The organism is Chitinophaga sp. OAE865 (genome assembly GCF_040546735.1).
Classification (GTDB): Bacteria; Bacteroidota; Bacteroidia; order Chitinophagales; family Chitinophagaceae; genus Chitinophaga; species Chitinophaga polysaccharea_A.
In genome coordinates, this window is sequence record NZ_JBEPOF010000001.1 from 1,168,429 (window position 1) to 1,226,099 (window position 57,671).

The 57,671-nt window shown below is 44.8% G+C and carries 45 protein-coding genes (1 of these 45 running past the window's edge); 25 read left to right on the forward strand and 20 right to left on the reverse strand.

Annotation, left to right across the window (positions count from 1 at the left end; all coding sequences use genetic code 11):
• Positions 1-5 precede the first annotated feature (5 nt).
• Complete coding sequence (locus tag ABIE50_RS04940) at positions 6-1,226, forward strand: tetratricopeptide repeat protein (RefSeq protein ID WP_142684191.1); 1,221 nt, start codon at positions 6-8, stop codon at positions 1,224-1,226.
• Between the two features lie 70 nt (positions 1,227-1,296).
• Here ABIE50_RS04940 and gyrB read toward each other — a convergent pair whose 3' ends face one another.
• Together gyrB and ABIE50_RS04950 are read right to left on the reverse strand one after the other, a co-directional pair.
• Positions 1,297-3,279 carry a DNA topoisomerase (ATP-hydrolyzing) subunit B gene (gene gyrB / locus ABIE50_RS04945; protein ID WP_209855264.1) on the reverse strand — a complete coding sequence of 661 codons (1,983 nt, stop codon included), beginning with the start codon at positions 3,277-3,279 and terminating at the stop codon, positions 1,297-1,299.
• A 123-nt stretch (positions 3,280-3,402) separates the two neighbouring features.
• Complete coding sequence (locus ABIE50_RS04950) at positions 3,403-5,082, reverse strand: AsmA family protein (protein WP_209855263.1); 1,680 nt, start codon at positions 5,080-5,082, stop codon at positions 3,403-3,405.
• Between the two features lie 158 nt (positions 5,083-5,240).
• Between ABIE50_RS04950 and ABIE50_RS04955 the strand changes: the two genes are divergently transcribed.
• Complete coding sequence (locus ABIE50_RS04955; protein WP_142684188.1) at positions 5,241-6,164, forward strand: helix-turn-helix domain-containing protein; 924 nt, start codon at positions 5,241-5,243, stop codon at positions 6,162-6,164.
• Positions 6,165-7,029: 865 nt separating this feature from the next.
• Here ABIE50_RS04955 and ABIE50_RS04960 read toward each other — a convergent pair.
• Positions 7,030-7,494, reverse strand: a complete 465-nt coding sequence (locus ABIE50_RS04960) for a PepSY-like domain-containing protein (protein ID WP_142684186.1) — start codon at positions 7,492-7,494, stop codon at positions 7,030-7,032.
• A gap of 255 nt (positions 7,495-7,749) precedes the next feature.
• Between ABIE50_RS04960 and ileS the strand changes: the two genes are divergently transcribed.
• On the forward strand, positions 7,750-11,076 hold the full coding sequence (gene ileS, locus ABIE50_RS04965; RefSeq protein WP_209855261.1) for an isoleucine--tRNA ligase: 3,327 nt from the start codon (positions 7,750-7,752) through the stop codon (positions 11,074-11,076).
• Between the two features lie 6 nt (positions 11,077-11,082).
• Positions 11,083-12,129 carry a TraR/DksA C4-type zinc finger protein gene (locus tag ABIE50_RS04970; protein ID WP_209855252.1) on the forward strand — a complete coding sequence of 349 codons (1,047 nt, stop codon included), beginning with the start codon at positions 11,083-11,085 and terminating at the stop codon, positions 12,127-12,129.
• Between the two features lie 71 nt (positions 12,130-12,200).
• Here the strand turns inward: ABIE50_RS04970 and ABIE50_RS04975 are convergent, their stop codons facing one another.
• Positions 12,201-13,718, reverse strand: coding sequence for a glycosyltransferase (locus ABIE50_RS04975; protein WP_209855250.1), 1,518 nt, complete (start codon positions 13,716-13,718; stop codon positions 12,201-12,203).
• 216 nt (positions 13,719-13,934) lie between these two features.
• A complete protein-coding gene (locus ABIE50_RS04980) occupies positions 13,935-15,767 on the reverse strand; it encodes an ABC transporter ATP-binding protein (protein WP_209855248.1) in 1,833 nt (610 codons plus the stop codon).
• Positions 15,768-15,964: 197 nt separating this feature from the next.
• Between ABIE50_RS04980 and rbfA the strand changes: the two genes are divergently transcribed.
• Complete coding sequence (gene rbfA / locus ABIE50_RS04985; RefSeq protein ID WP_209855246.1) at positions 15,965-16,345, forward strand: 30S ribosome-binding factor RbfA; 381 nt, start codon at positions 15,965-15,967, stop codon at positions 16,343-16,345.
• A 39-nt stretch (positions 16,346-16,384) separates the two neighbouring features.
• Positions 16,385-17,608 (forward strand): FtsX-like permease family protein, encoded by a 1,224-nt coding sequence (locus tag ABIE50_RS04990; RefSeq protein WP_209855244.1) that lies wholly within the window; start codon positions 16,385-16,387, stop codon positions 17,606-17,608.
• Positions 17,609-17,687: 79 nt separating this feature from the next.
• Here the strand turns inward: ABIE50_RS04990 and ABIE50_RS04995 are convergent, their stop codons facing one another.
• Positions 17,688-18,530, reverse strand: coding sequence for a transketolase (locus tag ABIE50_RS04995; protein WP_209855242.1), 843 nt, complete (start codon positions 18,528-18,530; stop codon positions 17,688-17,690).
• 162 nt (positions 18,531-18,692) lie between these two features.
• Between ABIE50_RS04995 and ABIE50_RS05000 the strand changes: the two genes are divergently transcribed.
• Together ABIE50_RS05000 and frr are read left to right on the forward strand one after the other, a co-directional pair.
• On the forward strand, positions 18,693-19,835 hold the full coding sequence (locus ABIE50_RS05000; protein WP_209855240.1) for a glycosyltransferase family 4 protein: 1,143 nt from the start codon (positions 18,693-18,695) through the stop codon (positions 19,833-19,835).
• 106 nt (positions 19,836-19,941) lie between these two features.
• The gene (gene frr / locus ABIE50_RS05005) at positions 19,942-20,505 is read left to right on the forward strand and encodes a ribosome recycling factor (RefSeq protein ID WP_142684178.1); all 564 of its coding nucleotides are present in this window, start codon (positions 19,942-19,944) and stop codon (positions 20,503-20,505) included.
• An 81-nt stretch (positions 20,506-20,586) separates the two neighbouring features.
• Here the strand turns inward: frr and ABIE50_RS05010 are convergent, their stop codons facing one another.
• Positions 20,587-21,477: a DMT family transporter gene (locus ABIE50_RS05010; protein WP_209855238.1), complete on the reverse strand. Its 891-nt coding sequence runs from the start codon at positions 21,475-21,477 to the stop codon at positions 20,587-20,589.
• Positions 21,478-21,596: 119 nt separating this feature from the next.
• Between ABIE50_RS05010 and ABIE50_RS05015 the strand changes: the two genes are divergently transcribed.
• From ABIE50_RS05015 to ABIE50_RS05065, 11 genes are all read left to right on the forward strand, one after another.
• Positions 21,597-22,343 (forward strand): PPK2 family polyphosphate kinase, encoded by a 747-nt coding sequence (locus ABIE50_RS05015; protein WP_209855236.1) that lies wholly within the window; start codon positions 21,597-21,599, stop codon positions 22,341-22,343.
• Between the two features lie 76 nt (positions 22,344-22,419).
• Positions 22,420-22,848 carry a large conductance mechanosensitive channel protein MscL gene (gene mscL, locus ABIE50_RS05020; RefSeq protein WP_209855234.1) on the forward strand — a complete coding sequence of 143 codons (429 nt, stop codon included), beginning with the start codon at positions 22,420-22,422 and terminating at the stop codon, positions 22,846-22,848.
• 87 nt (positions 22,849-22,935) lie between these two features.
• Complete coding sequence (locus ABIE50_RS05025) at positions 22,936-23,880, forward strand: DUF3078 domain-containing protein (RefSeq protein WP_209855232.1); 945 nt, start codon at positions 22,936-22,938, stop codon at positions 23,878-23,880.
• Between the two features lie 107 nt (positions 23,881-23,987).
• Positions 23,988-24,782 (forward strand): segregation and condensation protein A, encoded by a 795-nt coding sequence (locus tag ABIE50_RS05030; protein WP_142684173.1) that lies wholly within the window; start codon positions 23,988-23,990, stop codon positions 24,780-24,782.
• Complete coding sequence (locus ABIE50_RS05035) at positions 24,775-25,683, forward strand: helix-turn-helix domain-containing protein (protein WP_209855230.1); 909 nt, start codon at positions 24,775-24,777, stop codon at positions 25,681-25,683. Before ABIE50_RS05030 ends, ABIE50_RS05035 begins: the two co-directional genes overlap by 8 nt.
• 104 nt (positions 25,684-25,787) lie before the next feature.
• Complete coding sequence (locus ABIE50_RS05040) at positions 25,788-26,660, forward strand: pirin family protein (RefSeq protein ID WP_209855228.1); 873 nt, start codon at positions 25,788-25,790, stop codon at positions 26,658-26,660.
• 35 nt (positions 26,661-26,695) lie between these two features.
• Positions 26,696-27,223, forward strand: coding sequence for a YceI family protein (locus ABIE50_RS05045; protein ID WP_142684170.1), 528 nt, complete (start codon positions 26,696-26,698; stop codon positions 27,221-27,223).
• A gap of 221 nt (positions 27,224-27,444) precedes the next feature.
• Positions 27,445-27,855 carry an OsmC family protein gene (locus ABIE50_RS05050; protein WP_079469807.1) on the forward strand — a complete coding sequence of 137 codons (411 nt, stop codon included), beginning with the start codon at positions 27,445-27,447 and terminating at the stop codon, positions 27,853-27,855.
• A 179-nt stretch (positions 27,856-28,034) separates the two neighbouring features.
• A complete protein-coding gene (locus ABIE50_RS05055) occupies positions 28,035-28,748 on the forward strand; it encodes a pirin family protein (protein WP_209855226.1) in 714 nt (237 codons plus the stop codon).
• Between the two features lie 120 nt (positions 28,749-28,868).
• Positions 28,869-29,582 carry an HAD-IIB family hydrolase gene (locus ABIE50_RS05060; RefSeq protein WP_209855224.1) on the forward strand — a complete coding sequence of 238 codons (714 nt, stop codon included), beginning with the start codon at positions 28,869-28,871 and terminating at the stop codon, positions 29,580-29,582.
• 132 nt (positions 29,583-29,714) lie between these two features.
• Positions 29,715-30,092, forward strand: coding sequence for a hypothetical protein (locus ABIE50_RS05065; protein WP_142684167.1), 378 nt, complete (start codon positions 29,715-29,717; stop codon positions 30,090-30,092).
• Here ABIE50_RS05065 and ABIE50_RS05070 read toward each other — a convergent pair whose 3' ends face one another.
• The 3 genes from ABIE50_RS05070 to dxs all read right to left on the reverse strand — a co-directional run bounded on the left by ABIE50_RS05070 (position 30,093) and on the right by dxs (position 34,078).
• Positions 30,093-30,944, reverse strand: a complete 852-nt coding sequence (locus ABIE50_RS05070) for a PAS domain S-box protein (protein ID WP_209855222.1) — start codon at positions 30,942-30,944, stop codon at positions 30,093-30,095. It abuts the gene before it with no gap.
• Between the two features lie 80 nt (positions 30,945-31,024).
• The gene (locus ABIE50_RS05075; RefSeq protein WP_209855219.1) at positions 31,025-32,071 is read right to left on the reverse strand and encodes a 2Fe-2S iron-sulfur cluster-binding protein; all 1,047 of its coding nucleotides are present in this window, start codon (positions 32,069-32,071) and stop codon (positions 31,025-31,027) included.
• An 81-nt stretch (positions 32,072-32,152) separates the two neighbouring features.
• Complete coding sequence (gene dxs, locus ABIE50_RS05080; RefSeq protein ID WP_209855212.1) at positions 32,153-34,078, reverse strand: 1-deoxy-D-xylulose-5-phosphate synthase; 1,926 nt, start codon at positions 34,076-34,078, stop codon at positions 32,153-32,155.
• A 222-nt stretch (positions 34,079-34,300) separates the two neighbouring features.
• Between dxs and ABIE50_RS05085 the strand changes: the two genes are divergently transcribed.
• Both ABIE50_RS05085 and ABIE50_RS05090 read left to right on the forward strand, forming a co-directional pair.
• Complete coding sequence (locus ABIE50_RS05085; protein WP_142684163.1) at positions 34,301-35,329, forward strand: sensor histidine kinase; 1,029 nt, start codon at positions 34,301-34,303, stop codon at positions 35,327-35,329.
• A gap of 91 nt (positions 35,330-35,420) precedes the next feature.
• The gene (locus ABIE50_RS05090; protein WP_142684162.1) at positions 35,421-36,149 is read left to right on the forward strand and encodes a LytR/AlgR family response regulator transcription factor; all 729 of its coding nucleotides are present in this window, start codon (positions 35,421-35,423) and stop codon (positions 36,147-36,149) included.
• Between the two features lie 83 nt (positions 36,150-36,232).
• On the opposite strand, the gene ABIE50_RS05095 is transcribed toward ABIE50_RS05090, so the two are convergent.
• Entirely contained in the window at positions 36,233-36,988 is a 756-nt protein-coding gene (locus ABIE50_RS05095; protein ID WP_142684161.1) for a phosphoglycerol geranylgeranyltransferase, read from the reverse strand.
• 325 nt (positions 36,989-37,313) lie between these two features.
• Between ABIE50_RS05095 and ABIE50_RS05100 the strand changes: the two genes are divergently transcribed.
• A complete protein-coding gene (locus tag ABIE50_RS05100; protein WP_502913904.1) occupies positions 37,314-40,610 on the forward strand; it encodes a vitamin B12-dependent ribonucleotide reductase in 3,297 nt (1,098 codons plus the stop codon).
• A 30-nt stretch (positions 40,611-40,640) separates the two neighbouring features.
• Here the strand turns inward: ABIE50_RS05100 and ABIE50_RS05105 are convergent, their stop codons facing one another.
• Positions 40,641-40,817, reverse strand: a complete 177-nt coding sequence (locus ABIE50_RS05105; protein ID WP_209855208.1) for a hypothetical protein — start codon at positions 40,815-40,817, stop codon at positions 40,641-40,643.
• A 343-nt stretch (positions 40,818-41,160) separates the two neighbouring features.
• Here ABIE50_RS05105 and ABIE50_RS05110 point away from each other — a divergent pair, with 343 nt between their 5' ends.
• Complete coding sequence (locus tag ABIE50_RS05110) at positions 41,161-41,658, forward strand: hypothetical protein (protein WP_142684159.1); 498 nt, start codon at positions 41,161-41,163, stop codon at positions 41,656-41,658.
• Positions 41,659-41,678: 20 nt separating this feature from the next.
• Positions 41,679-42,167 carry a YcxB family protein gene (locus tag ABIE50_RS05115; protein WP_142684158.1) on the forward strand — a complete coding sequence of 163 codons (489 nt, stop codon included), beginning with the start codon at positions 41,679-41,681 and terminating at the stop codon, positions 42,165-42,167.
• Positions 42,168-42,286: 119 nt separating this feature from the next.
• Here the strand turns inward: ABIE50_RS05115 and ABIE50_RS05120 are convergent, their stop codons facing one another.
• The 5 genes from ABIE50_RS05120 to prs form a co-directional block, all read right to left on the reverse strand.
• Positions 42,287-43,003, reverse strand: a complete 717-nt coding sequence (locus ABIE50_RS05120; RefSeq protein WP_209855206.1) for a DUF2490 domain-containing protein — start codon at positions 43,001-43,003, stop codon at positions 42,287-42,289.
• A gap of 110 nt (positions 43,004-43,113) precedes the next feature.
• On the reverse strand, positions 43,114-44,604 hold the full coding sequence (locus ABIE50_RS05125; protein WP_209855204.1) for a SusD/RagB family nutrient-binding outer membrane lipoprotein: 1,491 nt from the start codon (positions 44,602-44,604) through the stop codon (positions 43,114-43,116).
• 11 nt (positions 44,605-44,615) lie between these two features.
• Positions 44,616-48,137, reverse strand: a complete 3,522-nt coding sequence (locus tag ABIE50_RS05130) for a SusC/RagA family TonB-linked outer membrane protein (protein WP_209855202.1) — start codon at positions 48,135-48,137, stop codon at positions 44,616-44,618.
• A 133-nt stretch (positions 48,138-48,270) separates the two neighbouring features.
• Positions 48,271-48,717 (reverse strand): GNAT family N-acetyltransferase, encoded by a 447-nt coding sequence (locus ABIE50_RS05135; protein ID WP_209855200.1) that lies wholly within the window; start codon positions 48,715-48,717, stop codon positions 48,271-48,273.
• 126 nt (positions 48,718-48,843) lie between these two features.
• Entirely contained in the window at positions 48,844-49,776 is a 933-nt protein-coding gene (gene prs / locus ABIE50_RS05140) for a ribose-phosphate diphosphokinase (RefSeq protein WP_209855198.1), read from the reverse strand.
• 251 nt (positions 49,777-50,027) lie between these two features.
• On the opposite strand from prs, the gene ABIE50_RS05145 reads away from it, so the two are divergent.
• Positions 50,028-50,669: a carboxypeptidase-like regulatory domain-containing protein gene (locus ABIE50_RS05145; RefSeq protein WP_260607446.1), complete on the forward strand. Its 642-nt coding sequence runs from the start codon at positions 50,028-50,030 to the stop codon at positions 50,667-50,669.
• Between the two features lie 96 nt (positions 50,670-50,765).
• Here the strand turns inward: ABIE50_RS05145 and ABIE50_RS05150 are convergent, their stop codons facing one another.
• The 3 genes from ABIE50_RS05150 to ABIE50_RS05160 form a co-directional block, all read right to left on the reverse strand.
• Positions 50,766-51,896 (reverse strand): hypothetical protein, encoded by a 1,131-nt coding sequence (locus tag ABIE50_RS05150; protein WP_209855196.1) that lies wholly within the window; start codon positions 51,894-51,896, stop codon positions 50,766-50,768.
• Positions 51,893-55,768 carry a PAAR-like protein gene (locus ABIE50_RS05155; RefSeq protein ID WP_209855194.1) on the reverse strand — a complete coding sequence of 1,292 codons (3,876 nt, stop codon included), beginning with the start codon at positions 55,766-55,768 and terminating at the stop codon, positions 51,893-51,895. The genes ABIE50_RS05150 and ABIE50_RS05155 overlap by 4 nt, the downstream gene beginning before the upstream one ends.
• A gap of 211 nt (positions 55,769-55,979) precedes the next feature.
• Positions 55,980-57,671, reverse strand: the 3' portion of a protein-coding gene (locus ABIE50_RS05160; RefSeq protein WP_209855192.1) for a type VI secretion system Vgr family protein. The gene runs 117 nt beyond the window's last position; only the last 1,692 of its 1,809 coding nucleotides appear in the window; its start codon lies off the right edge, out of view — the gene reads right to left on this strand; the stop codon is at positions 55,980-55,982.

The following is a 57,671-nucleotide window of genomic DNA, read 5'->3' on the forward strand; positions in this document are numbered from 1 at the left end:
CGATTATGGCTGTATTAATTCAGCGCGCCCAGATTCTTGTACAACAAGGCCGCTTTGAAGATGCCTTCGCCGCATTGCGTCAGCACCTGAGTACTAATGCCCACGATACCGACGGATTGTACCTGCTGGCAATTTGCTACATGGAAACAGGCAATACCGCAGAAGCCTCACAGATAGCCGGCAATACCCTCAGCTTTGCGCCATACGACGATCGTTTCCTGTACCTGCTGGCCAGGATCGCTTTTGCAAAGAACCAGTTTAATGAAGCCATCAGAACCATCAGCAATGCAGTGGCAATAAACCCTTACCGGGTAAATTATTTTGCCATGTGGAGCCAGATCCTGCTGTCGAAGAAAGAATACGAAGCGGCCCTTCACAAGGCGGAAGAAGGACTGGCCATTGAGCCGGAAGATGAGGCTTGTCTTAATCTCCGCTCCCATGCCCTGTTTCGGCTGGGTAAGAAAGAGGAAGCCTTTTCCAATTTACATGAGGCATTGGAGCATAATCCTGAAAATGCATACACACATGCCAACCTCGGGCAGAAGTGGCTGGAAGCCGGTGATCACCGGAAATCGCTGGAGCATTTCAGGGAGTCTCTGAAACTGGACCCTACCAATGAATGGGCGAGGCAAGGCATGGTACAAGCCATGAAAGCCAGGTACTGGCTGTACCGGCAATTCCTGAACTACGCTTTTTTCATGGCGCGGCAAAAAGCGCGCACACAGTGGATCATTATCATTGCCATTTTTATACTTACACAAATTGCCAGCCAGGTGTTTTTCCCGGTGTATGTGCTGCTGGCATTCCTGGCGCTTTCCACCTGGCTGATTACGCCTGTGAGTAATCTCTTTCTTCGCCTGAACCCATACGGCAGGTATGCGCTCAGCAAAGAACAGACACAGGTATCCAATGTAGTGGGTATATTGTTATGCGTATCGCTGGCGGCCGGTGTGGCGTTCCTGTTCACCCACCTGCAGGGGTTACTGGCGCTGTGTCTTTGCAGCGGTATTATGTTGCTGCCGGCTGCAGGGTTTTATATACCCGAAAGTAAAAGAAACCGCCGGATCATTACCTGGTATACAGCCACACTGGCGCTTTTGGGCGTGCTGGGTGTTGTGCTGGCATTCGTTATAAACGATGCCTTTAATATAGTAGTTACAGCTATGCTGATCGGTGTATTCCTGTACCAGGTGCTGGCGAATTATATTCTTACAAGAGAAGGATAGTTATAAAGAAAGAATCCTGCCGTTTCAGCGGCAGGGATTCTTTCTTTATAACTTAAACGTATCTACGTAATTAAGCGTCAATTTTCGCATATTTCGCATGTGATTCGATGAATGCCCTGCGTGGAGGAACTTCATCGCCCATGAGCATACTGAATACGCGGTCTGCTTCTGCGGCACTTTCAATAGTTACCTGTTTCAGCGTACGTTGTTCAGGGTTCATGGTAGTATCCCACAGCTGTTCTGCGTTCATCTCACCCAAACCTTTATAACGCTGAATGGTCACACTGTCTTCCTTACCACCTGCGGCAAGCCTTATAGTAGCTTCCTTACGCTGTTCTTCTGTCCAGGCGTAGGTTTGCTCTTTACCTTTCTTTACAAGATAAAGTGGTGGCTGGGCAATGTATACATAACCCTGTTCTACCATTGCTTTCATATAACGGAACACAAAGGTGAGGATCAGGGTGGCAATGTGGCTACCATCCACATCGGCATCCGTCATGATGATGAGCTTGTGGTAGCGTAATTTGGAAAGGTTCAGTGCCTTATCATCCTCTTCTGTACCAATGGTTACCCCCAGTGCAGTGAAAATGTTTTTGATCTCATTGTCTTCGTAAATTTTGTGCTCCATGGCTTTCTCCACATTAAGGATTTTACCCCTCAGCGGCAGGATGGCCTGGAAGTTACGGTTACGGCCCTGTTTGGCAGTACCACCCGCGGAATCTCCTTCCACAAGGTACAGTTCACATTTAGCAGGATCGTTGTCGGAGCAATCGGCCAGTTTACCGGGTAAACCGCTACCGGTCATCACGCTTTTGCGCTGTACCAGCTGGCGGGCTTTACGGGCGGCTTCACGGGCCTGTGCGGCAAGTACTACCTTATTGATTACCGTTTTAGCTTCGCGCGGATTCTCTTCCAGGAAAGCATCCAGTACAGCAGCTACGGAACTGTCCACCACACCCATTACATCGGAGTTACCAAGTTTGGTTTTGGTTTGTCCTTCAAACTGCGGCTCAGGTACTTTCACGCTGATAATAGCGCTCAGGCCTTCACGGAAGTCATCTCCGGTAACTTCTACCTTCGATTTCTCGAACATTTTATTTTTATCACCATAAGATTTAAATACACGGGTAATAGCGCGGCGGAAACCAGCTACGTGCGTACCTCCTTCAATGGTGTTGATATTATTTACATAAGAGAAGATGTTTTCGCTGAAGGCATCATTATAAACCAGCGCTACTTCAACGGCAACATTGGATGCCGCATCATGTGCTTCCACATAAATAGGAGCCGGTAACAGCGGGTTGCGGCGGCCACTTTTATCCAGCATCTGGATAAACTCGCGGATACCGCCTTCACTGTAGAAAGTTTCAGAGAAGAAATTGCCTTCTTCATCCTTTTCACGCTCATCTGTTAACGTGATTTTGATCTTACGGTTCAGGTAGGATAATTCACGTAAACGACCTGCCAGTATTTCGCGGTTGTAGGTAGTTTCCTTGAAAATTTCACCATCCGGTTTGAAATGTACGGTGGTACCGGTGACTTCACTGCTGCCTATTTCACGAACAGCATATTGTGGTACACCACGATGGTATTCCTGCTCGAATAATTTGCCTTCACGTTCTACTGTTACATATAATCTGTCACTCAGGGCGTTCACGCAGCTTACACCCACACCATGCAAACCGCCGGACACCTTGTAGGTGTTCTTATCAAATTTACCACCGGCGTGGAGTACGGTCATAACAACTTCCAGTGCAGAACGACCTTCTTTAGGGATGATACCGGTAGGGATACCACGGCCATCATCCTTTACCCGGATAGAGTTATCTTCCAGGATAGTAACTTCGATGTTTTTGCAGTACCCGGCGAGGGCTTCATCTATAGAGTTATCTACCACCTCATAAACAAGGTGGTGGAGACCCTTGATGCCAATATCGCCGATATACATGGCCGGACGCTTCCTAACGGCTTCCAGTCCTTCCAATACTTGTATACTCCCTGCATCATATCCGTTGCTGCTGGGGCTGGGTGCTTGCACTAATTCTTCGCTCATATGTTGGTGTAAAATCTATTAGAAATAAAATCGGTAGACAATCATGCAAAAATACGAAAAATAAGCCTTATTTCCACAAAAGAAGGGCTGTTTTTATGCAGGGAGGACCCATCATTTTTCCACTTAGAGATTTCCGGCGCCAGCAATGTCTTTTACGCCTGTAAACAAAGTTTTCCACACCAGGTTAAAAAAGGATTTCTGGATGTCGCGGGTATAAGTAACATTGGCGGTCCGGGCATTTTCTCCTTTTTCAGGGTTTTCGGATTTGATTACCAATGCGTTGGCCACCAGGCTGATAAGCCCTTTCCTTTTAAATCCTTTATGATCTGCATTTTGCTTCAAAACGGCAATTTTAAGATTTTGGTACAACAGCTTTACAAAGGCACTGGCCCGCCGTTCATCTCCTTTAATATTAAAGGTGAGATCCCGGATATCGCAGGATTTGATCTCAATTTTACCCATCGGCTGGGTCACAACATTCAGATCTTTGCCATTCATGTTATTCAGCCTGCCGGAAACGCCAAACCTGCCGTTCTTATCATTTAACAGGAAATCGAATCGGGCGGTGAGCTTGCCGCTTTTCAGAAATACCGCATCAAAGTCTGCAATAAGATGATTGTTTTTAGCCACCAGGCTGTCGATATTCGTGATATTCCGGAACCGGCCATGTATATGGCTGAAGTTAATGTACCCGGTTTGTTCCGTTACCGGGCTTAGTTCTGTATACTGTAAGTTGATATTATTGCCGGTAAGGGTATCGATATAAACAGGGACTTTAAGTTTGGCCAGCAACTGATGGGGATATTGTCCCAGCTTATTGCCGGGTGGCATTGGCAGCATACGGTTCCTGTAGATGTCCAGTTTACCGCTTTTAATATTTACCCGCTCGGCCCAGACCTGTTGCTCCTGTAAAAGCAGCCGGGGATTGAGATTGTGCATGCTGATATCATTGAACACCACTTCAAACCGGTCTTGCTGTACGCCCGTCTTTTTCTGGAAGGCGGCCCTGTCGTACCGCGGCTGCAGTTCAAACTGGCCTATATGGAGAGTGCGTAAAGCAGCATCATAGCGGATCCCGCGAACATACATCCAGTAAAGGCTATCCCTTGTTCTGTTCATATAATCTTTCATCCCGATCTCATAGTTGCGGGCATATAAAAAGCGGGTGGGATCATTCAGGGCCACTGAGTCGATCAGGAAATCATTGATCCGGATCCGCAGGTTGTGGAATTGATGAATAACACGGGACGAATCTTTCCGGGTAAAGATATACTTGAAGTTGGTGCTGTCCAGTACCAGCTTGCCTATGAAGATGGATTTCATTTTGGCAGAAATGTTCTGGTAAGCCGTTCTTGGGGCGCTGGTATCTTTTACAGTGGCATTTTGCTCCATAATTACACTGGGACCGCTTACTGTAAGCACCCCCGCGCTGAGGTCCTTCCCAAAAAAATAGCGCCAGGGCTTAAAATATTTGAGCTCCAGCCGGTCTACGCTGATGGTGTATATATCGGCGGGCGCTTTCTGTTGGGCCAGCAGGCGCTGATATACCAGGGAATCGGCCGTCATACTGGCTTTATCTATAGTGATGCTGCCCGATAGCACGTCGAGATGAAGATCTTTGAACTTCACGGTATAAAGACTGTCGGACAAATCACTCACATAGCCCTGCAGCTCCCGCTTCAGCAGGTTATTCCAATGTTGGTTAAGATACCAGCCGGTGGCCAGTATCAACAAGATAAGTATACCGGCAACTGCAAGTATGATTTTGACCAGTCTGCGGATATTAAAGCCATTTTTTGCCATCAGTAAAGCCTAAACGAAATTTATACCAATTACTTCAACGGTTTGAACCCGGAAATAGAGGCAGGGTTTGTAAGTGTATTGTCAAAACATATTTGTTTAAAAAACGAATCCCTAAATTTGTGACTTCTATAACAGCTCGGCGTTAAAAAACAGATAAAGTGAAAGAAATACAGGAAATATTGTCTTTGGCCATTCCGCAACCCGCGATGAGCGATCAGTTAAGGCTGGCGGAGCAGGATAGTGTGTCAGTGCCAGACTGTCTCGATTTTACATTACAACGTTTTACATATGACAAGCCATTACCCGTTGAAGACGTGGCAATGGTTATTTACCAGCCAGCCAAAAGAGGGCAATCGGCTGCTATTGAGCTCCGTTATTGTGTGGCCGGCAGTAAATATTGTAAAAACCCTTCCTGTACAGACCAGCTTTGTGCTGAAGGTAAAAAGGAAGCCTGCAATGACAGGGTACCATCGGTAGACCTGATCACCGTTAGGTTCCAGCCAGCGTTTATACAATCCCTGCAAAAAGGTACCACAACATTCTCTTTATTTGAGAACCAGTCCCGCAAGCCGTTTGTGAAAACCATTCAGCCGTGTACGAAGTCTAAATCCGTACTGGAAACAATGGTGCACCACGACTATGAGGGCATCCTGAAAAATATATTCCTGCAAAGCCGTGCACTGGACCTGTTATTATACAGTTCCGACCAGTTTATGCAGAATGACACCGATGAACGCTATGGTTGCCGCTTCCTCACTCACCTGGAAGACCGCGAAAAAATAGAAAATGCCCGTAGCATCCTGCTGGAACAACTGGATTCGCCGATCACCATCAGGGACCTGGCCCGCCGCGTAGCCATGAATGAGTGTTACCTGAAGAAAGGCTTCAAAGCCATGTATGGTACCACTATTTATGACTATTTCCAGAAAGAGAGAATGGAAAAGGCTAAAGGCCTGCTCTATGAAAAAGGTATGTCTGTATCAGAAGTTGCCATGCTGATGGGATACTCCTGTATCTCCCATTTCTCTACAGCCTTTAAAAAGCATACAGGGCTGAAGCCTTGTGAACTGCTGCTGCGTTAAAAACGGCTACTCCACTTTTATTTTCCTGATCTTTCCCTGTAGGGCGAATATTGCTGTGTTAGGAATAACAAAGCAATATTTATATGATTTTCATTTGTTTAAGGCTTAGCCACCACAAAGAAGCCGGCCTTATTTTCCCTTTTCGATCATTTGTTTTCCCGAATTGAAAAACAGAAAATAAAATATAGGTGTTTCTTTGTAACACGATAGGCAAATATCCATTTGCGTTTCCTATAAGCTTCCTTATCAGATTTGACCATGGAAGAAACTTAGCTGGCAAAAGTAAGTAAAGCCATAAATCATACTTGCATTAATATCAAACACCATTGAAGTGCAATATGTCAGAGAAGTTTCTACCAGATTTTATAAAGTCGTCCGCTTCTGCGGGCGACTTTTTGTTTTGGGAAAACGCTGCTACCAGACTAAGCCCAGGTGTATCTGTATTACACCGGTAAACAAAACAGCGATAAGCTGTGGATAAGCCAAGCTTATTAGGTATGGGGTATCTCTGGCTTATATATGGCTTATATATGGGGGAGTTATGGGGGAAACAGGGAGTAGCTATGCTTTGTCCATGCTTTAGGCTGTCCCCCGGCACAGAAAATAATTAGCGTTAAAGCCGGAATTTTTTAACAGGAGCTTACAGCCGCAATCTATAATATTATTTGTTTGGTTTCACTGCCTTCTTTGTTGATGTTTGGATGGCTTGTGGAATTTGCGGATTCTACCGTTGGAAAAAGTTCCCATATTGTGAAATGGGGAACTGGTAAAATAAAATGTAAGGAGTTCTAACAAATGAAAAACCCCGCCCAAAAGAGCAGGGTCTGTCCTATTTATCCCTATACCTATGAAATACGTGTTTGTGTTATTCAGTGATAGTACCAGCTTCATTCAGCAACACTGCCTTGTCTGTACCATTATCCTGAATATTGATTTTGTAGTATGCAGCTACATCTGATCTCTCAATTTTCCAGCCATCTTTTATGGTTGCCGCCGGATATTTTGTTTTCAGTGTACCAGCCACTGATTCCGGGAGGTTTTGAGCATCATATGCGCTTCTTGTGGCAATCCATTTGCCGTCTGCATCATACTCTGCAATAGTGTTTATATTGTCTTTTTGGAAACTTGCTGTCCAATGTCCTGCACTTGTCTTTGTCCACTTAGCAGCTGCTGTTCCCGCAAAATTCTGATCAAAAGAACTTTTAACTGCCTCAGGTGCTTGCACCGCCTTGGCAACTATTTTTGTTTTTTTAACTGATTTTTTTTGCTGTGCAAAAGTTATGCCGGAAGTGAATAGAACCGCGCAAAATATTAACGTCAACTTTTTCATATTCGATATGGTTTTTTCCGTTGGGTTAAAATTAACTACTAGGTTTTTCTAATCTTCCTGGCAAGTTAGCTAAAACAATGCCAAAAACGCTGTTTATGTACTCTTTATTGCAAATTACAAAAAAATCTATAAAAAATATCTGAAAAGCATAGTTTTTAGCAAATATAGCTATTTAGGAGCCAGCGTATTTTCTTAACTTTGCACAATTTTAATCAATTATTGTATAAATAACATCAAAGGGCGGGGAATTGTTTTATGTCCAGCAGATACCAGGAATATAACCAGTTGAATTTACCTCAGATAGAGAAAGATATACTCCAGCACTGGGAGCAGCACCAGGCTTTTGAGAAAAGTGTGGAGGTACGCGATGGCGCCACTCCTTTTGTTTTTTATGAAGGGCCTCCGAGTGCCAACGGTTTGCCGGGTATTCACCATGTTATTTCACGTACTTTGAAAGACCTGGTATGCCGTTATAAAACCATGCGCGGTTACCAGGTAAAGCGTAAAGGCGGATGGGACACCCATGGTTTACCGGTAGAACTGGGAGTAGAGAAAACTTTAGGTATTACCAAGGAAGACATAGGAAAAAAGATCTCTGTAGCCGAATATAATGATACCTGCCGCCGGGAGGTATTGAAGTATAAAGATTTGTGGGACGATCTGACCCTTAAGATGGGATATTGGGTTGACCTGAAAGATCCTTATATCACTTTTGAAAATAATTATATTGAAACACTCTGGTGGTGTCTTCAAACGCTTTATAAAAAAGGGTTCCTATATAAAAGTGTAAGTATTCAACCCTACTCTCCTGCAGCCGGCACCGGATTAAGTTCCCATGAGCTGAATCAGCCAGGTACCTATAAAGATGTAAAGGACACTACTGTGGTGGCTATGTTTAAGGCCAAAAAAGCAGATAACTCACAATTCCTTTTTGATGCTGCCGGATCAGATGAGGTTTTTTTCCTGGCCTGGACCACCACTCCCTGGACTTTACCGTCCAACCTGGGTTTGACTGTAGGCGCCAATATAGAATATGTACTGGTAAATACTTTTAATCCATACACCCACTTGCCGGTGAACGTGGTAATGGCTAAAGTATTACTTGGTAAATATTTTAAGGCAGAAGGAGAAAACGGCGACTTTGCCGCCTATAAGGAAGGAGATAAAATAATTCCCTGGAAAATACTCACCAGCTTTAAAGGCAGCCAGCTTGAAAATATCCGTTATGAACAATTGTTACCATTTGCGCAACCCGAAGAAGGTGATCCGTTCCGGGTGCTGCTGGGCGACTTTGTAACCACAGAAGATGGTACAGGCATCGTTCATACTGCCCCGGCCTTTGGTGCAGATGATAACCGTGTAGGTAAGAAATACGGTATCGGTATTTTGACATTGGTAGACAGATCCGGTAAGTTCACTGATAATGTAGGTGAATTCTCGGGCCGGTATGTAAAGAATTATAAGGATGATCCCGACTACAAAGATGTAGATGTGGATATTGCGGTGAAACTGAAAAAAGAGAACCGCGCGTTCAGAGTGGAAAAGTATGAACATACCTATCCGCATTGCTGGCGCACCGATAAGCCGGTATTATATTACCCGCTGGATGCCTGGTTTATTAAAACCACTGCCGTAAAAGACAGGATGGTTGAGCTGAACAAAACCATCAACTGGAAACCAGCCTCCACCGGTACCGGCCGTTTTGGCAACTGGCTGGAGAATATGGTGGACTGGAACCTTAGCCGCAGCCGTTACTGGGGCACGCCATTACCGATCTGGCGTACGGAAGATGGCTCAGAAGAGATCTGTATCGGGGGCATTGAGGAACTGAATGCGGAGATCCGTAAAGCCAACCAGGTTTTAGGAGGAGATGTGAATAAATCCTACCTCCATGAAGGTATTCTCGACCTGCATAAACCTTATGTAGATGATATTATCCTGGTGAGCCCGTCTGGCAAGCCGATGCGCCGCGAGCCCGACCTGGTGGATGTTTGGTTTGATAGTGGGGCCATGCCTTACGCACAATGGCACTATCCTTTCGAAAACAAGGAGCTGGTAGATAAAGGACAGGCTTTCCCGGCCGATTTTATTGCGGAAGGGGTAGACCAGACCCGCGGCTGGTTTTATACATTGCACGCCCTTGGAGTGATGTTATTCGATAGCGTGGCATATAAAACAGTGGTTTCCAACGGACTGGTACTGGATGCGAAAGGACAGAAAATGAGTAAACGCCTCGGTAACGTGGTGAATCCATTTGAAACTATTGAGAAATTTGGAGCAGATGCCACCCGCTGGTACCTGATCACCAATGCTTCTCCCTGGGATAGCTTAAAGTTTGATGTAAAAGGTATCGGAGAAGCCCAGCGCAAGCTGTTTGGCACCCTGTATAATACATATAACTTCTTTGCTATGTACGCCAATCTTGATAAGTTTACTTTCAAGGAGGCATATATCCCACTGGAAGAACGCCCGGAAATTGACCGTTGGATCATTTCAGTATTGAACACGCTTATAAAAGATGTGACCAGCAGCTTTGACGACTACGAGCCTACCCAGGCGGGAAGAGCGATAGAGCGTTTTGTGGATGAGCAGCTGAGTAACTGGTACGTACGTTTGTGCCGCCGCCGGTTCTGGAAGGGAGAATACGAGCATGATAAGATCAGCGCTTACCAGACATTATACGAATGTTTGGAAAAAACTACACAATTGATGGCCCCGGTTTCCCCATTTTTCACCGATTGGTTATTTAACAACCTGAACAGCGTAAGTGGCCGCAATAAAGCGGCTTCGATCCACCATACTGATTTCCCGGTGATCAATGAAGCAGCGGTAGATGCTGATCTGGAAGAAAGAATGCAGCTGGCCCAGGACATTTCCTCACTGGTACTATCCTTGCGTAAAAAGGTGAATATTAAAGTGCGCCAGCCTCTGCAGAAGATTCTGATCCCTGTAGCCAATGGCCGGATAAAAGAGCAGATAGAATTGGTTGCTGACCTGATAAAAAGTGAGGTCAATGTCAAAGGGATTGATTATCTTACGGAAACGGAGGGTTTTATCAAGAAAAAGATTAAGCCTAACTTCAAGTCACTCGGTGGTAAAATGGGAGCAAAGATGAAATCCGTGGCAGCCGCTATCAGCGCGTTCACGGAAGCAGAAATTACCACTATAGAGCGCGACGGCCATTTTAACCTGGTGGTAGAGGGAGAGCAGTTGCAAATCCAGCTTTCCGACGTTGAGATCATTTCAGAAGATATTCCAGGATGGACAGTAGCTAATAAAGGTGCCCTGACGGTAGCGCTGGATATTACTATTACCTCCCAGTTACAGGATGAAGGAAACGCCAGGGAATTGGTGAACCGTATACAAAAAATCCGCAAGGATAGTGATTTTGCATTGACTGACAGAATTGATGTGACAGTTGAAAGTGTAGATACGCTCAAGTCGGCCATTGTGAACTATAATGATTATATTTGCACGGAAATTTTGGCAGATAGTCTGGAATTAGTGGAGCGATTACAGGATGGTACAGAAATAGAGGTAAATGACCTTAAATTTAATGTATTAGTTAACAAAAAAAGCTAATCCCCCATGGCAACAAAAAAGAAGGTTGCTAGTAAAACGACCCAAAAGGCAGCTCCGGCTAAAAAGACTGTAGCGAAGGCATCAACAGCAAAAAAAGCTGCCAAACCTGTTGCTCCGGTGAAGAAAACGGCGCCCGCTCCTAAAAAAGCAGCTGCAAAAGCGGCCCCTGCAAAGGCGGCTTCCAAAGCGGCAGCAAAACCAGCAGCCGGAAAAGCCGTGGTAGCTAAAAGCACTGCCAAAAAAGCCGCTCCGGCGCCTAAAAAAGCAGTGAAAAAGGCCTCTGCCTTACCAAACAGTAAAACAACATCCGTCAAGAAAGTTGCTGTACCTGCGAAATCGACCGTTAAAAAAGAGCCTGCTGTAAAGCAGCGAGTGGTAACGAAAAGTGTTTCCGCTGAAAAAGAGAAACCATTTATTTCTAAGTCAGAAGAAAAAGAACTTAAAACGATGGCAGTAAAGAAAGCAGATACTAAGGTAGAAGTTGCTAAGGAAAAAGAATCCACCAAGAAAGCAGCGGAGAAGCCTGTTGTTAAGGCTGAAAAATCAGTAAAGGCGGAAAAATCCGAAAAACCCGAGAAAACTGAAAAACCTGAAAAGAAAGGCGGAAAAGCTACCCTGGTAACTTATCAGCCTGAATTTACAAAATCAGTGCTGGACCAACCGGCACAACCTTCCGGTCCTGTATACAGATACAGTGATTCAGACCTGCAGGAATTTAGAGAATTGATCCAGAAGAAGCTGGAATCAGCTAAAAAGGAGCTCATCTATCTGCAAGGCCTGATCACCCGTAAAGACGAAGCAGGAACTGACGATACAGAAAACAAATACATGAGCATGGAAGATGGCAGCGGCTCCCAGGAAAGAGAGCAACTGAACCAGATGGCCAGCCGTCAGATCCAGTTCATTGATCACCTGGAAAAAGCAATGATGCGTATTGAAAACAAAACCTATGGTATTTGCCGCGTAACCGGTAAATTGATAGATAAGGCGCGTCTCAGGGCTGTTCCTCACGCTACATTGAGCATTGAAGCCAAACTGGCTAAAAGTAAATAGTTCTGGTTTTACCAGAACAAGAAAGGCGCAGCGGTTATCCGCGGCGCCTTTTTCTTTTAAGATGAAATATTTTAACAGGCAGCTACTGCTGCTTTTTTATTGCGTATCTGCCGAACAGCGAAATAAAGTAATCCCGCTCCGGCAATACCAATCAAGCTGCTTACCCCAATAGTACGTGCCTGCTTTTTACTGATAGCCGGTAATTTGATCCCGAATCTTGCCGGACTTGCCTGGGCAATATCCAGCAACGGTGCTAACGACAAGCCGCTGATGATTTTATCGGCAACCTTTTCTACAACATTGCCGGGATACTGTGGACAAAAAGCAACGCCGATCCCGGCCTCGCTCAATAACCTGCTGTCCCGTTTTCCATCTCCCACATAAATAATATTCTGGGTATTAATATGATACTGCTCCGCTATGTATGGGAATACATTACTCCGTTCATACTCCCCTCCTTTCATAAAATAATCAGCCACGGTAAATTCGCCGGTGGCCACACTATTGATCAGGTGCAGCTTATTGGCAAATACGAAATCCATTCCCAGCTGATTTTTGATATGGCGTGCTACAGTGCCAAATCCATCGGTGATCAGGCCAACAGCATAGCCTCTTTTCTTCAGCTCCCGCACTATTTCACGGATGCCCGGTAACAGCGGAATAGCATCTGCTACTTCCAGGAGCTCAGCAATATTGCGGCCTTCGAAAAGCGTACCTTTCAGGTGAAGTGCAGTTACCGGGTCATGCCCGGCAGATTCGATTTCCTGTAATCCTTCCTCCTGGCCAAAGGCTACTGCGGCCCATTGCATGTAATCCTGCGTAAACACGGCATGGTCCAGGTTGAAGATGACCATCTTCTGCAGCTTGTCAATAGACTCCAGGATAGAATACTCCATCTGCTCCCGTATCAGGTTAATATTACCCAGTGTTTCCAGGTTTTCCTGCGGTATATTTTCCGCTTTGCGAAGAATGGTGCGCGATACTTCCCTCGACATTTTACTCAGCTGTTCCCATGTTTGCATGGCATTTTCCACCTTGCCGATATTGGCTTCTGTGATACGTGCGCCAAGATGATGCATATCTATCAGCAATCCAATATCCACCCCATAGTCATTTTCAAAATGCACCCGTGAAAGGAATGATTTACGGGCTGCGATCATACCGCTGAGCGGCTGCTGGAAGTGGGCAAGCTCCGGGTATAAGATACTCAGCAGCGGCTTGGCCACCAATTGGGTGACCCTGCCTGCCTGCCTTTCAAAGTAGGATTTGACGAAGTCTGCTTCATCTTTTTCAATAGGACCAGTTAAGAGGTCTATAATATTATCAGGGTAAGTAAGGATGTCGCCGTCTACATAGGCAATAATATCGTGTTTTGCTGCCATCATCCCTTCACGCATAGATATCCCTTTTCCGCGCTGGCTGCTGGTGATCACTCTCACATGTTCCTTCATGGCCTCTTCCACTGTGTTGTCTGTAGAATTATCATCTACCACAATGATCTCAATTTTCCGGGATGTTTTTTTTACTGTTTTAATAACCTGGCGTATGGTAGCACCTTCGTTTAATACAGGAATTACGATAGATATCATAGGAGTTCGCTATGTTAAAAGGTTAAAAAATAGTGCTGTAAAGAGCTGGTGTTGGCATTACAAGGCCGCTTTAATAACAAAAACCGTACCCATTGCCGGTTTTTGAGAAGAAGGAAATGTTATGGAAACCCATACAGGGATTGAAAAACGCCGGATGCGCTACCTGTAAAGTAGTGCATCCGGCGTTTACGTATATTCTTAAACGTTAGTTGTTCCCTATTTGAATTCCTGCATTTCCACCAGTTTGTGGTAGATCCCGTTTTGTTTCAGTAAAGCATCATGCGTACCGCGTTCTTTGATCTCTCCCTGGTCCATTACAATAATTTCGCTGGCATGTTGAATAGTGCTCAAACGGTGTGCAATTACAATAGTGGTGCGGTTTTGCATGAGCTTGTCCAATGCAGCCTGTACCAGTTTTTCAGATTCTGTATCCAATGCGGAAGTAGCTTCATCCAGGATGAGAACAGGAGGATTTTTAAAGATAGCCCTGGCAATAGTAAGGCGCTGACGCTGGCCCCCGCTGAGTTTCAGCCCGCGATCGCCGATAATTGTATCGTAGCCATTATCGAGTTGCTCAATGAATTCGTGTGCATTGGCAATTTTGGCAGCGGCTATAATGGCTTCCCTGTCGGCTTTCGGCTGGCCAAAGGCAATATTATTAAATACGGTATCATTAAACAGGATCGCTTCCTGCGATACCACGCCGATCAGGTTGCGAAGATCGTGTACCTTCAGGTCGCGTATATCGGTACCGTCTATCCGGATGGCGCCTTCATTCACATCATAGAAGCGGGGTAAGAGGTCGGCCATTGTGGATTTTCCGGCGCCGCTGCGGCCTACCAGCGCTACCATCTGTCCTTTGTGAATAGTAAGCTGGATTTTTTTCAAGACATATTGCTGCTCGTATTTAAAGGACACATTGTCGTATTCAACACTGGTAGTAAACTCACTAACAGGGCTTGCTCCCGGCTTTTCATGAATAGTTACCGGCGCGTCCAGTATTTTAAAAATCCTTTCACTCGCTACCATTCCTTTCTGGATAGTAGTTATAGAAGTAGATACATTCTTTGCCGGCTGCATGATCTGTGAATAGAAAACGAGGTATGTCATGAAAGTAGCGCCGGTAAGCAGTTCGCTGCCGGACAATACCAGGCTTCCGCCGTAAATAACAAGGATAACAATTACAATTACACCCAGTATTTCGGAGATAGGAGAAGCAAGTTCCCGCTGGTTGTACATCGACTTGCTTACTTTCACAAAGCGGTTGTTGACCTCACCGAATTTATTTTTCATAAAACGTTCGGCGGTAAAGGATTGTATGATCCTGATACCGCTTAAAGTTTCTTCTGTTACAGAAAGAATTTTTCCCAGCAGGTCCTGGCTGAACTTTCCTTTTAATTTTAATTTTTTGGAAACGTAAGATATCAGCAGTCCGGAGATAGGAAAGAATACGATAGTGAACAGGGTAAGCTTTACAGAAAGATAGAACAATGCCGCAAAGTAACCGATGATGATGAAAGGGTCGCGCAACAGTGTTTGTATGGCATTGATCACACTGTTTTCGATTTCCTGTACATCGTTGGTCATGGAAGAAAGCAGGTCGCCTTTCTGCTGTTCGCTGTAAAACGACAACGATTGCTGGGTGAACTTTTCATAGAGGCGTATACGTAACCTGGAAAGTACGGTCATTTTTAGTCGTACCATTACCCTTGCGCTCATATACCGGCCGAAGTTGGCGATCACAATACATACGCCAATCACGGCGCAAACAAAGTAAAGAGCGCTTTGCTTGGAGCCGCTGGCCCTGATAAAGTTATAGAAATAGTAGTTGAACAGGTCTATAAAATAGTTGATGGAGAAGGTAAAATGAGGTTCAGGCAGGGCCTGGGGCACTTCGCCCACCTGGTTGAAAATAACGGTCAGTAGCGGGATCAGCATAGCGAAATTGACCATGCCGAATATGATACCTATAAAAGTATATATAACGTATTCGGGCAGATAATGATGCAAAGGTGTGGCAAATCTTAGTAATCGCTTGAATGTCTTCATGCCTGTTAGTCTGTTTAACTTGCTGGCAAAAATAGCATAATTAAGGTATGAGGGGGTGTAATTGCGGCTATTCTTTGCCGGAAATGGTTAATTTCGCAACTGACGGGCTGCCGGCAGCCGGTTACGGTTTGGCGGCGTGGGGTAATTGTGTTATTATCGTACGCAGACTGTTTTATTAACGATTAAAACTGAATGAGATGCAGGAAACTAAAAGGCAGAAACAAATAGGACAGCTGGTACAGCAGGAGCTGAGCAGCATTTTCCAGCGTTTAGGATTTAATGTGGTGGAAGGAGGAATGATATCTGTTGCTGCCGTGAAGATGACCCCCGACCTGCTGGAAGCGAAGGTATACCTGAGCATGTTTCAGATCAAAGCCCCTTCGGAGATGCTGGAGCGGATCAAGGAAAGAATGGGCGAGATCAAGAAATTACTGGGAATAGGGCTGGGCAAGCAATTGCGCAGGATACCCGAACTGAGCTTCTTCCTGGACGATACCCTTGATTATGTGTTTAAGATGGAAGAGCTGTTTAAGAAGATCAAGGAGGAGGATGCCAATATCAAAGATGGCAAGAAATAGGGTTACGGATCTTTCATTCTTCATTCGTAATTCAAATACATGGTCTGGCAGTTTGCTTCCCGTTATTTCCGTGCAAAGAAATCTACCAATGCTATCAATATCATTGCCTGGGTAAGTGTGGCAGCAATTGCGGTTGGGGCAGGCGCCCTGATTGTAATTCTGAGTGTATTCAATGGTTTTGAGGGCCTGGTGAAGTCCCTTTATTCTTCTTTTTACCCGGCGGTGAAAGTGGCGCCGGTTACGGGTAAAACCATTATTCTTACGCCTGCACAGCTGCAGCAAATATCTGCGGTGCCGGGAGTGGCTCACTTTTCCAGGGTAATTGAGGAGAAGGCGGTGCTTCGCTACGGCGACGAGCCAACGATTGCTGTATTAAAAGGTGTGGACAGCAGTTATAATTATGTGACCGATGTGAAGAGCAACATTATCAGGGGGCGTTTTGACACCGGCGATAGTGTGGCTTACCGCGCAGTACTTGGGCTTGAGCTGGAAGGTGCGCTGGGGGTAGATGTAGTACATAGTATCGCCCCTGTTACCGTATATCTTCCCCGGAGAAATGTGAATGCTTTTGTGACCCCCGAAGATGCGCTTAACAACGGGGTGCTGTACCCGGCAGGTACTTTTGCCATACAACAGGAGTTTAACAGCAAATATGTTATTACCAATATAGAATTTTTACGGAACCTGTTGCAAATGGGCCCCGATGAAATGTCGTCGCTTGAAATAGGGATACGGGCAGGGGTAAACGATAACCTGCTGAAGGCGCAACTGGAAAAGTTGCTTGGCAATAAGTATAAAGTACAAACCCGGTATGAGCAGAACCAATCGCTTTATGCTATTATGCAAACCGAGAAGTGGGCCGTGTATGTGATACTTAGTTTTATCATGATCATTGCTGCCTTTAACATGATAGGTTCGTTATATATGCTGGTGATAGAAAAGCAGAAAGACATCACTATTCTGAAGGCGATGGGGGCGCGTAAATCGTTGATTATGCGGATATTCCTGGCGGAGGGGCTGATCATTGCCGGTATAGGAACGGCATTGGGCTTTGGTTTGGGAACCACTTTTTGCCTGTTACAGCAGCATTTTGGTATTATCAAGCTGGAGGGAACTTCTTTCCTGGTAGACTCCTATCCTGTTAGCATGCATGCAGCAGATTTTGTACTGGTATTTATTACGATCATGGTGATTGGAATTGCAGCCAGCTGGTACCCGGCCAGAAGGGCGGCGGTGGAAGCGATTACCCTGAAAGCGACCTGATTATCAAATAAGAATATTAAAAAAGGCTGCATATGAATTCATATGCAGCCTTTTTTAATATTCTTATTTAGTTGCTCTATTAATAATCGCCCAGTGTTTCAGGCAATTGGGCCAGTGCTTTTGCCAGCTGTTCATCGCTTGGGGCGATACCATGCCATTCGTGGTGGCCTTCCATAAAGTCCACCCCCTGACCCATAACGGTTTTCATGATAATGGCAATGGGTTTACCCTGGCCGGTGAGGCTCCTGGCCTTTTCCAGTGTAGCTACTACATCGTCCATATCATTACCATTCATGTGCAATACCTGCCATCCGAATACTTCGAATTTAGCGCCAACATCGCCAAGACCGGCAACATCGTCGGTAGTTCCATCAATCTGCTGACCATTCAGATCCACAGTGATGATAAGATTATCTACTTTATGATGAGGGGCAAACATCACTGATTCCCAGATCTGTCCTTCTTCCAGCTCACCATCGCCATGGAGGGAGAATACCAGGTGTTTATCGTTATTCAGTTTTTTAGCAAGCGCTGCGCCTATAGCCACACTCATGCCCTGTCCCAGGGAACCGGAGGCGATGCGTACGCCCGGTAAGTGTTCGTGGGTGGTGGGGTGTCCCTGCAGGCGGGAATTCAGCTTACGGAAAGTGTTCAGTTCCTGTACGGGGAAGTAGCCGGAACGCGCCAGCGCGCTATAGAACACCGGTGAAATATGACCATTGGACAGGAAGAAGAGGTCCTGGTTTTTACCATCCATATCAAATGGTTCCGGTTTGTGGTCCATCACCTTGAAATACAATGCAGTGAGAAAATCGGCGCAGCCTAATGACCCACCCGGGTGACCGCTTTGAACGCCGTGTACCATCCGTACAATGTCTCTCCTGACCTGAGTCGCAATATCTTGGAGCTGTGGCTGTGGCATGATAGTTGTTAATTTTGTGCCGCAAAACTAATAGAATTTCGTAGAATTTGTGGCCGTTGAATGTTTTTTTTGCGATCTCAAAGTATTAAAAAACTTGATTTTTTTAACGTTTCTTTTCATATTTCGTTGAAATTAATATCTTTGCACAATTAAGCCCCACTAATGGAGAATGTATTAATTGCTACCGTCCTGAGTTTTGTTGTTACCTATTTTTCTATTCCAATACTGATAAGAGTGGCGGAATTAAAGCACTTATACGACGAGCCGGACGAGAGAAAGACGCATAAACAGCGTATACCAACGCTTGGAGGAATCGGATTTTTCTCCGGATTTATAATCGCCACTGCTATCTGCGTACCCGCGTTAGCCAATTCCCCATTTCAATACATGATGGCGGCATTCTTTATTATTTTCATGGTGGGAATGAAGGATGATATCGTAGGGCTGTCTCCGTTAAAGAAATTAATCGGGCAACTTGCTGCCTCTTTTGCTATTATTTATCTTGGTAACCTGCAGATAACCAGCATGTATGGTTTTTTGGGAATTTACGCCATGCCTCCCAATATCAGCCTGATGCTGACTTATTTCACTTTTATTGTAGTTATTAACGCTTTCAACCTGATAGACGGTGTAGACGGTCATGCCGGCAGCATTGGTTTACTGGTGAGTGCGGTATTGGGTGCTTATTTCCTGCATGTGGGTGAAATAACTTATGCGGTGATCGGTTTTGCGCTTGCAGGCGGCCTGGCCAGTTTCCTTATCTACAATATTTCTCCTGCCCGGATTTTTATGGGTGATACAGGATCCTTACTGATAGGGCTGGTAAATGCGGTGCTTGTGCTGAAATTTATTGATGTGGCAGGAAACCCTGCCGGTAAAATGCCGGTTGGAGCTACTCCGGCTGTAGCATTCGCTATCCTGATCGTACCTTTATTTGATACTTTACGCGTATTTGCTGTTCGTATGCTGCAGGGAAGATCTCCTTTCTCTGCCGACAGAAATCATATCCATCACTACCTGCTTGACCTGAAGCTTAACCACAGGCAAACCACGCTTGTTTCAGTAGCCATTAACGCTACTTACATACTCGGGGCATTTGTATTACAGGGAATGGGTGCTACTTTGCTGTTAATGGTTGTAATAGGTTCTGCCACCTTTTTTACCGGAATATTATACCTGGCCCGCCGGAAGAAACTAGCTGTGAAAGCCATCCCCGAACCTGTTATACAGCCAGCTGCGGCAACAGCCAAAGAAGCTACCAAAATATTGCGTGTTACAACAGAGGGTGTATTACAAGATAAATAATCCTTTGCTGCGGTTATTTGTAGGCATTTCTACTTCCATTATCAGGGCCTTACTTTGACGATTAAAAGAAAACCTGTAGGTTTGCACGCACTTAACTATTTATGTTATGCAAGATGATCTAACGCTTATCATTGATGAAGCAGGGGACTCGATGAAAAAAGCTATCGGGCACCTGGAATTAGAACTTACAAAAATCAGAGCCGGGAAAGCCAACCCGCAAATACTGGATGGTATTTTTGTTGATTATTATGGCGCGCCTACTGCATTGAACCAGGTGGCTAATGTAAGCATCGCAGATGCCCGTACGCTTACCATTCAGCCCTGGGAAAAAAATATGCTGCAACCAATTGAAAGAGCCATTATTGCTTCTAACATTGGTCTCAATCCACAAAACGACGGTGTTATCATCCGTTTATTCCTCCCGCCATTAACCGAAGAACGCAGGAAGGAATTTGTAAAAAGGGTGAATAATGAGGGTGAACAGGCAAAAGTAGCCATCAGGAATATTCGCAGAGATGCTATTGAAGCGGTTAAAAAATTGCAGAAAGACGGTTTGAGTGAAGATACTGCAAAAGATGCAGAAGCGGATATCCAGCAGTTAACCGATAAGCATATTACGCTGATCGATAAACATTGTGAAGTAAAAGAGAAAGAAATTATGGCTATTTAATAAATAACAGCCTGGAAGAATATAACAGCGGAGATATTAACGGATAACAGTCCGGCTAATATCTCCGCTTTGTTTTAGGGATTATTTAGCTGGTGCAGCAGCCCTGCTGGCCTTGTTTACGAGGTAAACGCCCAGGAGGATAATTCCCATGCTCAGCACCTGGACCCAGGTAATTGTTTCATGGGCCAGTAAACCCCAGCCAACCGCTACTAACGGTAACGCATATGCCACCATGGAAGCAAGCATGGAGCCTGCCCTTTTAATCAGCAGGAAGAAGAGCACAGCTGCTATCCCTGTTCCCATTACTCCCAGTACAAGGCCTGCGGAAAGTGAGCGCCAGGGCGCATCAGGCTGTGCAAACTGCGGAAAGAAGTTACTAAACCAGAGTATGGGGAAAGTGAACACGGCGCAGAAGAACATCGCAATGGATCCCAGCTGCAGCGAACTAAGGCCCTGCAGCTTATGATGCACCATGCTGATATTAATACCATAACTTATAGTGGCCAGTATTACCAGCAGGGCATAATACCAGTGGCTGTTGGTATTGATACCTTTGGCCGTAAATAGCAATACTACTCCCATCAGCCCTACGAATATACCTGTGAGCTGCGCCTTCTTAAATGGGCTTTTAAAGAGAATGATACCGGATAACAGAGCCATTAACGGAGTTAGTGCATTCAGGATGCCGGCAAGGGAGCTGTCGATCTCCGTTTCTGCCAGGCAAAAAAGAAAGGCCGGAATGCCATTGCCCAGGATGCCGGACAGGATGATAACAGGAAGCTTGTTTACAGGGACTTGTTTGAAAGCTTTCGGTAAAAAGGGGCAAAGCGCTATGCCGGCTGCTACCAGTCTTAAGCTGGCTACCTGGTAAGAAGTAAATGCTTCAAGGCCTATTTTCATCAATATAAAGGAACTGCCCCATGTGAGTGATAACAGGAAGAACACTCCCCAATGGGCGAAACGTTGATGCATAATTGTTATTTTTCGACTACAAAGGTGCAGGTATCCTTCATACCCAGCAAAATATAAATCGTGATAATCGCAACACTTCTGTCCTGATTTTGTTAAATTTATTTATAAGAATGCGCTACATGGGTAAAATCAAATTATCTGCTATCAGCACGTCAGCTCCCAAAAAGCTGGAAAAAGAAACCATTAAGGCAGTAACCCGGGAATTGCTGGAAGAACTTGATGAGCTCCAGAACCTGCTCTACGCCCAGCATAAATACAGTGTATTGCTGGTGGTGCAGGGAATGGATGCCAGCGGGAAAGATGGGGTTATCAAAAATGTTACGGGTACCTTAAACCCGCAGGGATGCGTTGTTCACTCCTTCAAAGCGCCCAGCGCAGAGGAATCAGAGCACGATTTCCTTTGGAGGGTACATCAGCATGCCCCCGGAAAGGGTATGATCCAGGTGTTTAACCGCTCGCATTATGAAGATATTCTCATACAACGTGTGCATAAGTGGATTGACGATAAAATGGCTTTTAAACGGATGGAAGCTATTAACGATTTTGAAAAGCTGCTGACTGTTCATAATAACACGCACATCATAAAATGTTATCTGCACGTATCGAGGGAAGCGCAGCAGCAGCGCCTGGTGGAACGTACAGAAGATCCCCGTAAAATGTGGAAGTATAATGAAAATGACCTGACAGAAGCCAAGCTGTGGGATAAATATATGGATGCCTATGAAGATGCTATCAATCGCTGTAACTATGTACCATGGCTGATTGTACCTGCGGATCAGAACTGGTATAAGGAGTATCTCATTGCGCTAACGTTGAGGGATACACTGAAATCGCTGAAGATGAAATATCCCCGCTTAAAGAAATAATAACCTAATAATTAACGTGTTCGGTTATTATCCTTTAATTTTGTTCACTTATTTTAACCAATAAAAACCTTGCATTATGTCGTTCATCAAAGAGTTTAAAGAGTTTGCCATGAAAGGCAATGTAATGGATCTTGCTGTGGGTGTGATTATAGGTGGTGCATTTGGAAAGATTGTTACATCGCTGGTAGATAATATCCTGATGCCTTTTATCGGGATATTCACACAGGGAAAGAATTTCAACGACTACTTTTATGTATTGGACAAAAGTAAGGGAGATGTGGCTACCCTGGCAGATGCAAAAGCTAAAGGCATCGCTGTATTTGCGTATGGCGCCTTTATACAGAGTATAATTGATTTTATTATCATTGCCTTCTGTATTTTCCTGCTGGTGAAATTTATGAACAGACTTGCGAAGAAAAAAGAAGAAGCCCCGGCTCCGGCTGAACTGTCTACACAGGAAAAACTGCTCACGGAAATCCGTGATGAACTGAAGAAATCCAGGTAAAATTTTTAGCAAATACCCACCATCCCATTTTTTCCTTCCGGGAAAAGTGGGATAGTTATTACATATACTCAACTTAAACACAATTTGATGAAAAAAATTACTTTATCCATTGCCTGCTGTATGCTACTGTTTACAGCCGTGCACGCGCAAAATGACTGGATGAAGACGTCGAGAGAAGAAGCCGCAGGTAAGATCAAGAAAGATCCTAATGACACGATTCCCAAATTATGGAGAAAGGGACTGAACATTAATGTAAACATTAACCAGGGCTCATTGAGCAACTGGGCTGCAGGTGGTGATAACTTTGCGTTCTCTATCGGGTCCAACCTGTTTGCATGGGCTTTTTATAAAAAAGGAAAACATTCCTGGGACAACGTAGCCGACCTCGCATATGGCTATATTAACACCACCAGTTTGGGGGGGCGGAAAAATGATGACCGTATAGACCTGACTTCCAAATATGGCTATGAAATTGGCAAGAACTGGTATTTAAGCGGTTTGGTGAACCTGCGTACACAATTCACCAATGGTTACCTGTATCCATCGGATACCACTCCGCAGTTGTCGTCCAAGTTTTTCTCCCCCGCTTATGTGCTGGTATCACCGGGTTTTGATTATAAGCCGGATCCATCATTTTCTTTATTCATGTCGCCCGCTACTTCCCGTTTTGTGTTTGTAATGGATGATGTGCTCTCCAAACAAGGTGCTTACGGAGTAGATACGGGCTCGCATTTTAAATATGAAATAGGCGCCTACCTGTCTGCCAATTATATAAAAACCTTCGCCAAAAATATGACCTATAAGGGCCGGCTGGATTTATTTTCAGACTACCGGCATAACCCGGGAAATATAGATGTGTTTTTTACCAATGCATTGGAACTGAAGGTGAATAAGTGGATTTCAGCCCTGCTTACAGTAGATATGATATATGATGATGATGTAAAAGTATTTGAAAATAAGGAAACTGGTGTAATGGGGCCCCGCCTGCAAATAAAACAGGTAATAGGGATCGGCTTTGCAGCCAAGTTCTGATTCGGAGGAATTTTGTTATTTTTGATATCGTGCAGCGGCGCAGGAAAAAATCTGATGATCCTGTGCAGTTGTGCGATATCTTTTTTAAAAAACTTTAAACACATTACGTGAGCGAACAAGCACCTGTCTATAAGATCAAATTACCGCAATTTGAGGGTCCTTTCGACCTGTTGCTGTTCTTTATTGAACGTGATGAACTGGATATCTACAATATCCCCATCAACACCCTCACACAGGATTTCCTGGACTATATTCATCATATTGAATCGCTGAATATTGAACTGGCCAGCGAATTCATTCTCTTTGTATCCACCCTTATGCGTATAAAGGCGAAAATGCTGTTGCCCCGCAAGGAACTGGATGAGCAGGGAAATGAAATAGATCCCCGGATGGAACTGATAGACAAGATACTGGAGTATAAGCGCTATAAACTGGCAGCTGCAGAACTGGCCGAAATGGAGGCCGACCGTATGCTGTCTGTAAAGCGGGGAAATATCGCCAAAGAACTGGCGGAGATCGGGGAACTGACCAGTGAAGGTACCGAAGTACAAACCCTTACTCTCTTCAAGCTGACAAAAACCTTTGAAAAGGTGATGCAGCGCATGAAAGAGCGTGATAACAAGCCCCAGCACGTTGTATACAAGTATGATTATACCATGGAAGGCTCCAGGATGTATATGGAGGAGCTGGCAAGGGCGGAGCGTACTTTATCTTTTGAGAAAATATTTGATCACTGTAAAGACCGGGTGCACGCCATTTTCCTGTTCCTGAGCATGCTGGAACTGGTGCAGATGAAGCATATGGGTATTATGGTGGGAGAAGGCAGAAATAATTTTATCATTGAATACATTGATCCTTCCGACAGGGAGGAGGAACCCGCAGGAACTTTAATAGATGGCTGAGAAACGTGAAAATATAGGAATTGTATCCTTACCGGAATACTCCCACGCAGACCCGGGATTTGTGGTGTCTGGCCTGTGTGAATTAGGCGACAGCTTTTTTGACCAGATAGGCGTGCCCCACCGGCACGACTTCTACACCATTTACTGGATCAAGAAGGGCAAGCTGTTGCATACTATTGATGCGGTTACCCACGAAGTAAAAAAGAACACACTTTTTTTTGTGGCGCCCGGCCAGGTGCATAACCTGCAGGCCACCGATAAAATAGACGGATACATGATCGCCTTCCGTGATGCCTTTATGTGTTTGAAAGATCAGACACAGGTATCCGGTATTAATTCAGGTTTATTTTTCAACAGCCAATTCAGCAGTGTAATTCATATTGATGATGAACAGGAAAAAGACATTGATGCTATTGTGCGCCTGATGCTGAAAGAGCTTACCCTGCGCGAGCCTGAATATGAAATGGCCCTGCATGGCCTGCTGCGTTACTTTCTGGTGCTGGCTTCCCGCATAAAGGGAGAGAATGTAGCCATCAGCCCGGAACAGCATGCTGCCCATAACAGCTCTATCTTCCTTAAATTTAAAAACCTGATAGAGGAAAAATACCAGGCATTAAAGACGGTGTCTGATTATGCCGGGCTTTTACATATCAAACCCGTGTTGCTGAATGAGATCAGCAAGCAGTTGTCCGGTATTACCGCCGGTGAGCATATCCGCAACCGGGTGATCCTTGAAGCACAGCGCTACCTGTATAATACCGATCTTACAGCAAAGGAAATTGCCTATAAACTGGGCTTTGATGATCCGCATTATTTCAGCCGCTTTTTTAAAAAGTATACCAACCAGAGCCCTTCTGAATTTAAAGAGGCTTCCCGTACTTCTGTAAGCCCTTCGGCCTAAATTTTCCGCAATTTTTAAAAAAAGTCCATCAGCGGGAGAGTTTTATCCATTCTTAAATGGTGTTGCAACATGTATTTTTGTGTTGTCTTAAGGAGGCAAACAATATGAAAACACAAAAACATGTAAGCCAGATCGTAATTGCGGCTGCACCACATATGGTGGGCGACGGGTTCAGGGTACAAAGTACGCTCCCGGGCGGGACACGCTCCGAAGGTAACAGGATCAGTCCTTTTATCATGATGGATTATGCGGCGCCCAATTATATTCCACCGAGTGTAAGGCCCAAAGGTGTTGGCGAGCATCCGCATAAAGGTTTTGAAACTGTTACTATCGTATACCAGGGGGAACTGGAGCATCGGGATTCAACCGGTAGCCATGGTTCATTGTTCCCGGGCGATGTTCAGTGGATGACCGCTGCCGGCGGTATTTTACATGAAGAAAAATACAGTGACGCATTCAGCAGACAGGGCGGGAAAGCAGAGTTTGCCCAGTTATGGGTAAATCTTCCCAAAGCATTTAAAAATAATCCTCCCTCCTATCAGAATCTTACCAAAGCAGAAATACCTGTGATCAAGGTAAGTGAAGAAGGATATGTGAGAGTGATCGCTGGTGAGTATAATGGAGTGAAAGGAGCTGCCAGTACTTTCTCCCCGGTAAATGTGTATGATATCCATCTGAAGAAAGATGACAGGATCTCCATGAACATACCGGAAGGTTTTAACACTGTAGCGGTAGTGTTCCAGGGAGAAGCAGATGTGAATGGTCAGTCGCTGAAAGGTGTGGAAACTGCCTTGTTTGAAAAGGAAGGCACAGAAATAACCATCACTGCGCTGAAAGATACCGCTATGCTGGTGTTGAGCGGTGAGCCGATCGATGAGCCCATTTTTGCATATGGCCCGTTTGTAATGAATACAGAAGATGAGATCAGGACAGCAATAGATGATTATAATGCCGGTAAAATGGGTGTATTAAGCTAATTAAACATTTAATAATACTAAAAAAACAAAGTTATATGACAACCTGGAAAATTGATGCTTCGCACAGTGATGTGCAATTTAAGATCAAACACCTGATGATTACGACCGTAACCGGTCAGTTTGCAAAATTTGATGGTACCATGCAAACCGTTGATAACGATTTCAGTACTGCCAACATCACTTTTGAAGCAGACATCAACAGTATTTCCACACAGAATGCGCAGCGTGATGCTCACCTGCAAGCCGCTGATTTCTTTGAGGCAGAGAAATATCCCAAGCTCACCTTCGTGTCTAAAGAGGTGAAGAAAATAGATGCAGATACTTTTAAGCTGGTAGGTGATTTAACCATCCGCGATAATACCCGCCCTGTAGAGCTGAATGTTGAATTTGGTGGTGAAGTGGTGGATCCGTATGGCCAGACTAAAGCAGGATTTGAACTGAGCGGTAAAATCAACCGTAAAGATTTTGGTCTTACTTTCCACGCTACTACCGAAACCGGCGGTTTATTGCTGAGCGATGAAGTGAAGCTGCTGGCGAGCGTGCAGATGATAAAACAACAATAAAATGGATGGCTTTGACAGAGCCGGATAAGATAAGGTATTAAGAACTGACAGCAATAATATAAGAATCAATTGCCAGGAACCATGTATAGCTGCACAGGAAACTGTGCAGCTTTTTTATGCGCTTTGGCCGCCCGGGTAGCTCCGGCGTTTTTTATTGCCGATTAATTTGTAATTTGGGCCTCCGCACTGATTTTTCTAACAGGAAAAAATAAAAATTAAACATGAAAAGATTTGCATCTGCCAATTGGCAAGGTACCGGTAAAGAAGGTAAAGGCACTTTAACTTCCCAGTCAACTGTGTTAAACAAGACCCAGTACTCTTTCAGCAGCCGTTTTGAAGATGGCATTGGTACTAACCCTGAAGAACTGATTGCTGCAGCACATGCCGGCTGCTTTACCATGAAACTGAGCTTTGTGATCACTGGCGCCGGTTTTACACCTGGTAACATTGATACCAAATGCACTATCACCCTGGATAATGGAGCTATTACCACCAGCCACCTGGAAGTAACTGCCAGCGTGGAAGGCCTGGATGCCGCCAAGTTCGCTGAATTCGTAGCGGATGCAGAAGCTAACTGCCCGGTGAGCAAAGTGCTGAACGCAACCATTACCACAGATGCGAAACTGGTGTAAATAAGCGCCTGAAATCGTTACTGCGTTACGGATTTTTCATATGCATACTGTTTTTTTGGAAGCAGTTACCGCATTGAAAGATCCGTATTTTTTTGTCCACGTTTTTCAACATATGATCCATTCCCGGCGCCTTTGTTTATAGCGATATTTGTACTGTTAAAAACAAAGGAGATCTTGTTATGAAAAAAGTTATTCATCGTGCAGATACCAGGGGATATGCCAACCACGGCTGGTTGAAGAGTCATCACACTTTCAGTTTTGCCAATTATTATGATCCCAACAGGATTCATTTTGGCGCATTGCGTGTGTTGAACGATGATGCTGTAAAAGGCGGAATGGGTTTTGGCGCGCATCCTCACGATAATATGGAAATTGTATCCATTGTGCTGAACGGGGAGTTGGCACACAGTGATAATACCGGTAATAAAGAAGTGATCCGTAAAAATGATGTGCAGATTATGAGTGCCGGCACAGGCGTTGTTCACTCAGAATTTAATGCGTCTAAAACAGATGATGTGAATTTCCTGCAGATATGGATAATACCTAAAGAAAGGAATGTGACACCCCGTTACGATCAGAGAACATTTGATCCTGCCGCCCGTGAAAACGCTTTACAGGTGGTGATTTCACCAGATAAAAACGCAGGTGGGCTCTGGTTGAACCAGGATGCATGGTTTACATTGGGTAAATATGAAGCCGGTAAAAAACTGGATATTACAGCAAAGGCACCCAACATCGGCAGCTATTTGTTTTTGCTCAGCGGTGAATTAAAGGTAGATGGAGAAACATTAAGCACACGTGATGCGATCGGGTTATCTGAGTATGATAAAGCAGATATTGAAGTGGTCAAACCGGCAGAGTTTTTGCTGATAGATGTGCCAATGCTGAACTAATCATACCGTTATCTACTAACCCAATATATCTAAAGGAAGATCAGTCGTTTCGGCTGGTCTTTTTTTTATATTTTTATCGGCATCTGCATTCATTGAAATTTTTAAAGTCACCCGGGAATTATGTTATTAGCTACAGATCTGGACGGTACATTTTTAGGAGGTACATCAGAAGATAAAGAGAAATTATACAGTTTATTGCAGCAGCAAAAGGAGATACAGCTGGTATTTGTAACCGGAAGAGGAATACGCAGTGTGTTGTCGTTACTGGAAGATAATACTTTGCCACGGCCTGAATATATTATCTGTGATGTAGGCGCTACCGTAACGCACCTGCCTACGTTAACTGCGGTAGAGCCGGTGCAATCGGATATTGCAGCCAAATGGCCGGGAGAACAGGTGAGGGAAACCCTGAAAACAGTAAGAGGATTACTGCACCAGGAAGCGCATCAGCAGTACCGCTGTTCTTACTATTATGATAACAGCACAGATATAGACAGTGCGCGTGAAATAGCTGCCTCATTGCAATGCGACCTGGTTTTATCTGCCGGTAAGTACCTCGATATATTACCTGCCGGAGTGAACAAGGGATTTACACTGAAACAGTTGTTACAGGTGCTGGCATTGCCGCATCAGAAGGTGCTGGTGGCCGGCGATTCCATGAACGATTACTCGATGTATGAAACCGGGTTCAAGGGTGTGGTAGTAGGTGATTCGGAGCCCGAATTAGTAGCCCGTACTGCAGGAATGCCGCACGTATTGCAGGCACAGCGGCCTGGCGCCGGAGGAATTCTGGAAGCGATGGATTTTTTTCCTGAATTCGGAATTTATCTGTAAAAAGTGGAAGCAGAATAGAAAAAGATTGTACCTTAGAACAGGTCTTTTCGGATAAAAAATGGCTATTGACAACAACGTTTGGTATGATGAATAGTTCTTTAATCATCATTTAAATTGATAAATCAATACACCATGGAAATTACAACTCCCACCGAAGAACTGCACCAGCAGTTAAATTCCTGGAAAGAAGAAGTAAACGAAGTAAGAAACGAAGTAAAAATGATGCGGGAGCGGCTGGAACAGATCGCGCTCAGCAAAGCTTCCAGGGATGTAATGACACAGGTTGAACATTTTGAAAACCGTTTACTGCGTGAACGTGAAGTAGCGGATGAATTGCATCACGACATTAAGCAATGTGCCAAGAGAGTAGCCAATACTCCGGTAACAGTGATACATGACGACCGGCCCATTGATGACTTTCAGACCATACAGCACCGTATGGAAATTTTCAGAAAATTATATTTATCCTTAAAGGAAGAGTTCAATCAATTTATACCTTGCGAGGTATAGTTACTGGAGGGCTTTTACTTTATGCTCAATTTTATGAATGATCTCATCCAGCTGAAGGGTGGATTCATGCAGCCATTCCATGAGCTGGGTGTTGAGATGCAGATCCCGGTTGCTTTTATCGAACAGGTCGGCAATACTGAGTATAGATACTACCGGGCGGCGTATTTCATGTGAGTTGATCCAGGCAATTTCTTTTAACGCTTTATTTTGTTCTTCAAGCTGGGTGGCTTGTTTTAGGAGCCTGTCGTGGGTAAGCTGTGCCTGCTGCTCATAGCGCATGCCAAGCTCACGCGCCTCTTTCACTGCTTTCATTTGTGCATCCACATCCCTGGCCATAATAAAGCGGGCGCTTTTGCCATAATAAGTGGCAGGAAGAGAGTAGATCTCTACGAAGAAATTAACACCGTCCTTTTTACGGTGTTTCCAGATACCCCTGTATTCATCGCCGCTGCAAAATTCTGCAGCGTTTTCCATGAACAGCGGTATGTCTTCCTGATTACGTATATCCTTTAACGTTAGTTGCAGGAATTCTTTTTTGCTGTAACCATATTTTTCAGTGGCCGCATTGTTAACAGATAAAAAGCGCATGGTAGCTTTTTCATAGATCCACATAGGGATGGGGTATTCATTGAAGAGTTGTTCAAACTGAAGGGAGTGCTTATCAAATAAGAAGGTAGTAATGAGTAACAGGGCAAATACACTGCAGAGAACCACTATATTGAATGATAGTAATAGTGATGATGGATGGAATGTATGTGTAAGAAGCAGGTAGCCGTTTGTTACAATAACTACAAGCAGCAATAACAGGCAGATAATTTTTATTGGGGCATTCCGCATCACCTGATTTTCCACATAATTTAGCTAAAATTTTAGCAATCGAAAAAATAATATCAGATCCTTATGATTGATACTATTTTTTACATTATGTGATTTTATAATTCAAGGATTATCTCATCGCTTGCAGGGTACCCTACACAGGTAAGCACCAGGCCCTCGGCCAGCTCTTTGTCTGTAAGCACCTCATTGACGGGCATCCATACTTTGCCGCTTACACATTGGGCTGTACAGGAACCGCATACCCCGCCTTTGCAGCTGTAAGGCAGTAATACATCGTGGGCAAGCGCATAGCTCAGGATAGTTTCGTTACCGGGAACAGCGAGCTTATATTCTGCATTACGATAACGGATGATTACCTGTTTCGGATCGTGATCCTGTGGCAGCCGTGTTTTAGCGATCCTGGTATCCGTATTTACCACGAAGTTCTCTTTGTGCAGCTGGGCTTCAGCGAAGCCCATAAATGTGAGTGTGAGCAGGATAGTACGCATGTAATCGGGGGGGCCGCAAAGGAAGAACTGTGCATCTTCCCGGCGGTAACGAAGATGTGCATTTACCAGTTGCTCCAGTAAAATATTGTTGAGCCTTCTGTAGGTATGAAGACTATCAGGATCGTTACTGAAGAGCCATATACATTCAAATTGGCTGGGGTAGCGGCTTTGCCAGTTTTGAAGCGCTTCACGGAAGATAGTTCTTTCCGGTGTGGTATTGCTGTAAATCAGTTTAACATGGACATTTTCCTCCGTTGCAAGTATATGTTTGAGCAGCGAAAACACAGGTGTAATACCGCTTCCTGCGGCCAGCAGGAAAATATCTTTCCTGGTATTGTCAGACTTTTCATAGGTGAACCTGCCGGATGGTTCGAGGGCGGTAACAATATCGTTTACTTTCCAGTTGTGAATAAGATGCCGTGATATTTCTCCGTTTTCTTTTTCGCGTATTGTTACAGAAAGATAGGGATCCACGCCTGGTGTGGAGCTGAAAGAATAGGAGCGCCTGTATTCTTTGTTATTAAGGGTGATGAGGAAAGTGAGGAATTGCCCTGCGAGATATACCAGTGGTTCCGGCGATGTATTTTCCAGCTTATAAGTATAAGTACCGGGTGTTTCGCGTATGATCTCCGTTATCCTGAGCTGAAAGTACATGGTATAAAAAAGTTTAGCTATTCCGCTATTCAATTTCCGGGAAATCAAATGGCTGAATAGCTAAATAACTAAATTCTTTTATTAAATGGTGACAGTAATTTTTTCTTTCAGCATATCCCTGGTGGCGCTTGCAATACCGGCTGCATCGTAACCACATTCGCGGTATAATTCTTCCGGCTTACCGTGTTCCACAATTTTATCAGGAATGCCTAATCTTCTGACAGCTGCCTTATAGTTGTTGGATACCATGAATTCGATAACGGCGCTGCCAAAGCCTCCTGCAATGGTGCCATCTTCAACAGTAATTACTTTGTCGAACGACTGGAAAATATCATGTAACATGGCTTCATCCAGTGGTTTTACGAAGCGCATATCGTAATGAGCGGGTTGTAGTCCGTCTCCTACAAGTTCTTTACATGCTTCCGTCACGAAGTTACCGGTGTGCCCCAGGGAAAGGATAGCGATATCTTTTCCGTCACGGATTTTGCGGCCTGTACCTGGTTTGATCGCCTTAAATGGTGTACGCCATTCCGGCATTACGCCCTGACCGCGTGGGTAACGGATTACATAGGGCTGGTCATTTTCCGGCAATTGAGCGCTGTACATCAGGTTACGGAGCTCTTCCTCGTTCATGGGAGCGCTAATGATAACATTGGGAATACTGCGCATATAGGCAATATCGTAGGCGCCATGATGGGTAGGCCCGTCTTCTCCTACCAGTCCGGCCCTGTCGAGGCAGAATATCACTGGTAGCTTTTGGATGGCCACGTCGTGTACGGCCTGATCAAAGGCGCGCTGGAAGAAGGAGGAGTAGATGTTGCAGAAAACGCGCATGCCCTGGGTGGCCATTCCGGCCGAGAGTGTAACCGCATGTTGTTCGCAGATGCCCACATCAAATGCCCTTTGCGGCATTTTCTCCATCATAAATTTGAGGGAGGAACCGGAAGGCATGGCTGGAGTGATACCGATAATTTTATCGTTTTGTTCTGCAAGCTCAATGATGGTATGGCCAAAAACGTCCTGGTATTTAGGAGGTTGGGGGCTGGTAACCGGTTTTTTGAATATTTCGCCGGTGATTTTATCAAAAAGGCCTGGTGCATGCCAGGTGGTCTGGTCTTTTTCTGCGAGGGCATAGCCTTTACCTTTGGTGGTAACAATGTGCAGCAGCTTCGGACCGGGAATATCTTTCAGATCCTGGAGGGTATCGGCCAGTTTTGTGATGTTGTGGCCATCGATGGGGCCAAAGTAGCGCATCTTCAGTGCTTCGAAGAGGTTGCTGGATTTTGACACCACGCCTTTGAGGCTGGCTTCCAGTTTGGAGGCCATGTCGCGGGTAAATTTCTTTCCTACAGGTAATTTTCCAAGCAGGTTCCACACATCATCCCTTACTTTGTTATAGGTGGGTGAAGTGGTGATATCTGTCAGGTATTCTTTCAACGCGCCCACATTAGGATCTATGGACATGCAGTTGTCGTTCAGGATGATCAGCACATTAGCGTTTGCCACGCCTGCGTGATTAAGGGCTTCGAATGCCATACCGGCGGTCATGGCGCCATCGCCGATCACTGCAATATGCTGGCGGTCGAACTCCCCTTTATAGTGGGAGGCCATTGCCATACCAAGGGCAGCAGAGATGGAGGTAGATGAATGGCCTACGCCGAAGGTATCGTAACGGCTTTCATCCCTTTTGGGAAACCCGCTGAGGCCCTTGTATTTCCGGTTGGTAGGAAATGATTCCCGGCGCCCGGTAAGGATCTTATGTCCATATGCCTGATGCCCTACATCCCATACCAGTTGATCGTATGGGGTATTAAATACATAATGCAAAGCGACTGTTAGCTCCACTACACCGAGACTGGCAGCAAAATGGCCACCATGCACACTTACCACATCAATAATGTATTGACGCAGCTCCTCACATACCTGGTGAAGCTGTTCTTTACTCAGCTTTCGCAAATCAGCGGGATATTCTATCTGGCTCAACAGTTGACCTGCCTTAATATTCATAATTGGGCTCAGGGTTTATATGAAGTAACAAAAATACATAAAAATAAGTGGTAAATAGTGTAACTATGACAGGAAAATAGGTCCGTTCCGTGATATCTCACCATTCAGATACAGTCATCTGCCATTTACCTTTTCTGATTCACCATTTATAACATTTAGGTTTCTGCAGGGGGCGCTGTAGGGTATTTTTGGAATATAGGTGAAGTTTACTAATTTGATTGAATGTTTAAACAAATAAACAAATATTGGTGGTGCCAGATATTGGGGTGGTCGGCATATTTTCTGATCAATGTTTTCTTCGCCTTTTCTGTTTACAGAAAAACGTCACCGGACGCGGCTTATTATCTGAACCTGGTAATTTTTGTTTTATTCGGATTTATAGCCACCCACCTGTTCCGCAACCTCATTCACAGGTTTGCGTGGGTGAACTATAATTTTGAGAACCAGATCTTACTGTTTATCGGGTTAATGACGGGGTCTGGACTGGTATCGTATATCGGCTATTACTTTTTTGGGATATACCTGTTACACTTATCGGATACGCCCATCCAGGTGGGGATTGTGGGTTCTTTCCTGATCACTACCATCTGGTGGTTTCTTTATTTTATCTGGCATTATATCGAGAGGAACCGAAGGTCGCAGGTGGATCAGCTGAAGCTGGAAGCTACGGTGAAGGAGCTGGAGCTGAAAACGATCAAGGCGCAGCTCAACCCGCATTTTATTTTTAACGCGCTGAACAGTATCCGGGCGCTGGTAGATGAAAACCCTCAAAGGGCAAGAACTGCCATCACAGAGCTTTCCAACATCCTGCGAAGCTCTATGCAAACGGAGAAAGCGGAAACCGTGAGCCTGGAAAATGAATTGAATATAGTAAAGGATTACCTTGCATTGGAGCATATCCGTTTTGAAGAGCGGCTGAGTGTAAAGTATGAGATAGACCCGGATACACTGGAATTGCAGGTGCCGCCGATGATGTTGCAAACATTGGTGGAAAATGCCATTAAACATGGTATTTCCCGGATTGTCAGGGGCGGGTCGGTGTATATTCAGTCTTCCCTGAAAGGGATGCAGCATGTGATTACCATTGAGAATACCGGCCAGATCGTAGAGAACGGTATGAACGGGCACGGGTTTGGTTTACAAAGTACCCGGCAGCGGCTGGGTCTTTTATTTGGAAGCAGGGCTTCCTTTGAAATCAGGAATAAAGATGAGCAAACGGTAGAAGCTACCGTAGTGATGCCTTTGCTCTGAATCGCTTGTTATAAACTGCTATGGCCGGATAAACCGGTTGTAGCAACTATTTTTAAATCAATTAAATCATCAACCAAACTTCATATTGCCAATGAAAAAAGCATTGATAATAGATGATGAACGCCTGGCCAGGAGTGAATTGAAAAAATTACTGGCAGATCACCCGGAGATAGTGGTGGTAGGAGAAGCTGTGAACGCGAAGGATGGTATAGAAAAGATAGAAACGCTCCATCCCGACTTACTGTTCCTGGATATCCAGATGCCCGATAAAACGGGTTTTGACCTGTTGGCAGACCTGGAGAAAACGCCGCAGGTGATTTTTACTACTGCATATGATGAGTATGCGCTGAAAGCATTTGAGTACAATGCGCTGGACTACCTGTTGAAACCGGTAGAGCCCAAGCGGCTGGCAGATGCCATTCACAAGCTGCATCAGCAGGATGAGAAAGACCGTATGGCTGCCAACGGAGGTATCCGTTCCCTGTTGTCTGAAAACGACCAGGTGTTTGTGAAAGATGGCGACAGGTGCTGGTTTGTGAAGTTGCAGGAGATCCGGCTGTTTGAAAGCGTGGGTAACTACGCCCGGGTGTATTTTGAAACAAATAAGCCGTTGATCCTCAAATCATTGAATGCATTGGAAGAAAGGCTGGATGAGCGTACCTTTTTCCGTGCAAACCGGAAACATATTGTGAACCTGCGGATGATCGAGAAAATTGATACTTACTTTAACGGAGGCTTGTTGCTGGAAATGCGCGGGGGCGAAAAAATTGAAGTAAGCCGCAGGCAGGCAGTGAAGTTTAAGGAAATGATGAGCCTGTAAGTTCTTGTTACCAGCTAATAAAGACGAATGACAGCAGATTCCTTGCTGTCATTCGTCTTATATCTTACAATTCATTTATTTTTTTATGCTTTCACGGGAACAGAATGCACTGCATCTGCCAGTTCCTTAATGAGGGAAAGGTCTTTCTCGATAGCGTTACCTACTACGAGGATATCAGCACCCGCCTTACAATTCAGGTAGGCTTTTTCCGCATCCCTGATACCACCTCCTACTATGATGGGAGCCTGTACCTGGCTGGCTACGCGGCTGATCATACTTTCCGTAATGGGTACACGGGCGCCGCTGCCGGCATCCATATAAATCACCTTCATACCCAGCATCTCGCCTGCAATGGCCGTGCACATGGCTATATCCGCCTTGTCGGCCGGGATGGGCATGGTATTACTGATATAAGATACGGTTGTAGGTGCTCCACCGTCAATTACCATATAACCGGTAGAAATAACTTCCAGGCCGCTTTTCTTCACAGCCGCCGCGGATACCACGTGCTGGCCGATCAGTAATTCGGGGTTTCTGCCGGAAATTACAGACAGGTAAAGCAGGGCATCAGCATATTTTGATACCTGTGAAGGGCTTCCGGGGAATAATACAACGGGAATGTTGCAGCTGGCTTTCAGCTGTTGCACGCAGTCATCAAGATGATCGGAGATCACCAGGCTACCTCCAAGGAAGATATAATCAACTTTGGCAGCCGTGCATTTATCTGCAATCTCTATGATTCCGGCAGGTGTAACCTTATCGGGATCAATTAAAACCGCGAATGCCTTTTCCTTTTTAGCCTTTCTTTCGATGAACGAAGTGTATATGTTATTGTACATCAATAGCGCATTGTTCCGGTTGTCGCAAATGTATAATATTTTTGTTAATAACACACATTGCTAAATAAATATGCATTCAATTCATTTTCTATTCATGAACTAAATGATACCTAGCTGATTATGTGGCGCAACTGTAAAGATTTTGTTAATGACAAATTTTAAGCCGGTTTTTCTTTGGCTTTATAACAAATGTGCTGGCAAACTGTTTGCGCAATTATCCACAATCTGTGCAAAATAAATGCATGGGCCCAGGCATTTTAAAATTAATTTTAGAGTACTCCGCTATACTAACTCATTTATATCATCTAAGAAAAAATTTAGGGGCATGAAAAATCCAGTCAATAGTAAGAATGGGCTTACGTTTTCCCGCCATTTTACGAAAGAGGGTGTGAGTCCTTATGATCAGTTTGCATATGAGCTCCGCTCCTCTGTGATCCGTAATCCCGGTGGCGATGTGGTATTTGAAATGAACAATGTGGAAGTTCCGGCTGCCTGGTCGCAGATTGCCACGGATATCCTGGCGCAGAAGTATTTCCGTAAGGCCGGGGTGCCACAGCCGGATGGGTCGTCGGGCAGGGAAACCTCCGTGAAGCAGGTGGTGCACCGTATGGCCAATTGCTGGCGTGTTTGGGGGGAAAAGTATGGTTATTTCGCTTCAGCCGAAGATGCCCGGATATTTTATGAAGAACTGAGCTACAGCATGCTTAACCAGTCGTGTGTGCCTAACTCCCCGCAGTGGTTTAATACCGGCCTGTTTGAGAGCTATGGAATTAAAGGTAAGCCGCAGGGGCATTATTATGTGGAGCAGCATACGGGTAAACTGGAAAAATCTACCTCCGCTTATGAGCGGCCTCAGCCACATGCCTGTTTTATATTAAGTGTGAACGACGACCTGGTGAATGAGGGGGGAATTATGGATTTGTGGATGCGGGAGGCGAGGATATTTAAATATGGTTCCGGCGTAGGCACCAATTTTTCGAGTATCAGGGGAGATGGGGAAAAACTCAGCGGTGGAGGAACTTCCAGCGGGTTAATGAGCTTTCTGAAGATCGGGGACCGGGCAGCGGGCGCTATTAAATCAGGTGGTACTACAAGACGGGCCGCCAAAATGGTATGCCTGGATCTGGATCATCCTGAGATCATGGATTTTGTGAATTGGAAGGTAGAGGAAGAAAAGAAGGTGGCAGCATTGATTGCAGCCGGTTACTCTTCTGATTATGAAGGGGATGCATATAAAACGGTATCTGGTCAGAATTCCAATAACTCCGTAAGGGTGCCGAATTCTTTTTTCCGCACGCTGGAGGCCGATGGGGAATGGGAGCTGAAAGCCAGGTCTACCGGCAAAACGACGAAAACTGTAAAGGCCAAAGAGCTCTGGGATCAGATCACTTATGCCGCCTGGCGTTGCGCGGATCCGGGCACCCAATATGATACCACTATCAATGAATGGCATACCTGCCCCCAGGGTGGCCGTATCAACGCTTCCAATCCCTGCTCGGAATATATGTTCCTGGATAATACCGCCTGTAACCTCGCATCTGTTAACCTCCGCCGCTTTTTCGATGATGAAAGGAACCTGTTTGACGTGCCTGGATTTGAGTACACGGTGAGATTGTGGACAGTAGTGCTGGAAATTTCCGTGTTGATGGCGCAGTTCCCTTCCAGGGAGGTGGCGCAGCTCAGTTATGAATACCGTACGCTGGGCCTGGGATATGCTAACCTCGGCTCCATGCTGATGGTGAGCGGTATTCCGTACGACAGTGAAGAAGCCCGTGGCATCTCGGGGGCTATATCCGCTATTATGACGGGAGTTGCCTACAAAACTTCGGCGGAAATGGCCGCCCACCTGGGTGCTTTTCCGCGGTATGCAGAGAACCGGGAAGATATGCTGCGGGTGATGCGGAATCACCGGGCTGCCGCCTATGATGCCGTTGATGCGTATGACGGGCTGGAAATAAAGCCAAAAGGCATTGATGCGCGGTATTGCGCGGATTATTTGCTGAAATCGGCCACTAAAGCATGGGATGAGGCAGTAAAGCTGGGAGAGCAGTACGGTTACCGTAATGCGCAGGCTACGGTGATTGCTCCTACCGGTACTATTGGCCTGGTGATGGATTGTGATACCACAGGGGTAGAACCTGATTTTGCGCTGGTAAAATTCAAAAAGCTTTCCGGTGGCGGCTACTTTAAGATCATTAACCAGTCGATCCCCACCGCGTTGCAGAACCTGGGTTATTCTTCCCATGAAATAAAGGCAATTGTGGATTATGCAAAGGGAACCGGCAGTTTTGCCGGGGCGCCTTATATTAATCACCAGTCGCTAAGCGAAAAAGGGTTTATTGGTGAAGAGCTGAAAAAGCTGGACACTGCCGTTGCTTCCTCTTTTGATATATCATTTGTATTTAATGTATATACATTGGGAGAAGAATGTCTGCAGCGGTTGGGCTTCAAGGCGGAGGAATATTACAATCTTGAATTCAGCCTGTTGCATGCCCTGGGATTTACGGAAGAGCAGATAGAAGCGGCAAACGATTATGTGTGCGGAACTATGACCGTAGAGGGCGCTCCTTACTTAAAAGAGGCTCATTTGCCTGTATTTGACTGCGCCAATAAGTGTGGTAAGCATGGAGAGCGGTATATACATGCACATGGGCACATCAGGATGATGGCGGCAGTACAGCCTTTTATCTCAGGGGCCATTTCCAAAACCATTAACCTGCCTAATGAGGCGACGGTAGAGGAAATTGCGGATGCCTATAAGCTAAGCTGGGAACTTGGATTAAAAGCGTGTGCCCTGTACAGGGATGGCAGTAAGCTGAGCCAGCCTTTAAGTAATAAGAGCGATAAAAAGAAGAAGGCAGAAGCGGCAGGAGAGACGGCTACAGAACAAAATCTGCAACAGGCTACCATAGATGAGCTGCTGGAGGAAGTGAACAAGCGGATGCAGGCCAGCCGGGATACCACCCTGAAACGCCAGTTATCGAGGATTGTGGAGCGGCAAAGTTTGCCATCCAAACGAGGTGGTTTTACGCAAAAGGCGAATGTAGGTGGGCAGGTGATCTTTGTGCGTACAGGTGAGTATAATGATGGCACGCTGGGAGAAATATTCATTGACCTGGCAAAAGAGGGCTCTACTTTGCGTAGTTTGATGAACTGCTTTGCTATTGCGGTTTCTGTAGGATTGCAGTACGGTGTTCCATTGGAAGAATTTGTAGATAAGTTTGTATTTACCCGGTTTGAGCCGGCCGGGATGGTGGATCATCCCAATATTAAATCGGCCACGTCGCTGATCGACTATATTTTCAGGGTGCTTGGATACGAGTACCTGGGGCGTACAGACCTGGTTCATGTGCTTGATTCGCCCGGGAATACCGGAGAAGAAGATGGAGAAGAGGATACGGCGGCTCCGTTTACAGGCAGGGTGAGCAATTCCGGTCAGACTGCCCCACGGATTCCTAAAAAGCAGGCTGCCGCTACGTTTCAGCAGGAAGGGAGTACCCAGGATTATCTGAAAAGCATGCAAAGTGATGCGCCGGCCTGCGCTACCTGCGGGCATATCACGGTACGTTCAGGAACCTGCTATAAATGTTTGAATTGCGGTACCAGCATGGGTTGCAGCTAATGGATGTTGCAACTTCTTGTTAATGATATGTTATTTAGCCTCTAAAATTTCAAAGAAAAATAACATGCCCTTACCTTTGTATTCAAATAGGGTTTTCATAGGATAGTAACAAATTGAGGGCGCTTTTCTAGGCGCCCTTACTTTTTCCCAAAAAGCACCCGTTTCTTTCTCACTTCCCCGATCAATATTTAAGCCCTTAATTTTCATCACACTTTTTTTCTATTTGATATTTTTCTAAAAAGAGCAGTTTTATTGCATCTTTTAAAATTTTATCCTGAAATATTTTATTATTTCTAATATTTGATGTTTTGTCTAACTCACGATATAATTTTATTATATTTGTTATTGTATTAATTTTTATTATGGTTACTGTCCTATGAAAAACCAAATATTCCTACACCGCATGATTCATCATGCACTGTAAATGACTCTCGAAAGCAATGGTTCGTCCATTGCTTTTGTTTTTTCAGGGGGTTTTTACGCATATTTTGGAATCTACTAGAAATCTCAAAATATAATTGTATTTTTAGACTCGAAAATTTGACACCTTATGAAAAAGCTGTTGTTAATGCTGTTGGTAGTTTTGGCCGCAGCCGCATCAGCAAATGCCAGCACTGGTTTCAAAAACGGAGACAATAATGGTGATAAAAACGGGGACAACAACGACAACCGTAATAATGCCAAAAACACGAATAACGCCAAGCCTGTAAGGGTAGAAGAGTTTGTGTTAATGTTTCCAAGGGTAGAGACAACTGAGAAGGTTGATGAAGCAGAGTTGGAAAAAGCTATTGTGGATTTATACAAGTGGTACTTACAAAACGAAACCAAGTTAAATACAAACGACTTCCTTAAAGGAAGTGGTAAGGAGTTGGCTTTCCCTTTTAAGGTTGATCCAAAAACCTTGCAACAATATTTTCTGTTCATCAAGAAGAACTTCCCCGGATTTGGCGAGGACGATCTGTCTAATGTAAAACGCAGCCGGAAGAATGCACCTGTTACTGTGCGTGATGAAATGGATAATCCTATGTCGATTTCTGTTAACAGATAAAATAGTTTTGCCAGGCGATAATGCATTTAGAGTTTAACTACGATAAGGGGGATGTGTTGCATGCATTGCGCTATCATTTTATGCGGAGAGGTGAGATCAAGGTCTTTCGCAACACGCTCATTATCTTACTACTTGCCACTTTAACAGGATATTTTTTCAGTGTAGTGACCACTGGCGCCCTTACCGGTATTGTTATCATGATATTGGTGCTTGGCTGGGTATTCTGGTACCTGTTGCCCATTTCCATTTATAATAAGGCGGCTACTTTTAAAGACAGTATACATCTTAAGTATTCTGAGGAGGGGTTATTGATTACCACCCGTGGCAGTGACCATCCCCGGAATATCAGCTGGAATAATTTTTCCCGGGTGGTGGAAACTGAGAAATTCTTCTTCCTCTACCGCGATAAGAAAACTTTCTTCCTTATTCCTACCAGCGCTTTCCAAACGGAGGAAGCCTACCGCAATTTCGCGGGAATACTCAAATCGAAATTTAGTAATTACCGCTGATGCGGATTTGCCTGACTCAGGGTCCCACTGATTATAATGATTAGTTTGATATTCTGAATATTCCGGGAAATGGATATTTCGTTTTTCATCTCCCCGGAATATTCACAACCCTGTTGAAATTACAGGTTGATGTTCTGGAATACGCTGAAGTGCAGGATATGATTCATGGTTTTAGCTCCGGAGGTAACCTGTACTAACTGGTTCATGTAGCCGATGTCTGCTTTGAGGTTTGCATTGAACTGGTATCCAAAGGCAAGGAGGAAGCGGTTTTGATCGAACAGCAGGTTACTGATGTCGTTTCCCCACAGGTTCAGAAAGATCTCATCCTGTAAGGCCACATAAAACGGGGTAGCTGCTTTTTTATGAAGGACAGGGAGTTGTGTGCGATTGAAGTAGCGGGCACGGTTGCCATACTTCCAGTTACCGATCGCATGCGGATCTCCCGGTGCCGATGGTTGTGAAACCCAGCGTTGTTCCAGTCGTACCCGGTGTGTCATATCCAGTTTTTTTGCCTTATGGATATATTGTTCGAAGATGCGGTGTTCCGGCAGCCAGGTATTGCTTGTATTATTGTAGGTGGGAATAAAGGAATAGCCCAGTAAAATATGATCCTGTTTGTTAACGGAATATTGCAATCCTCCACGCATGAGCAGTTGTCCTTTATTGCTGATGCCATCCCTGATACGTAACTGTACGTCGAAAGGCACCGCCCATTTGCTGTTAATTTTCATAGTACCAAAATAGGTATACCAGTTCTGGTAGGCATGCGTTGTTTCCTGTGCGGACACAAAATGTACAATAGCCAGCAGGGCCATTGCTAACAGTACTTTCCTCATAATTGCTAATATAGGTGGGGCTAAAGATAAATAAATCAGTATAAAAAAAAGAAAGCGCCTGCAGATGCAGGCGCCGGTAGATTGTTGTTTAGCTATAGTTGATTGTTGTATCAATATTTATTATACCACAGTTTGGTGCCTTTTTTATCGCCACCGATGGCCGAAGCTGCTTTTTCGTAGCTGGCTTTGTTCTGGGTCTGTTCGGACTGCAGATAAGTTAACCGGTAAGGAACCATTGTTACGCTGGGATCCAGGGAGCCGGATTTGGGAGCGATGAACAGTGGCTGGCCACCTGGTTTGCTGAAATGCAGCCTGGTTCTTTCAAACCATGCCTGGAAGCCTTGTGGATAAAGCGCTAACCATTTCTGGGTGCCTATCACATTTCTCCAGTCGCCCGCTACGTAAGGCACTTTTGCAATATATGCCTCAATAGTAGCGTCTGTAATGTCTGTATTGTTGGTGAGCGTGCGCCAGTAGTTGATAGAAGCGGTGATACCTTTTGCATAATGTGTAGCGGCATCATCGCCTACGCTCATGCCTCTTGCAGCGGCTTCGGCCAGGATAAATTCCACTTCCGAGTAGGCCATCAGGATACCCGGCATGGTGGATTTATAGATCTGTGTGCCGGGGAAGGAGTAGTGCCCTTCTGAAAGCCGGTCCGGATCAGAGGCAGCAGAGCCGTATGTCAGGCCTTTGATAGTGTCATCATCTTTTGAAGGGCGGGCATAGATACCGAGGCGCGGATCATTTACACTTTTCATATAATCTACCAGGGTGGAGGTTACAGAAAAGTCGATGATAGCGCGTTCGGATTCATTATAAGGAAATTTATTTGGAGCAGCATCCAGGTACTGGAACTGTGCATTATCCTGGTTATTGCTGAGGGCGTCTTTGTAATGTGCTTCGATCACCTGTTTGGCTTTTGTCGGATTTGCATCTGCCATACGGATAGCTAACCTGAGCATCAGTGAATTTGCCAGTTTTTTCCATTTTATCACATCTCCGTTATAAATGATATCCCCGGTTTCAAAGCTTACCTGTGACGAGTCCAGTATATTTATTTGTGCCTGCAGGGTATCGAGCAGGGAGTTATAAATGGTTTGGGCGTCGTCATATTGAGGGGTAATGTTGCTGCTACCCTGGAAGCTTTGTGAGTATGGAATATTCCCGTAGGTATCTGCCAGGATCTGGTATATCCAGGCGCTGGTGATTTTTGCAATAGCGTTTTGATTTACCACGCCCGGAAGCCCCGGGTTGGCATTGTTTTGTTTCACCAGGTCGTCGAGGTTGTGCAGGGATATCCTGTACAGTGTATTCCAGAAAGCGGCGTTATTACCTTCATCGAGATTGAACTGGCTATCATTGGTCCTGGAGTTGCCTGTCCAGTATTGTGCATAGTTCATGGCAATGAAGCCATTTTGTAACCCGCTGTAAAGCATGTCCATGGTGCTTTTCTGAGCGCCGGTGAGCAGGTTTGCCGGCGCCGCGGTGGTTGGTTTGGTTGGATCACGGTTCATATCATCCAGCTTTTTACAGCTGGTTACCACCAGAGAAACCAACAGGAACAGGATGCTGCTATATTTAAGAATCTTTTTAGTCATCTTCACAAAATTTAGAATGATACATTCAGGTTTAATCCATAAGACCGGAGTGATGGCAGTGCACCACCTTCAATACCCTGTACGTTAGATGCAGAGTTGAGGATGTTGGACGGATCCACATTTGGTGCATTGGATTTGATCAGCCACAGGTTACGTCCGTAAAGGGAAATACGTGCAGCCTGTGCGCCTATCTTCTTATACCATGATTCCGGCAGGTTATAACCTATTTTGGCTTCTCTCAGGTAGATATAGCTGGCATCATAAAGATTGGCCTTGCTGATCACGTTTCCACCGTTGTAGTTGAAGTGATCCTGGGCGCTGATCTTCGTAGTATTGGCATGTCCATCGGCGGTAACACCGGGAACAATGATACCATTTTCACGAATGCCGTTTTCTACGGTAGATTCCAGCAAACCGGATTTATTTCCGTACAGGTTAGTGTAGGAGAAGAAATCGCCCCCGTGCTGGAAGTCAACCAGCGCCGACAGGTAAATTCCTTTGAATGTAAATGTGTTTGTAACACCGCCTACATAGTCAGGATATGCGTTACCGATAGGTTTGATTTCGCTGGGCACATAACGACCGAGCGCATCTACTACTTTCTGGCCGTTGAGGTAGGTGTAGTCGGTACCGCGGATGGTTCCCAGTGGTTCACCCACCTGGCCTACTACAGACACTTTCTGTGTACGGCGGTCGGTGCCGATAGTCAGGAAGTCCAGTGAAGTATTGTACTGTGCAATATCCAGGTTCAGTACCTTATTACGGTTGCGGGCGAGGTTGGCGCTGATATCCCAGCGGAAGCCATTTTTCAGGCGGATGGGGTTCAGGTTCAGACCTATTTCAATACCCTTGTTTTCCACGCTTCCGCCATTCACATAGGCACCGGTGAAGCCGGTAGCTGTTGGCAGTGCCAGTGTGATGATCTGATCTTTGGTGACACGTCTGTAATAAGTGAAGTCAACACCGATACGGCTGTCCAGGAATTTTAATTCCACTCCTGTTTCCACTTCGGTAGTACGTTCCGGTTTCAGGTCTTCGTTGAATAAAGTTGGAGAGAACTGTGTAACCGGGTTACTGCCGAAAGGCGGGATGAAATCATATGTGTTATAGATCCTGTATGGATCGGCATCATTACCCACAGCAGCAACGCTTCCTCTTAATTTACCAAATGTCAGCCATTTCCATTCTTTCAGCAGATCGGAGAATACGAAGGAAAGGGAAGCAGATGGATAGAAGTACTGGTTATTGCCTTTTACCAGGGTGGAAGACCAGTCGCTACGGCCGGTGAGGTCGAGGAACAGGAGGTTCTTATAGCCGAGGTTAGCAGTGGCAAAAACGGAGTTGATCTGTTTTTCGTAGTACTGATCAATTGACTGTGCAGGTTGTACAGAGTTAGCAAGGTTATAAACACCTTTGGTGATCAGGCCTCCCTGGGCTATACCGCCGGTAACGGTCCATTTCCGGTGCATCACATTTCCCCCTACGGTGGCATTCAGCTGGAAGTCTTTACCAAAATCTTTCTTGATGTCCGCTGTTAACTGATAGTTCATTTCGCGGTTGCTTCTTACACGTTTGATATATCCGCCTACCAGATAATCTTTTGCAGTTCTTTCTTCTTCGAGTGTGTTGTAATCATCCATGAAAACGCGGCCGGAGAAGGAAAGCCATTTTGTAGCGTCTATATCCAGTCCTGCAGATCCAAAGAGCCTGTTACGGCTATCTGTTTCATAGTCCATATAACGGTTCCAATAAGGGCCGTTACTGGAGGAGATGCTTGGATCGTCCCAGGCGCGGCGGTTCCATGTAATCTGTGAACCATCATCGTATTTATATCTTTTTTCTTTTTCTATATCCAGCTGGCGCTGACCGTACATGGTGAACTGCAAGGTAGGGTTGGGTCCGGTAAAACCTGTGCCAGGCCGGCCTTTCACGTTTAAGGAAGTATAGTTCATGGAGGCCACGGCTTTTACTCCTTTTGTGAGCTCATAGCTACCATTGAATGAGAGATTATTTCTTTTGTTGGTAGCATTGGGAAGTACGAAGGTTTGATCCATATTACCGTACGACAGGCGGAAGCTTCCTTTATCATCGCTGCCTGCCATGGAGATATTATTTGTGAGTGTAAAACCTGTTTTGTAGAAGTCTTTCACATTATTCGGGTGAGGCGACCAGGTGTCGGTTTGACCGAAATACGGGTTATTTTTATTTTTATCCCATGACCAGTAAGGGCGGATGATTTGTCCGTTCAGTTTTGGTCCCCATGATTCGTCTACAGCGTATTGCGGCATCAGGTCGTAACGGCCTTTACCATTGTTATCATCATAAGTAGCGCTTTGTTCATTAAGGAAGCCTTCGGGATGCTCGTTGTAATACAGGGTATCGAATTTACCTGCATTACCGCCGCCATACATATTCTGGTACTTTGGCAGTACGGCTACCTGGTCTATCTGGGCATTGAGGCTATAAGTAACCCCGATCCCTTTTTCAGTATCCGGGCGTTTTTTAGTGGTTATCTGGAGAACGCCGTTAGCTCCGCGGCTTCCGTAGAGGGCGGTTGCGGCTGCCCCTTTGAGAACGGAGATATTTTCAATGTCTTCCGGGTTGATATCCTGCATTGGGCTACCGTAGTCATAACCACCGCCGCCATTTTGCTGACCGGGATCATTGGTGACGTTGTTCATCATTGGTACACCGTCCAGTACAAAGAAGGCGTTATTATCGCCCAGGATGGATTTCACCCCACGGATGGTAATTTTGCTGGCGCCGCCCATGGAACCGGTATTGGAGCTGATCTGCACACCGGGAACTTTTCCTGTGAGGGCGTTTACAAAGTTTACTTCTTTTGCCTCCTGTACAGCGTTACCGCTTACTTCCTGTATGGCATAACCTACAGAGCGGGGATTCTTTTTAATACCGAGGGCGGTAACCACTACTTCTCCCAGTACTTTCTTAGTAGCGTTGGAGGGAACCAGTGTAACATTTAGCTCTCCTCTTTTTTCCACCGGAATGGACTGTTCGCCAAAGGTAGGGGCGGTAACGAGTATAGTATCACGTATGGCAGCCTTGATGCTGTATTGACCGGTTGGATCTGCCTGTGCATTCAGTTTAGTTGTTTTGTTACGGATAATGGCTCCGGGAATGGGAGTGCCTTTATCATCTTTCACTGTTCCTGAAAGCTGGAATTTTCCTACTTCGCTTTTCGCGGTAGCGGAGTCCGGTGGGAGGATGAGTGCGGTATCCTCTTTGGGTTTAGCTACGGGTTTTGTGGTATCAGCAACTGGTTTGGAAGTATCCTGTTTAGGTTTAACAGTGGAGTCGGATGCAGCAGGTTTGATCACTACCGGAACAGTGGTATCCTGTTTAGGTTTAACACTGGAATCAGCAGCAGCGGGTTTAATCACTACCGGAACGGTGGTATCAGCTTGCAGCTGTTTTGCTGTGAGATACCCTTCGGGTTTTGCGTATGCGCTGCTGGAGGTATAGCAGAAAAAGGCATAGCACAGCCCCGACCAGGCTAGTACATGGCTTCTCATCGTATTATGAAAGATTTGGTTACAAAATTTTTTGACAGGATTCCTATACTGTCTGTTGTTACATTGCTTATCCATCAATATAACAATACAATCAAAACGCCTTCTACAATGGGTTGCAGAAGCAAAAAAATAATTATTTCAGGTTTTTCCTCATTTCGTAGTGTGGAATGCCCACCTCTGTAAATTCTTCTCCACAGATTTTGTAGCCCAGTTTAAGATAAAACCCTGTGGCTTCTTTCCGGGCGTGCATGGTTAATTCATCAAAGCCGTTGCTACGGGCATATTGTTCCGCGAATACTACAATTTCTCTGCCGATACCTTTTCCCTGAAAGCCGGGCGATACCGCCATTTGCCTTAGTTGTACGGTGTTTTCATTCAAAGGGGTAAGTATACAGCAGCCTGCAATTGTTTCCTGGTCATTGTGCTGAGTAAAGCCCGCAATGAAGATGTCGTTCATCTCCTTCTGTAGTTGTTCTGCCGAAAATGTGAGCCCCAGCGGCTTCCGGAGTACTTCGCTACGAAGGTCAGTCATGGTATGGTAGTCGCAACTACCGTATTCGATTATACGAAAATCAAGCATAAATGTTTGTCAGATTTGTGGATGGCAGATTATGCCATTTCATTTTGCAGGAAATACTGCTACATGGTTCACATACCGCTACATGGTTCACAAGTGTCTGGATGACAAATAGCCTGCCAACAGCAATCAGGAGTGTTGTGACTGAAAATAATTGTAGATCAGCTGATCTACTGATTTAACGAGCAGCATGGGGTCTTTGATGGCCATGGCGCCGGGGTGGGTATCGGTACAAACCACTTTTTTAATAAGCCCTGAGCTTTTAATTTTTTCAAAGCCATTTCCCGCAAAGATGCCATGGGTGGTGATCACAAAGATATCTCCGGCGCCTGCATCACGATAAGATTGTGCTGCATGGATAAGAGAACCACCGGTACGGATCATATCATCATAGATGATCACCGTTTTATTTTTTACATCGGCACTGATAGCAGTGATGGCTGTTTCATCGCCGGAGAGGCGGCGTTTAAAGGCGAATGCCGCTGGTACATGCAGGTCGTTGGCGAGTGATTCCACCCATTTTGCCCTGCCGGCATCGGTGCTGGCCAGTACAAATGGTTTTCCTGCTGCAAGTTCCATGGCCGTATTCATTACAAACTCTTTCGCATATAAATGTACCGGGCGAACATCATTTTCAAAATACCAGGTAATACCGTCCACATGCAGATCAATCATCACTATCCTGTTGCCCCGGGAGGTATTGGGCAGCGATGAGAACAGTACTGCGCGTGTTTTGGCCTTTACAATTTCGCCATATTTTACTGCGCGTTCCATAGTAGAATACCCAAAGAATGGAATAATGATCGTCAGGGAATATGCTCCCAGCTGTATACAACCACTGGCCAGGTCATATAATTCCAGGGTTTCTTTATCATCGATAGTACCTCCAAGCAAAATCACTTCTTTGTTGCTAACATTACTCAATATGCGGTGATAATGTTCCCCATCAGGAAAATCGCGGATATCTAATTCCCCATTTTCCCAGGCGGAGCCTGCAATAGAGAGGATCCTGTCTTTCAAATACTGATAATGTTGGGTTGCGAAGATGATTTTCTGTGGCATGACTTTTACAAGATAACAGGTGACAGCCGTAAAAATAAGTGATTGGAGGGATATTTATAACGTTGATAATTAATAATTTTGCCGTTGAGCACTCATATTTTCCCCGTTTTTTAACTTTTCATTTGCGGGTGGAACATTAAATTTGAAGGATTACTATATTCATGATTCGTTTTACAGCATATATCGGAGCACTGTTTTTTTTCTTTTTCATTAACCTGCAAGGAACTTTCGCACAGGTGCGTTTGTCTGGTATGGTAGCGGATCAGGATACCAAAACGGGATTACCTTTTGTTTCTATTGTTAACAAGAGGACCATGACGGGTACATTAAGTAATGAAAATGGCCGGTTTTATATTGAGGCCGTTCCCGGAGATACACTTGAATTTTCCATGTTAAGCTATACACCGAAATTACTGCTGGTGCCGGGAATGTCGTCATCGCAGGATGTTTATCTGCAGAAACGATTGTTTGAGCTGCAAGGGGTAAACGTGCGTGGTAAAAACTATAGAAACGACTCACTGGCAATGCGTGATGAATATGGCCGGTATTTCGATTATCGAAAACCCGGAGCAATGGATGTACTTAAAACGTTGCCGGCAAATCCTATCACTGCTTTAAGTTATCTAGTGCCGAGTAAGGTGCGTAAAAGAAAAGAGCAGTTTCATGAGCAACTGGTTTACTGGGAGAAGGAGAAGTTCATTGACTACCGGTACTCTCCCGAACTGGTGGGAAGGATGACCAAGTTGCAGAGCCCGGAGCTTGATTCCTTTATGTATAAGTACAGACCAGGATACCAGTTTTTAAATTCAGCATCCGACTATGACCTGTTACTTTATATAAAGCAGTCGTTTGAAGAATACCAGAAGCAGAAAGTACAGAAGAAAGAGCCTTAATCAAATAGCAACGCCGGGAAGTTCCCGGCGTTGCTATTTGATTCCATATAATGTGTGTTGCACGTAGAAATACCTCTCAGATGGCTTATACTTTTTTCAGTTATCCGGCTCCAGTTCCTGTTTTAATGCCGGTAATGAAAAATAATCATGCTCTTTAAGAAAGTGGGCAAATCCTTTATCTTCTACCAGTAAATGTTCCAGTACGCCTGAAGCCGGCCATTTTCCTGCATCAAGAGGCATTAGCTGATTACGAAGCGGTTCATAAATATCAGCAATATAGGCTGCAATTTTTCTTTTCTCATCCAGGGAAAATATTTTGAAAGGATTGTGGGTGTAGATGTCATTATTGCTGTTATCGTATAAAGCATAGGCATAGTATGACAGTGCCTGAAGCAGGGCATGATCATCTGCGCGGGTGTGATCTATGATCCATTGCAGCAGCTCCTGCTTTATTTCCAGTTCTCCTGCCGCATTTTTTACAAAGATGATTTCCCCAACTGTTGGCATATGATCATCATCGAGGCCGCGGTAATCATTCATTACGAGTGTGTTTATTTTTTCTTCTTTTGTATAGCCAAATGATGTGACCAGCGTTTTGAGGAAGAGGGTATCTTCAGCGAGAAGATATGCGAGGTCTGAGCGGCTGTTGTTGAAGAGGTATTTGTTGCGGGCGATCAATATTGGATGAAGATCAATTTTGTAATTGTGATTACCCGTAAGCTCAATGAAATCTGCCAGAAAAGGAACCCATGATATGAATTTATATTCCTTTGAAACAAAAATATTCTCAATAGTGTAATCGTATTCATCCACTTTTTCCTGCCCATCTTCGATAATGGTATAATATTTATCATGAAACCGTACCCTGTTTGTTTGATGGGTGAATATTTTCCCAAATATATTTGTCAGTGCCTGGGTGAAAGCGCTATCCTTGAGTTGCCTGAATCCTTTATCTTTTAAACCTTGCGCAATAACAGGTAATGCGATATTCACATCCTTCTCTGAATAATTATAGCTTGCCGGTATTCCTTCTTCTGTTGCCTCTATATGGGTTTGCCATTCCATATGCTGCTTAATGGCTTCTATGTTCATTGTGTATTCTTTTTCTCTCTTGATGACGGTATCATTTTTTTCGACTGGCTGTTCCGGTTTGGGTTTCTTTATGTTTTGACAACCTATGCTGAATAGCATGAAGGCTACCATACCTGCAAAATTGATTGTGCTCATTTTTTAATATTTTTCTTTCTTAAACCGATATGAAAATGATTTTGGTGTTTGCTGATAGAAAGGCCAAGCGTATTACTGATATTTTTATTATAGGCGAAATTGTTTTTGAATCCCCATCTGCAGGCGATACCGAGTATGTTCTCCAATACCTTCAGAAACTCCTGTTCACTGCCGTACGCCAATTTTGCTTCTGTCCACAACACAGATCCTTTCCTGTTTGAGCTTCCGGGATACCTGATGTCAATATCATTACCATGAATATGTCCCTTATGTCCCAGGTTCCTTTTATCACTGGCAGAGATATCATTAAAATAAAGTTTATCCTTATAACCATTCCCCGGAAGTGAGTAAAAGAATCCAAGCAAAGGGGCGGCAATGTCCGGGGCTATAAAGTTATCGTCGCCTCCGTCGCGATCGCCATATCTGCCCCAGTTAGGGCCGGTTTCAGGGAATGGCAGCAGGCCGCTGCTGTTTTTTTGAAGCTGGAATGTTTTAATATGCGTACCTGTATTATACAGGTCGTACCTATACTGATTGGAGGCAGCATTTTGTTCTGTGAGTTCGTAGCTGAATTTATCTGTTTTAATGATATACCTGTTGGGTGCATCATTAGCTACGCTCTTATACCTGCAGTCTTTTGTTCTGAATAAAACTGATGATTTAGATTCAAAGAAATGTTTTTTTTCTGCATGGGCACTTTTGCCATTTGAAATAGTATCCAGCCCTACAGCCTTACTTATTTTGGCGGTTACTTCCGTATTGCCGTTTGCAATGCATGCCAATCCTTTCCATTTCCAGAAGGCCATTGAGGAAACCACTGCTATTTTTATATCTGTGGCCACAAGCTCCGGGTGAAGAAGAATATCTGCATTTTCTTTCCGGGTAAAATTATTTGCATAAACGTAAGCGGTTCTGCCGGTGAGTTGTATAAGGCCGCGCCCCCGGAATTTCCATCCATCTCCTGCTTGTGTATTACCTAATGTTTTCCCTTTTACCGCGCCGGGGCCATATACATAATTAGCAATGCGCTGTTGGTTTTCTTTTGTTACCCCGGGATGGGCGGGTTTTCGGATCTGCCTTCCCCACTCTTTTGCTTTTATTTTTCCTTCTGCTGTTCTGAAAGGAGGGAAATTTTTAGCCAGGTCTTCCCAGTACCAATTAAAGCTTTCTCCCTCTTTAATGTTCAAACGACCGCCGCATTCAATGGCCACCTGGGCAAAGAAATGCGCTTTATTCCAGCAGGTGTTCATACCGGTTGATTCCATAAACCTGTTGTAAGTAGCAGCCACTACCTGCAGGTCTGTACTCCCGGCATGAGGGAATACTTTAGCCAGTTGTTCAGCAGTAATCGGTTCATTACACCTGGGGCAGCCGGTATCCGGTTCGCCGGTGGCAAGTGGCTCGCCGAGTATTACCGGGGCATTAGTCCCGGAATACCTGTTATCTGACTTGCTGAACCAGTCTGATAACTTTATATGTTGATAATAGCCAATGTTATCCGGGGTCAGTATATTTTTATCTGCTATTTCATGTGGATAGAAATATTTTTCAGATGTGGATTTGATGACTACATAAAAGCAGCGGAGAAACCCATTTTCCAGTATGTTAGCAGATTTCAAACGCTTTGAGTCTATCAGTGCGTTTGCTGTTCCGTAATCGTTTACCAGGAGTTTATCGCTGAAAATATGTTTGTCCTTTTCCTGGTACCTGTTTTCCCATATCCCGAACAATAATTCCTTTCCGGTAAGATTCATGGTTTGAACATGCATACGGAATTGCTCTCCGTATTTATATGCCCTATAAGCGGGACTATTATGCTGATCGTAAAAGTGTACGGACACTACCCTTCTTTCTGGCTTTATGGAGATATATAATCTCTTTTCCACCGTGCGTTTATTACTTTGATTTATAGGAATCCAATATTCTGTTCCATCACAGGTGATGTTTTTCATATCGGCAAACAGGATGTTGCTGGCATAACGGGGAATTGCAAACAGGAGGCGAAATGTATTCCATTCAAAGCTGGTATCAGTTAGCAATGATTTCAGGCTGTGCATGCCGATGTCAATTTGTAATCCCCCATCAGCATTAAAGGTATGCATTCCGAGGTTTTTTACATAATATATACGGTTAGCAGGATTTACCTGAAGCAGATGTAATGGTATTTTTTCGTTAGCCGCTTCCGGACTGCTGATCACCACCCGGATTAATTCCTGCCATCCTGTAGATGCTTTACAAATACATTGTTCATCCGTAAAGCACCAACGGGTTATGGTAGCTTTTGCTGCATTTATGTTTATGGATTTTTTTAGGTTGCCAATACGGGCACTGATCGTGAATGTCCCTTCCTGTGTTGCGGAAACATCTGATATTGTATTGGAACGCGCTCCATAAGGTTCCCAGAAAACAGGGCCATCCAGTGTTTCGTTATATTCCATCAGGGTTTGTGCGGTAACAATGTATTGTTTCCCGGTAATCCAGTTGGTGCTGCCGTTTGCCACCAGTATCTTTACCACCTCATTATTTTTTACTTCAAAATGCCAGGCGCTTTGCTCAGTCGTATAGTATTCTTCTTCCCCGGCACTTACCCGTGCTGCAACAGTGTATTTCCCGGGAATACTGAAATGTATATGGCCATCCAGTGTGATGGAAGGCCCGGCGCCTACCGGCTTGCCATTCAGCAACCATTCAATAGCCGTTAACATGGCGGGTGGAAGCGTATGATGCATCATTTCCGAAACAAGGAAATTCATATCTGTCCGGGGCCTTATCATATGAGTCGATTCCTTGTTGATAACAGATATAGCTCCTGCTTTTTTAGTACTAAGTTTTTGAATAACAGGTTTGTTGTTTGCCATCCGGGCGGAAACAAAGTAGGTAGCAGATACATTAGCAGGAGTAAAGCAGATTTTGTCGCTGTCAGCTATTGCAACAATGTTCCCGTTGTTATCAGTTACCTGCATTGATACCAAGGCCCTTTCTGCTATGGTAGGAGGCATAATCCTGTAAACAGCTTCAACACAAACGGCAGTTCGGTATTTCAGGTGTCGGGGATTACTGTTTACTCCATTAATAATAAATTCATTTTCAAGATTATTGTTATCTGCATGCAGGTCAATATAAATAGAACCCTCCTCCTGTGATTCGCCATAGGCCATTACCCGGTAGCTACCGCATGTATCGAATGAGAATAATAATTCAAATCCGAACGACTCAACCCATGTGTAGTTATCGCCGGATTCCTGTTGCCGGAGTATTCTCCATCTTATTTTTAAATCATCTGCAGAAACCTGTTTATTGTTGCATTCAATTTCAAACAGCAAGGGCTCATTGATCCGTACAGGAGCGACCTTATCCTTTTGCTTTTCACTGTTGAATATTACCGGTTGATCACGACACTCAATACGTAAAGTAATGGCACGTACAACAGGATTCTTCTGGTTTAATTGCTGTTGATTGACCAGCGGGTCTAACGCGGATATGGAAACAGCTGTACTTCCGGAAACGTGGTGGTTGGTAATACACGCTGTTTGTCCGTGGTGCAGTATGCTGATGCAGGCACTTCCTGACACCGCACAAAGGGCGGTACTATGTTCCGTTAATATTTCCCCTCCATTGGAAAGTATAATACCCGGTAATGTTTTTTTCCATTGAAGAATATTGGGAACACAGGTGGTACGTGTTAACGTGCAGGCGCCAAATGCCCCCGGCATGAATGGATTGCCGGTTTCTGCTGAACTGGCCACCGGTTTGGAGCTTCCACTGCCATCGTTCATGTATTCACCATGTGCTGCCACCAGCATCCTGCCGGGCGTACTACCGAAACTACATGTGCATAAAGCGCCATGCACTACAAAATGTTTGTCTGCCATTGAGGATACAGGTTTTATTTTTCAGGGTTATGAATAACCGTCTCCTTATAGAATTTTATCCCATTCCGTTTACCATTTATGATTACGGATTTTCCGGAATGAAGAAACAGTTTTCCTGTGCTATGCCAGCGGATACTTTTCCCGGATGCTGTATATTTTTTACAGATCACCAGTATGCCTCCTGCTATGGGGTTACGCATAAGCTGTTATTTTAGAATAGTTTTGACTTCTCCGTACTCTTTATACAAACAGACTTTCCCGAGCTGATCTGCAGATCTTCCCTGGAGCTGTCGATATTTATTTCTTCTGCATGTTTTTCTATTTCCCTGGCCTGGATGTTTATATTTTCCAGGGCAATTTTGGTGATATTGGTTGCCGTTAACTGGTAATCATTTACAGTGTACTGATAAAGGCAATTGCCGGCATGCTGAAGGATATCTATACCTGCGGAGTGATTTATGTTGTTTCCTGCATCAATGCTGATGTTTTCAGCAGCATTGATATTGATATTTCTGGCGGTAATGCTTATTTTTTCAGGGGCAGAAAGTGAGATATGCTGTCCCCGGGTGTCCATCATAATAGTATTGCCTCCCTGATCTGTAATGATAATGTTTTCATTGCCATCTGTATCATCAAGGCGGATCAGGTGTCCACTGCGGGTTTTAATTGCTTTGATGTTGTTTAGCGGATCCCCGAAACCGCTTGAGGCTTTCCCGTTATAAGTACACCCGGTAACATAAGGCGCTTCGGGATTACCTTCTTCAAAATCTACCCATACTTCTTCATTTATTTCAGGAATAAAGTGAAAGCCTTTATTCCTTCCTGAATGTGGCTGACAGAGCCTGATCCATGGGCTATGGCCCTGCTGCCAGTTAAACCGTACCCTGATACGCCCAAGCCCTTCAGGATCGTTGTTGTCGGTTACGGTTGCACTTTGTGCCCCGCATCGGGGAAATTTTTCAGAATCCATAACCGGCACGGCGGTATCGGCGGGGATGCCTTCAAACGTATTATAATAATCGCCATTACCATTGCAGTAATGCGCCAGTGTTGTAAGCATAAATTCACCATGGTTCTCCACTGCATCCGGTTGCCCGTGAATACTGACAGTATTTCCGATACACAGGCTGGTATTCCGGCTTTTACCGTGTATACGAACCAGTGCTGCAATACGGCTTTTGTGAAAGCGCTGTGTAAATGCTGTCAGTGTGGAGTTGCCGGTTGAGGCATAAGGGATTTTGAAGATTGTTTTGCCGGGGAATAGTTTCCGGCTCACAGATAATGCATGTTGTGAATATGGATTAAGATGTAAGGAAACACCGCGACTATCTTCTTCCAGTATCTTATGCAGGCTGTAATTATATGTCTGAAAGGTTTGATGAACAGGATGCACAACAGTATTCAGCTGGAAATTAACCAGGTCTTCCAGGAATACAAGATCCGTTTTCTGCTGACTGTAATGTCCGAAGATGATCTGTTGCCCGTTGTAGAAGAAATGTTCACCAAAGCGTTGCGAAAGACGGCGAATAAAATCGAACCCCGTTTCCTTATATTGTACAATATATTCCAGTGGTTGTGTAAAAGAAGGATTTACCTGTGGCGCAACTGCAAACGGGTAACAGTTTTTTATAACGGTATTTACAATGGAGGATAAAGGTTGCTGCTCAAAAGACCGGATATGCGGACTTCCTGAAAGCAAGATAGTAGGGCTGTTGCCCCGGATGATACAGCTTCCGGTGTTGTTACTGCTTTCTTTTCCTGCGCTCACACCGGTGATAATGCCATTAAACAACAAAGGGCTGAATGCCGGTTCAACCGGCTGTATGCATATGCTGATCTCTTTCCCCAGCAACCGGCTGCCTGCTGTAACAACGTTTGAGCCATAACGGGATAGCCATCCGTA

What these genes read in the sequence shown, in the direction of transcription:
- ABIE50_RS05055 (WP_209855226.1), top strand. Translation starts at nt 28,035, where the DNA reads ATGAAAAAAGTTATTCATCGTGCAGATACCAGGGGATATGCCAACCAC.
- ABIE50_RS05065 (WP_142684167.1), top strand. Translation starts at nt 29,715, where the DNA reads ATGGAAATTACAACTCCCACCGAAGAACTGCACCAGCAGTTAAATTCC.
- prs (WP_209855198.1), bottom strand. Translation starts at nt 49,776, where the DNA reads ATGCCACAGAAAATCATCTTCGCAACCCAACATTATCAGTATTTGAAA.
- ABIE50_RS05045 (WP_142684170.1), top strand. Translation starts at nt 26,696, where the DNA reads ATGACAACCTGGAAAATTGATGCTTCGCACAGTGATGTGCAATTTAAG.
- ABIE50_RS05050 (WP_079469807.1), top strand. Translation starts at nt 27,445, where the DNA reads ATGAAAAGATTTGCATCTGCCAATTGGCAAGGTACCGGTAAAGAAGGT.
- ABIE50_RS05035 (WP_209855230.1), top strand. Translation starts at nt 24,775, where the DNA reads ATGGCTGAGAAACGTGAAAATATAGGAATTGTATCCTTACCGGAATAC.
- ABIE50_RS05115 (WP_142684158.1), top strand. Translation starts at nt 41,679, where the DNA reads ATGCATTTAGAGTTTAACTACGATAAGGGGGATGTGTTGCATGCATTG.
- ABIE50_RS05040 (WP_209855228.1), top strand. Translation starts at nt 25,788, where the DNA reads ATGAAAACACAAAAACATGTAAGCCAGATCGTAATTGCGGCTGCACCA.
- ABIE50_RS05095 (WP_142684161.1), bottom strand. Translation starts at nt 36,988, where the DNA reads ATGTACAATAACATATACACTTCGTTCATCGAAAGAAAGGCTAAAAAG.
- ABIE50_RS04975 (WP_209855250.1), bottom strand. Translation starts at nt 13,718, where the DNA reads ATGATATCTATCGTAATTCCTGTATTAAACGAAGGTGCTACCATACGC.
- ABIE50_RS05105 (WP_209855208.1), bottom strand. Translation starts at nt 40,817, where the DNA reads ATGAAAATTAAGGGCTTAAATATTGATCGGGGAAGTGAGAAAGAAACG.
- ABIE50_RS05145 (WP_260607446.1), top strand. Translation starts at nt 50,028, where the DNA reads ATGGTAGCGGATCAGGATACCAAAACGGGATTACCTTTTGTTTCTATT.
- ABIE50_RS05100 (WP_502913904.1), top strand. Translation starts at nt 37,314, where the DNA reads ATGAAAAATCCAGTCAATAGTAAGAATGGGCTTACGTTTTCCCGCCAT.
- ABIE50_RS05130 (WP_209855202.1), bottom strand. Translation starts at nt 48,137, where the DNA reads ATGAGAAGCCATGTACTAGCCTGGTCGGGGCTGTGCTATGCCTTTTTC.
- ABIE50_RS05090 (WP_142684162.1), top strand. Translation starts at nt 35,421, where the DNA reads ATGAAAAAAGCATTGATAATAGATGATGAACGCCTGGCCAGGAGTGAA.
- ABIE50_RS04960 (WP_142684186.1), bottom strand. Translation starts at nt 7,494, where the DNA reads ATGAAAAAGTTGACGTTAATATTTTGCGCGGTTCTATTCACTTCCGGC.
- ABIE50_RS04970 (WP_209855252.1), top strand. Translation starts at nt 11,083, where the DNA reads ATGGCAACAAAAAAGAAGGTTGCTAGTAAAACGACCCAAAAGGCAGCT.
- rbfA (WP_209855246.1), top strand. Translation starts at nt 15,965, where the DNA reads ATGCAGGAAACTAAAAGGCAGAAACAAATAGGACAGCTGGTACAGCAG.
- ABIE50_RS05150 (WP_209855196.1), bottom strand. Translation starts at nt 51,896, where the DNA reads ATGAGCACAATCAATTTTGCAGGTATGGTAGCCTTCATGCTATTCAGC.
- ileS (WP_209855261.1), top strand. Translation starts at nt 7,750, where the DNA reads ATGTCCAGCAGATACCAGGAATATAACCAGTTGAATTTACCTCAGATA.
- ABIE50_RS05015 (WP_209855236.1), top strand. Translation starts at nt 21,597, where the DNA reads ATGGGTAAAATCAAATTATCTGCTATCAGCACGTCAGCTCCCAAAAAG.
- ABIE50_RS05060 (WP_209855224.1), top strand. Translation starts at nt 28,869, where the DNA reads ATGTTATTAGCTACAGATCTGGACGGTACATTTTTAGGAGGTACATCA.
- ABIE50_RS05075 (WP_209855219.1), bottom strand. Translation starts at nt 32,071, where the DNA reads ATGTACTTTCAGCTCAGGATAACGGAGATCATACGCGAAACACCCGGT.
- ABIE50_RS04950 (WP_209855263.1), bottom strand. Translation starts at nt 5,082, where the DNA reads ATGGCAAAAAATGGCTTTAATATCCGCAGACTGGTCAAAATCATACTT.
- ABIE50_RS05135 (WP_209855200.1), bottom strand. Translation starts at nt 48,717, where the DNA reads ATGCTTGATTTTCGTATAATCGAATACGGTAGTTGCGACTACCATACC.
- dxs (WP_209855212.1), bottom strand. Translation starts at nt 34,078, where the DNA reads ATGAATATTAAGGCAGGTCAACTGTTGAGCCAGATAGAATATCCCGCT.
- ABIE50_RS04940 (WP_142684191.1), top strand. Translation starts at nt 6, where the DNA reads ATGGCTGTATTAATTCAGCGCGCCCAGATTCTTGTACAACAAGGCCGC.
- ABIE50_RS04995 (WP_209855242.1), bottom strand. Translation starts at nt 18,530, where the DNA reads ATGCCACAGCCACAGCTCCAAGATATTGCGACTCAGGTCAGGAGAGAC.
- ABIE50_RS05010 (WP_209855238.1), bottom strand. Translation starts at nt 21,477, where the DNA reads ATGCATCAACGTTTCGCCCATTGGGGAGTGTTCTTCCTGTTATCACTC.
- mscL (WP_209855234.1), top strand. Translation starts at nt 22,420, where the DNA reads ATGTCGTTCATCAAAGAGTTTAAAGAGTTTGCCATGAAAGGCAATGTA.
- gyrB (WP_209855264.1), bottom strand. Translation starts at nt 3,279, where the DNA reads ATGAGCGAAGAATTAGTGCAAGCACCCAGCCCCAGCAGCAACGGATAT.
- ABIE50_RS04990 (WP_209855244.1), top strand. Translation starts at nt 16,385, where the DNA reads ATGGTCTGGCAGTTTGCTTCCCGTTATTTCCGTGCAAAGAAATCTACC.
- ABIE50_RS05085 (WP_142684163.1), top strand. Translation starts at nt 34,301, where the DNA reads ATGTTTAAACAAATAAACAAATATTGGTGGTGCCAGATATTGGGGTGG.
- frr (WP_142684178.1), top strand. Translation starts at nt 19,942, where the DNA reads ATGCAAGATGATCTAACGCTTATCATTGATGAAGCAGGGGACTCGATG.
- ABIE50_RS05125 (WP_209855204.1), bottom strand. Translation starts at nt 44,604, where the DNA reads ATGACTAAAAAGATTCTTAAATATAGCAGCATCCTGTTCCTGTTGGTT.
- ABIE50_RS05000 (WP_209855240.1), top strand. Translation starts at nt 18,693, where the DNA reads ATGGAGAATGTATTAATTGCTACCGTCCTGAGTTTTGTTGTTACCTAT.
- ABIE50_RS05110 (WP_142684159.1), top strand. Translation starts at nt 41,161, where the DNA reads ATGAAAAAGCTGTTGTTAATGCTGTTGGTAGTTTTGGCCGCAGCCGCA.
- ABIE50_RS04980 (WP_209855248.1), bottom strand. Translation starts at nt 15,767, where the DNA reads ATGAAGACATTCAAGCGATTACTAAGATTTGCCACACCTTTGCATCAT.
- ABIE50_RS05120 (WP_209855206.1), bottom strand. Translation starts at nt 43,003, where the DNA reads ATGAGGAAAGTACTGTTAGCAATGGCCCTGCTGGCTATTGTACATTTT.
- ABIE50_RS05025 (WP_209855232.1), top strand. Translation starts at nt 22,936, where the DNA reads ATGAAAAAAATTACTTTATCCATTGCCTGCTGTATGCTACTGTTTACA.
- ABIE50_RS05155 (WP_209855194.1), bottom strand. Translation starts at nt 55,768, where the DNA reads ATGGCAGACAAACATTTTGTAGTGCATGGCGCTTTATGCACATGTAGT.